Annotated in this window: 55 protein-coding genes (2 of these 55 cut by a window edge); 33 read left to right on the top strand and 22 right to left on the bottom strand. The window is 58.7% G+C overall.

Annotated elements, in window-relative coordinates; translation table 11 throughout:
- The 5 genes from B9A12_RS03495 to lspA form a co-directional block, all read left to right on the top strand.
- Positions 1-89, top strand: partial view of an ATP-binding protein gene (locus tag B9A12_RS03495; RefSeq protein WP_170920314.1) — the final stretch only. 1,630 nt of this gene lie to the left of the window's left edge; 89 of the gene's 1,719 nt are visible here — the last part of the coding sequence; its start codon lies off the left edge, out of view; it ends in the stop codon at positions 87-89.
- Between the two features lie 122 nt (positions 90-211).
- Positions 212-502, top strand: a complete 291-nt coding sequence (gene groES / locus B9A12_RS03490) for a co-chaperone GroES (RefSeq protein WP_084056326.1) — start codon at positions 212-214, stop codon at positions 500-502.
- Positions 503-545: 43 nt separating this feature from the next.
- The gene (groL, locus tag B9A12_RS03485) at positions 546-2,198 is read left to right on the top strand and encodes a chaperonin GroEL (protein WP_084056324.1); all 1,653 of its coding nucleotides are present in this window, start codon (positions 546-548) and stop codon (positions 2,196-2,198) included.
- Between the two features lie 302 nt (positions 2,199-2,500).
- Positions 2,501-5,284 carry an isoleucine--tRNA ligase gene (ileS, locus tag B9A12_RS03480; RefSeq protein WP_084056322.1) on the top strand — a complete coding sequence of 928 codons (2,784 nt, stop codon included), beginning with the start codon at positions 2,501-2,503 and terminating at the stop codon, positions 5,282-5,284.
- A 258-nt stretch (positions 5,285-5,542) separates the two neighbouring features.
- Positions 5,543-6,016 carry a signal peptidase II gene (gene lspA / locus B9A12_RS03475; protein ID WP_084056320.1) on the top strand — a complete coding sequence of 158 codons (474 nt, stop codon included), beginning with the start codon at positions 5,543-5,545 and terminating at the stop codon, positions 6,014-6,016.
- Positions 6,017-6,055: 39 nt separating this feature from the next.
- Here the strand turns inward: lspA and B9A12_RS03470 are convergent, their stop codons facing one another.
- Positions 6,056-6,265 carry a hypothetical protein gene (locus tag B9A12_RS03470; protein WP_084056318.1) on the bottom strand — a complete coding sequence of 70 codons (210 nt, stop codon included), beginning with the start codon at positions 6,263-6,265 and terminating at the stop codon, positions 6,056-6,058.
- A 946-nt stretch (positions 6,266-7,211) separates the two neighbouring features.
- Between B9A12_RS03470 and B9A12_RS17755 the strand changes: the two genes are divergently transcribed.
- The 10 genes from B9A12_RS17755 (at position 7,212) to B9A12_RS03420 (ending at position 20,014) form a co-directional block, all read left to right on the top strand.
- On the top strand, positions 7,212-7,667 hold the full coding sequence (locus B9A12_RS17755) for a pilin (protein ID WP_281247895.1): 456 nt from the start codon (positions 7,212-7,214) through the stop codon (positions 7,665-7,667).
- A gap of 276 nt (positions 7,668-7,943) precedes the next feature.
- Positions 7,944-10,208, top strand: coding sequence for a tetratricopeptide repeat protein (locus B9A12_RS03460; RefSeq protein ID WP_170920313.1), 2,265 nt, complete (start codon positions 7,944-7,946; stop codon positions 10,206-10,208).
- A gap of 427 nt (positions 10,209-10,635) precedes the next feature.
- Positions 10,636-12,702 carry an STT3 domain-containing protein gene (locus tag B9A12_RS03455; RefSeq protein WP_084056313.1) on the top strand — a complete coding sequence of 689 codons (2,067 nt, stop codon included), beginning with the start codon at positions 10,636-10,638 and terminating at the stop codon, positions 12,700-12,702.
- 179 nt (positions 12,703-12,881) lie between these two features.
- Complete coding sequence (locus B9A12_RS17750) at positions 12,882-13,349, top strand: type IV pilin protein (RefSeq protein WP_084056311.1); 468 nt, start codon at positions 12,882-12,884, stop codon at positions 13,347-13,349.
- Positions 13,350-13,426: 77 nt separating this feature from the next.
- Entirely contained in the window at positions 13,427-13,744 is a 318-nt protein-coding gene (locus B9A12_RS03445; RefSeq protein ID WP_084056309.1) for a hypothetical protein, read from the top strand.
- A 79-nt stretch (positions 13,745-13,823) separates the two neighbouring features.
- A complete protein-coding gene (locus B9A12_RS03440) occupies positions 13,824-17,537 on the top strand; it encodes a pilus assembly protein (RefSeq protein ID WP_084056307.1) in 3,714 nt (1,237 codons plus the stop codon).
- Complete coding sequence (locus B9A12_RS03435) at positions 17,534-18,025, top strand: GspH/FimT family pseudopilin (RefSeq protein ID WP_084056305.1); 492 nt, start codon at positions 17,534-17,536, stop codon at positions 18,023-18,025. Before B9A12_RS03440 ends, B9A12_RS03435 begins: the two co-directional genes overlap by 4 nt.
- Entirely contained in the window at positions 18,000-18,395 is a 396-nt protein-coding gene (locus B9A12_RS03430) for a type IV pilus modification PilV family protein (RefSeq protein ID WP_084056303.1), read from the top strand. The genes B9A12_RS03435 and B9A12_RS03430 overlap by 26 nt, the downstream gene beginning before the upstream one ends.
- Before the next feature lie 26 nt (positions 18,396-18,421).
- Positions 18,422-19,510: a PilW family protein gene (locus B9A12_RS03425; RefSeq protein ID WP_170920312.1), complete on the top strand. Its 1,089-nt coding sequence runs from the start codon at positions 18,422-18,424 to the stop codon at positions 19,508-19,510.
- Positions 19,511-19,513: 3 nt separating this feature from the next.
- Positions 19,514-20,014, top strand: coding sequence for a hypothetical protein (locus tag B9A12_RS03420; RefSeq protein ID WP_139796470.1), 501 nt, complete (start codon positions 19,514-19,516; stop codon positions 20,012-20,014).
- A 177-nt stretch (positions 20,015-20,191) separates the two neighbouring features.
- Here the strand turns inward: B9A12_RS03420 and B9A12_RS03415 are convergent, their stop codons facing one another.
- On the bottom strand, positions 20,192-20,965 hold the full coding sequence (locus B9A12_RS03415; RefSeq protein WP_084056297.1) for a DsbC family protein: 774 nt from the start codon (positions 20,963-20,965) through the stop codon (positions 20,192-20,194).
- A 424-nt stretch (positions 20,966-21,389) separates the two neighbouring features.
- Here B9A12_RS03415 and B9A12_RS03410 point away from each other — a divergent pair, with 424 nt between their 5' ends.
- The 16 genes from B9A12_RS03410 (at position 21,390) to B9A12_RS03330 (ending at position 37,792) form a co-directional block, all read left to right on the top strand.
- A complete protein-coding gene (locus tag B9A12_RS03410; RefSeq protein ID WP_139796469.1) occupies positions 21,390-23,507 on the top strand; it encodes a PAS domain-containing hybrid sensor histidine kinase/response regulator in 2,118 nt (705 codons plus the stop codon).
- Between the two features lie 604 nt (positions 23,508-24,111).
- Positions 24,112-24,729, top strand: coding sequence for a hypothetical protein (locus B9A12_RS03405; protein WP_084056293.1), 618 nt, complete (start codon positions 24,112-24,114; stop codon positions 24,727-24,729).
- A gap of 15 nt (positions 24,730-24,744) precedes the next feature.
- On the top strand, positions 24,745-25,143 hold the full coding sequence (locus tag B9A12_RS03400; RefSeq protein WP_084056291.1) for a flagellar protein FlaG: 399 nt from the start codon (positions 24,745-24,747) through the stop codon (positions 25,141-25,143).
- 28 nt (positions 25,144-25,171) lie between these two features.
- The gene (locus B9A12_RS03395) at positions 25,172-25,885 is read left to right on the top strand and encodes a response regulator (RefSeq protein WP_170920311.1); all 714 of its coding nucleotides are present in this window, start codon (positions 25,172-25,174) and stop codon (positions 25,883-25,885) included.
- A complete protein-coding gene (locus tag B9A12_RS03390; RefSeq protein ID WP_084056288.1) occupies positions 25,882-27,456 on the top strand; it encodes an HD domain-containing phosphohydrolase in 1,575 nt (524 codons plus the stop codon). The genes B9A12_RS03395 and B9A12_RS03390 overlap by 4 nt, the downstream gene beginning before the upstream one ends.
- Positions 27,426-28,040, top strand: a complete 615-nt coding sequence (locus tag B9A12_RS03385; protein ID WP_084056287.1) for a PilZ domain-containing protein — start codon at positions 27,426-27,428, stop codon at positions 28,038-28,040. The genes B9A12_RS03390 and B9A12_RS03385 overlap by 31 nt, the downstream gene beginning before the upstream one ends.
- 2 nt (positions 28,041-28,042) lie before the next feature.
- The gene (locus B9A12_RS03380) at positions 28,043-28,867 is read left to right on the top strand and encodes a sensor histidine kinase (RefSeq protein ID WP_084056285.1); all 825 of its coding nucleotides are present in this window, start codon (positions 28,043-28,045) and stop codon (positions 28,865-28,867) included.
- Positions 28,868-29,173: 306 nt separating this feature from the next.
- Entirely contained in the window at positions 29,174-29,638 is a 465-nt protein-coding gene (locus tag B9A12_RS03375; protein ID WP_084056283.1) for a hypothetical protein, read from the top strand.
- A gap of 693 nt (positions 29,639-30,331) precedes the next feature.
- Positions 30,332-31,159, top strand: coding sequence for a CheR family methyltransferase (locus tag B9A12_RS03365; RefSeq protein ID WP_170920310.1), 828 nt, complete (start codon positions 30,332-30,334; stop codon positions 31,157-31,159).
- 38 nt (positions 31,160-31,197) lie between these two features.
- Entirely contained in the window at positions 31,198-31,680 is a 483-nt protein-coding gene (locus tag B9A12_RS03360) for a chemotaxis protein CheD (protein ID WP_084056277.1), read from the top strand.
- Positions 31,681-31,700: 20 nt separating this feature from the next.
- Positions 31,701-32,123, top strand: a complete 423-nt coding sequence (locus B9A12_RS03355; RefSeq protein WP_084056275.1) for a response regulator — start codon at positions 31,701-31,703, stop codon at positions 32,121-32,123.
- Entirely contained in the window at positions 32,104-32,535 is a 432-nt protein-coding gene (locus B9A12_RS03350; RefSeq protein ID WP_212636811.1) for a chemotaxis protein CheX, read from the top strand. The genes B9A12_RS03355 and B9A12_RS03350 overlap by 20 nt, the downstream gene beginning before the upstream one ends.
- Before the next feature lie 112 nt (positions 32,536-32,647).
- On the top strand, positions 32,648-33,721 hold the full coding sequence (locus B9A12_RS03345; RefSeq protein WP_084056271.1) for a protein-glutamate methylesterase/protein-glutamine glutaminase: 1,074 nt from the start codon (positions 32,648-32,650) through the stop codon (positions 33,719-33,721).
- 90 nt (positions 33,722-33,811) lie between these two features.
- On the top strand, positions 33,812-34,180 hold the full coding sequence (locus tag B9A12_RS03340) for a response regulator (RefSeq protein WP_084056436.1): 369 nt from the start codon (positions 33,812-33,814) through the stop codon (positions 34,178-34,180).
- 14 nt (positions 34,181-34,194) lie between these two features.
- Complete coding sequence (locus tag B9A12_RS03335; protein WP_170920309.1) at positions 34,195-36,414, top strand: chemotaxis protein CheA; 2,220 nt, start codon at positions 34,195-34,197, stop codon at positions 36,412-36,414.
- Complete coding sequence (locus B9A12_RS03330) at positions 36,383-37,792, top strand: protein phosphatase CheZ (RefSeq protein ID WP_084056267.1); 1,410 nt, start codon at positions 36,383-36,385, stop codon at positions 37,790-37,792. The genes B9A12_RS03335 and B9A12_RS03330 overlap by 32 nt, the downstream gene beginning before the upstream one ends.
- Before the next feature lie 247 nt (positions 37,793-38,039).
- Here B9A12_RS03330 and B9A12_RS03325 read toward each other — a convergent pair whose 3' ends face one another.
- On the bottom strand, positions 38,040-39,617 hold the full coding sequence (locus B9A12_RS03325) for a sensor domain-containing diguanylate cyclase (protein WP_084056265.1): 1,578 nt from the start codon (positions 39,615-39,617) through the stop codon (positions 38,040-38,042).
- A 37-nt stretch (positions 39,618-39,654) separates the two neighbouring features.
- Complete coding sequence (locus B9A12_RS03320) at positions 39,655-39,861, bottom strand: hypothetical protein (protein ID WP_084056263.1); 207 nt, start codon at positions 39,859-39,861, stop codon at positions 39,655-39,657.
- Between the two features lie 286 nt (positions 39,862-40,147).
- Here B9A12_RS03320 and B9A12_RS03315 point away from each other — a divergent pair, with 286 nt between their 5' ends.
- Both B9A12_RS03315 and flgM read left to right on the top strand, forming a co-directional pair.
- Positions 40,148-40,390 carry a DVU0524 family FlgM-associated protein gene (locus tag B9A12_RS03315; RefSeq protein WP_084056261.1) on the top strand — a complete coding sequence of 81 codons (243 nt, stop codon included), beginning with the start codon at positions 40,148-40,150 and terminating at the stop codon, positions 40,388-40,390.
- Between the two features lie 41 nt (positions 40,391-40,431).
- Entirely contained in the window at positions 40,432-40,734 is a 303-nt protein-coding gene (gene flgM / locus B9A12_RS03310; protein ID WP_084056259.1) for a flagellar biosynthesis anti-sigma factor FlgM, read from the top strand.
- A gap of 114 nt (positions 40,735-40,848) precedes the next feature.
- Here the strand turns inward: flgM and B9A12_RS03305 are convergent, their stop codons facing one another.
- The 18 genes from B9A12_RS03305 to flhB form a co-directional block, all read right to left on the bottom strand.
- Positions 40,849-41,733, bottom strand: coding sequence for a flagellin (locus B9A12_RS03305; protein WP_084056258.1), 885 nt, complete (start codon positions 41,731-41,733; stop codon positions 40,849-40,851).
- Between the two features lie 16 nt (positions 41,734-41,749).
- Positions 41,750-43,123 carry a flagellar hook-associated protein FlgK gene (gene flgK, locus B9A12_RS03300; protein ID WP_084056257.1) on the bottom strand — a complete coding sequence of 458 codons (1,374 nt, stop codon included), beginning with the start codon at positions 43,121-43,123 and terminating at the stop codon, positions 41,750-41,752.
- A 1-nt stretch (position 43,124) separates the two neighbouring features.
- A complete protein-coding gene (locus B9A12_RS03295; RefSeq protein ID WP_084056255.1) occupies positions 43,125-43,592 on the bottom strand; it encodes a flagellar export chaperone FlgN in 468 nt (155 codons plus the stop codon).
- A gap of 306 nt (positions 43,593-43,898) precedes the next feature.
- Positions 43,899-44,234 carry a rod-binding protein gene (locus tag B9A12_RS03290; protein ID WP_084056253.1) on the bottom strand — a complete coding sequence of 112 codons (336 nt, stop codon included), beginning with the start codon at positions 44,232-44,234 and terminating at the stop codon, positions 43,899-43,901.
- A 9-nt stretch (positions 44,235-44,243) separates the two neighbouring features.
- A complete protein-coding gene (locus B9A12_RS03285) occupies positions 44,244-44,987 on the bottom strand; it encodes an OmpA family protein (RefSeq protein ID WP_084056251.1) in 744 nt (247 codons plus the stop codon).
- Positions 44,980-45,873 (bottom strand): OmpA/MotB family protein, encoded by an 894-nt coding sequence (locus B9A12_RS03280; protein ID WP_170920308.1) that lies wholly within the window; start codon positions 45,871-45,873, stop codon positions 44,980-44,982. The genes B9A12_RS03285 and B9A12_RS03280 overlap by 8 nt, the downstream gene beginning before the upstream one ends.
- The gene (locus tag B9A12_RS03275) at positions 45,851-46,957 is read right to left on the bottom strand and encodes a flagellar basal body P-ring protein FlgI (protein ID WP_084056247.1); all 1,107 of its coding nucleotides are present in this window, start codon (positions 46,955-46,957) and stop codon (positions 45,851-45,853) included. The genes B9A12_RS03280 and B9A12_RS03275 overlap by 23 nt, the downstream gene beginning before the upstream one ends.
- Before the next feature lie 18 nt (positions 46,958-46,975).
- Positions 46,976-47,719 (bottom strand): flagellar basal body L-ring protein FlgH, encoded by a 744-nt coding sequence (locus B9A12_RS03270; RefSeq protein WP_170920307.1) that lies wholly within the window; start codon positions 47,717-47,719, stop codon positions 46,976-46,978.
- Positions 47,720-47,741: 22 nt separating this feature from the next.
- On the bottom strand, positions 47,742-48,746 hold the full coding sequence (gene flgA / locus B9A12_RS03265) for a flagellar basal body P-ring formation chaperone FlgA (protein WP_170920306.1): 1,005 nt from the start codon (positions 48,744-48,746) through the stop codon (positions 47,742-47,744).
- A gap of 40 nt (positions 48,747-48,786) precedes the next feature.
- Positions 48,787-49,569, bottom strand: coding sequence for a flagellar basal-body rod protein FlgG (flgG, locus tag B9A12_RS03260; RefSeq protein ID WP_084056241.1), 783 nt, complete (start codon positions 49,567-49,569; stop codon positions 48,787-48,789).
- Positions 49,570-49,586: 17 nt separating this feature from the next.
- Positions 49,587-50,264 (bottom strand): flagellar hook-basal body protein, encoded by a 678-nt coding sequence (locus B9A12_RS03255; RefSeq protein WP_084056238.1) that lies wholly within the window; start codon positions 50,262-50,264, stop codon positions 49,587-49,589.
- A 322-nt stretch (positions 50,265-50,586) separates the two neighbouring features.
- A complete protein-coding gene (locus B9A12_RS03250; RefSeq protein ID WP_084056236.1) occupies positions 50,587-51,078 on the bottom strand; it encodes a DUF6115 domain-containing protein in 492 nt (163 codons plus the stop codon).
- A 26-nt stretch (positions 51,079-51,104) separates the two neighbouring features.
- Positions 51,105-51,803, bottom strand: a complete 699-nt coding sequence (locus tag B9A12_RS03245) for a hypothetical protein (RefSeq protein WP_139796466.1) — start codon at positions 51,801-51,803, stop codon at positions 51,105-51,107.
- A 72-nt stretch (positions 51,804-51,875) separates the two neighbouring features.
- Complete coding sequence (locus B9A12_RS03240; protein ID WP_084056234.1) at positions 51,876-52,679, bottom strand: FliA/WhiG family RNA polymerase sigma factor; 804 nt, start codon at positions 52,677-52,679, stop codon at positions 51,876-51,878.
- 16 nt (positions 52,680-52,695) lie between these two features.
- Positions 52,696-53,583, bottom strand: coding sequence for a MinD/ParA family protein (locus tag B9A12_RS03235; protein ID WP_084056233.1), 888 nt, complete (start codon positions 53,581-53,583; stop codon positions 52,696-52,698).
- Positions 53,584-53,602: 19 nt separating this feature from the next.
- Positions 53,603-54,691: a flagellar biosynthesis protein FlhF gene (locus B9A12_RS03230; RefSeq protein WP_084056231.1), complete on the bottom strand. Its 1,089-nt coding sequence runs from the start codon at positions 54,689-54,691 to the stop codon at positions 53,603-53,605.
- Complete coding sequence (gene flhA / locus B9A12_RS03225) at positions 54,681-56,792, bottom strand: flagellar biosynthesis protein FlhA (protein WP_084056229.1); 2,112 nt, start codon at positions 56,790-56,792, stop codon at positions 54,681-54,683. Before flhA ends, B9A12_RS03230 begins: the two co-directional genes overlap by 11 nt.
- A gap of 9 nt (positions 56,793-56,801) precedes the next feature.
- Positions 56,802-57,379 carry the 3' portion of a flagellar biosynthesis protein FlhB gene (gene flhB / locus B9A12_RS03220; protein ID WP_084056227.1) on the bottom strand. Its footprint extends 481 nt past the window's final position, so 578 of the gene's 1,059 nt are visible here — the last part of the coding sequence; its start codon lies beyond the right edge, outside the window — the gene reads right to left on this strand; the stop codon is at positions 56,802-56,804.

Here is a 57,379-nt window from a genome sequence, read left to right as displayed (position 1 = left end):
GGCTGGTGGAGGAAGCGGGAGGCCACATCCGGCTGGCATCGGATCCGGTCTTTTCCACCACTTTTGTCCTGATTTTGCCCACCGCTTGATTTTTCCCCCTTGCCAAGAAAGAGGCGCGTGATTATATAGCACTCGTCTTGAGTGAGTGCTAATAGGGCTGCGCGTCGCCTCTTCTCGCGCACAATGTCAATCGAAGAAAGGAGCAGAATCGATGAAACTCAAACCCCTCAATGATCGTGTTGTGGTCAAGCGTCTGGAAGAAGAAGAACGAACGGCCGGTGGGATCATCATCCCCGACACGGCCAAGGAAAAGCCCATCCAGGGCCAGGTCATCGCCGTGGGAAGCGGCAAGCTCATGGAAGACGGCACCCGCCGCCCGCTGGACCTGAAGGAAGGCGATCGAGTGCTCTTCAGCAAGTACGCCGGAACGGATGTGAAGGTGGAAGGCGAAGAGCTTCTCATCATGCGCGAAGACGACATCCTGGCCATCATCGAAAAATAGTTCTGGTGAGCCAATCATCCGACCCTGAAGGAGGTTGTAGCAGATGGCAAAGCAGCTCGTTTATGACGTGAAGGCACGCGAAGCCCTGTTGAAGGGCGTCAACACCCTGGCCGATGCGGTCAAGGTGACCCTGGGTCCCAAGGGCCGCAACGTGGTCATCGAGAAGGCCTTCGGTGGGCCCACCGTGACCAAGGACGGGGTGACCGTGGCCAAGGAAATCGAGGTGGAAGAAAAGTTTGAAAACATGGGCGCCCAGATGGTCAAAGAAGTGGCCAGCAAGACCAGCGACGTGGCCGGTGACGGCACCACCACGGCCACCATCCTGGCCCAGTCCATCTACTTCGAAGGCTCCAAGCTGGTCACCGCCGGCGCCAACCCCATGGCCCTGAAGCGCGGCATCGAGAAGGCCGTGCAGGTGGTGGTGGATGAGCTCAAGAAGATCAGCAAGCCCACCAAGGACCAGAAGGAAATCGCCCAGGTGGGTACCATCTCCGCCAACAACGACGCCACCATCGGCAACATCATCGCCGAGGCCATGAACAAGGTGGGCAAGGAAGGCGTCATCACGGTGGAGGAAGCCAAGGGCATGGAAACCACCCTGGAGGTGGTGGAAGGCATGCAGTTCGACCGCGGCTACATCTCGCCGTATTTCGTCACCGATCCGGAAAAGATGGAAGTGGTCCTCGATGAGCCCCTGATCCTGGTCCACGAAAAGAAGATCAGCAACATGAAGGACCTGCTGCCCATCCTGGAACAGATCGCCAAGATGAACCGGCCCCTGCTGATCATTGCCGAGGACGTGGAAGGCGAAGCCCTGGCCACCCTGGTGGTGAACAAGCTGCGCGGCACCCTGCAGGTGTGTGCCGTCAAGGCCCCCGGCTTCGGTGATCGCCGCAAGGCCATGCTGGAAGACATCGCCATCCTCACCGGCGGTCAGGTCATCAGCGAAGAAAAGGGCATCAAGCTGGAAAGCGTGACCCTCAACGACCTGGGCAGCGCCAAGACCGTGCGCGTGGACAAGGACAACACCACCATCGTGGACGGTGCCGGCGACCGCCAGGCCCTGGAAGGCCGTGTGCGTCAGATCCGCACCCAGATCGAAGAGACCACCAGTGACTACGACCGCGAGAAGCTCCAGGAACGGCTGGCCAAGCTGGTGGGCGGTGTGGCCGTCATCAGCGTGGGTGCTGCCACCGAAACGGAGATGAAGGAAAAGAAGGCCCGCGTGGAAGACGCCCTGAACGCGACCCGGGCCGCCGTGGAAGAAGGCATCGTTCCGGGCGGCGGGGTGGCCTACCTGCGCTGCCTGAAGGCGCTGGAGGAACTGAAGCTGGAAGGCGAAGAGCAGCACGGTGTGAACATCATCCGTCGTGCCCTGGAAGAACCGGCCCGCCAGATCGCCAACAACGCCGGCGAAGAGGGCTCCGTCATCGTCCAGAAGGTGAAGGGCGGCGAAGGTGCCTTCGGCTACAACGCGCAGACGGGCGAATTCGGCGACCTGTTCGAAGCCGGTGTCATCGATCCCACCAAGGTGACCCGTTCCGCGCTCCAGAACGCCTCGAGCGTGGCCTCGCTCATGCTGACCACCGAATGCATGGTGGCGGAACTGCCCAAGGAAGAAAAGGCCGAAATGCCGGGTGCCGGCATGGGCGGCGGCATGGGCGGCGGCATGGGTGGTATGGGCGGCATGTACTAATAGGACGCCGCCGGCGCGGGGTTTTTCCGTTGCGAAACGCCGCGCCCCTGGTTGCCTCTGTTCCGCAAGGCCTCCCTTCGGGGAGGCCTTTTTCTATGCGCCATGCGTACTTCGAGAATCAATTCGAGAACCGAAGACCAGACAGAATGTGCTCAGGGTGCTCAGTGAAGTGGACGGCATGGACTGGAACCTTGACTTGCCCCGCCTCTGTGCTACAAGCATAGGTTCTTCAGTCTGAGTTGCGGCAAAGCCCAAGAGGGCTTCAATCCATGGCGACTTCAGGAGGGACCGAGGGACACACGATGAACTACAAGGACACGCTCAATCTTCCCAAGACGCAGTTTCCCATGAAGGCCAATTTGTCCCAGCGAGAACCGCAGATCCTGGCCAAATGGGAGCAGATGGACCTTTACAACGCGCTTCGCCGTCAATCGTCGGGTCGAACGCCCTACATCCTCCACGACGGCCCTCCCTACGCCAACGGCCACATTCACCTGGGAACGGCCCTCAATAAGATCCTCAAGGACATGATCGTCAAGAGCCGCCAGATGAGCGGGTTCGATGCCGTCTATGTGCCGGGCTGGGACTGCCACGGGCTTCCCATCGAACACCAGGTGGACAAAGAGCTGGGGCCTAAGAAAAAGACCATGACCCAGGTGGAGATCCGCCGCCGGTGCCGCAAGTATGCGGAAAAGTTTATTGATATTCAGCGAGATGAATTCAAGCGGCTGGGGGTCCTGGGCGAATGGGACAACCCTTATCTGACCATGACCTACGACTACGAGGCCACCATCGCCCGGGAGCTGGGGCGCTTCTTCGAGCGGGGAAGCGTGGTGCGCAGCAAGAAGCCCGTCTACTGGTGCTGCAGCTGCCGCACGGCCCTGGCCGAAGCCGAGGTGGAATACCACGATCATGTGTCGCCGTCCATCTATGTGAAGTTTCCCGTGACCGAGGAGGCGCTGGCGGCCTTTCCCGAGCTGGCGGGAAAGGAGGTCTCCGTTCTCATCTGGACCACCACACCCTGGACGCTTCCCGCCAACCTGGCCATCACGGTGCATCCGGACTTCCAATACGTGGCGGTGGAAACGGGATCTCAGGTGTGGATCCTGGCCGAGGGGCTTCTGGAAAGTTGCATGGCGACCTTCGGAATCGAGGACTACCGCGTTCTTCGGCGTTTCCAGGGACCGGAGCTGCAGGGGCTCAAGTGCCGCCATCCCTTCGTGGACCGGGAATCCGTGCTGGTTCTGGGAACCCATGTGACCCTGGAGGCGGGCACCGGATGCGTGCATACCGCTCCAGGCCACGGTCGCGAAGACTACGACATGGCCTTGGAACACGGCCTGGACGTCTATTCTCCCGTGGATGACGACGGCCGTTTCACAAAAGAGGTGCCCTTCTTCGCCGGCCAATTCGTCTTCGATGCCAACCAGGCCGTCAACGCCAAGCTCCGGGAACTGGACAAGCTCGTCCTGGAAGCGGAGATTTCCCACAGCTATCCCCACTGCTGGCGCTGCAAGCAGCCGGTGATCTTCCGGGCCACCGAGCAGTGGTTCATCTCCATGGAAAGAAACGATCTGCGAAAAAAGGCGCTGCAGGCCATCGACCAGGTGCAATGGGTGCCGTCCTGGGGCCGGGAGCGCATCTACCAGATGATCCAAAATCGACCCGACTGGTGCATCTCCAGGCAGCGTTCCTGGGGGGTTCCCATCACCGCCTTCACCTGTCGATCGTGCGGCCAGGTGTTGGCCTCTCGGGAGGTGTTCGACCGGGTGGCGGAGCTTTTCGAAAAGGAAGGGGCCGACTGCTGGTTCGAGCGATCGGTGGAGGATCTGCTGCCCGACGGGGCGGTCTGTCCCGGATGCGGCAGTCGGGATTTTGAAAAGGAAATGGACATCCTGGATGTGTGGTTCGATTCGGGGGTGTCCCACGCGGCGGTTTTGGAGCGCCGATCCTATCTGCGTTCCCCGGCGGATCTCTATCTGGAGGGAAGCGACCAGCACCGGGGATGGTTCCATTCCTCCCTTTTGGCGTCGGTGGGAACACGGGATCGGGCCCCCTACAAGGCCGTGCTTACCCATGGGTTCGTGGTGGACGGCCAGGGCTACAAGATGTCCAAGTCCCTTGGGAACGTGATCGTCCCCGGCGAAATCATCAAAAAATACGGCGCCGAGATCCTCCGACTGTGGGTGTCGGCGGAAGACTACCGGGACGATATCCGCATCTCCCAGGATATTCTGAAGCGACTGAGTGAGGCCTACCGCAGGATCCGCAACACGTGGCGCTTCATCCTGGGAAACCTCTACGATTTCGATCCGCAACGGGACGCTGTGCCGGCAGAACAGATGCCGGAACTGGATCGTTACGCCCTGCACGCTTTGCAAAAGGTGGTGGAGAGGGTGCGGCGCGCCTACGACCGGTTCGAGTTCCACCGGGTTTACCACACGGTTCATAACTACTGTGCGGTGGATCTCAGCGCCTTCTACCTGGATATCCTGAAAGACCGCCTGTACACCTCTCCTGCGGCCAGCCGGCAACGGCGGGCGGCCCAGACGGTGCTCTACCGGATCCTCACCACCCTGCTGCGGCTCATGGCCCCCATCCTTTCCTTCACGGCCGAAGAGGCGTGGTGGCACCTTCCGGGACAGCATGGAGAATCGGTTCACATGGAAGGGTTTCCGCAGATGGAGGAGGCCCTGCTGGACCCGGCCCTGGAAGAGCGCTGGGAACGGATCCGAAGGCTTCGCGCCGACGTGAGCCGGGCTCTGGAAGCGGCCCGCCAGGCGAAGATCATCGGCCATCCCTTGGATGCCCGCGTGCGGCTGTCGCTGCCGGCGCGCTGGGCGGACGCCTTTTCCGGCGATGCGGACCTTCTGCGCACGGTCTTCATCGTATCCGATGTGCGGATCGAAGCTGGCGACGGCTGGCAAGGAGCCGTGGAAGGGCAGGAAGTGGAAGGTCTGCGGGTCCTGGTGGAACCGGCACCGGGTGGCAAATGCCAACGCTGCTGGGTCAAGTCGGAAACGGTGGGAAGCTTCCAAGACCACCCGGAGATATGCGACCGGTGCCACAGCGCCCTGGAGGCCTGAGCGGCTGTGCCAAAACGTCCAGGTGGCCCCTCTTTTTGTGTGGCTGGAAGGTGACGACCAAGTGTGTCCGCGTTACCGGCCTTGGCTTGCCCCTGTGGGGGCGGGTTCTAAACCCGCCCCCACGGGCTCGGTTGTGGGCGGAGACGCCGCGTTCCCTTCACCCTGCCTTCACGGGATATGAGGCCTGAAATGGCGCCTTCAAAGGACGCACCACTAAACACCGAGGGTGGCTCGCGCGCCGAAGCTTCCCGTCCCCCCATGAACTATGGGCTGCTGGCTGGGGTGGCCTCCGCCGTCCTGGCCCTGGATCTTTTCACCAAGGAACTGGTCTTGCGCTTCCTTCCCCTCTACAGCCAAAGGGAGATCCTTCCCGGTTTTTTCAACCTGGTGCACGTGAGAAACACGGGGGTGGCTTTCAGCTTCTTTGCGGGAGGCGACAGCGCCTGGCGCCCGAAGCTGCTGGCCGGAGTGGCCGTGGCGGCTTTGGCGGTGATCTTCTTTCTCTATCGTCAGTGCCGAACGGAGGAACGACTCAAACGGCTGGCCTTGAGCCTCATTGCGGGGGGCGCCTTGGGGAACCTGGTGGACCGGGTGCGTTTCGGGGAGGTGGTCGATTTTCTGGACTTCTACTTGGGGCCCTACCATTGGCCCGCGTTCAACGTGGCCGACATGGCCGTCAGTGTGGGGGCCGGGCTGCTTCTCTGTGCCATGATCCGCCGGTCGCCTTCCTGACGGCCCCTGCAGAAAACCCCACACCCCCTTCCAGGGTCCTCACTTTTTCTTTCCCGCCTCTTCCTTGGTGAGATGGATGGTGACAAATTTTGGCACCCACTGGCGTTCCTTGCGGTCCCACTGGTACTGTCGAAGGACCAGGGCATCCTTGTAGATGCGCTCCACCACGGCGTCGGATGTGAGCGGCGTGCCCTCCTTGACGATGTAGCCCTTGCCGGCGGCATCTTCAATGAGAGCCCGGGACCCCATGGCGCCCCAGACGTGGCCTTGAGGCCCCGTTCCACCTCGCCCAGGTTCATCTTCTGGAGGGGGGTGAGGGGGGCGCCGGACCCGCCCAGCGGGGAGGGGGGCGTCTGGGATTCGGGAAGGATCTCGGGAACTGTCGTTTCGGGGCTGATGAAGGGAACGAAGGGGTCCACGAGACCCTTGGGGCGGTAGCGAAAATCGTCCGTGAGGAGCGCCTGGAGCATCTGCTTTCGAAGGGTCAGGGCCTGCCGGGGGCTGATCTCCGCCTCCTCCGAAAAGAGGGACGCCTGGGATGTCAGGGCCGGGGTTTGGGTCTCGTGGGGCGATGCCTGGGACGGCGAAGCGGCTGCCTGGGCGGCGGCAACCGGAAAAAGGAGAACCGCCAGCAAGGCGGCAACGAACCAGGCCGTTGGCACCGGTCCCCTTGGGATGCCGGAGGCCCGCAGCGAAAAGGGCGCCCCTGTTCCATGGACTCGGCCGGTAGCTCTTTTCATCTTGCCATCCTCTTGGTTGGATTCCACTTCCTTGACATCCCCTCACGGCTTGGTTTTACTCTACAGAAAAAGTTCCCGCGATCAAGAAAAAGTGCGCCCCATGGGCCCCTCTTCTCCTATCGGCCGCCACACGGGAAAACTTGAGAACCGACACGTTTTGTCCATTTTCTGACATTTTTTGTCACCTTAAGGGGGCCCATGGCCATAGTCTCCCGCTGCTGTGTTATCTAAATGGCTGAAATGATATGAATAAAAAATCCTTCCATCTGGCATATGGATTGCTTAAAGTTTTGGGGCGTCAGGTCCGAAGGATAAAGGGAGAGCGGATGGTTCCCACAATGGCCGACGAAAGGGGGGATGGAAGGGATTCGGCGGGGAACGCTTCCCATTCGGGCAGCAGGGTTCCGCGGGGGAACCCGGTAACGGCTTCACGTTTCAAGGAAGGAGGCAAATCCATGTTGATCAAAATGAAGGAAAGTAAAGGTTTCACCCTGGTGGAACTGATGATCGTGGTGGCCATCATCGGCATCCTGGCCGCCGTGGCGGTACCGTTCTATCAGCGCTATGTGGCCAAGTCGCGGCTGACCAGTCTGGTGTTCCCTGGACTCCATTCGATCGAGACCAACATTTCCACCTATTTTAGCGCCAAGGGAACGTGGCCAACTTTGAGTGTTGTAAACGATCTTGACTCTTTTGATCAGGATGCGGATACGACGTGTTTCGATTATAGCGGTCTGGACGCCCCATCCTCCAATTCTTTCAAATTTGGAATCACGATTGACTCTTCTGATGCGAAATGTAATGGCCTGAAGAGATTGGACGGAATGTCTCTAACTCTAAAGGCTCAAGATACCGACGGAAAGCTGAGTTGGACCTTCGAAGGTCAGCTGGCGGATGAATTGGGCCTCTAGTTCCGCTTTGCTGAATGCTAACTCTGCGGCGCGATAACATTATCGACAGCCTTGCGTCAAATACTTTCTGGGGTACTGAGGTTTATGGCCTCGCCCCAGAAAGTAATTATTTCTTAAAGGGTCGCCCTCATGTACCCAAAAAACTCTTATATGCTAAGGATAGCTATCATTTTTGTTATTGGTAGTGCCTTGGTTGTATCCGCGTATATAAATACATTCAAATCTCCGCCCGTCCTGGATGATTACCATACCTTCGTGAGGGAGCCCTCAACTCACGTGACCTCGTTCGACTTGGAACACATCGAACGCCTTGCCAGATCAAAATTTGGACTCTTCCGTTTTATTCCCATGCTAACGTTCGGGTTCGACTTCTTTTGGGGGAAAGGCTCACTGGCGGCATTTCACATCACCAATATGGTGATACATATATTCTGCTGGATTGCTTGCTTTTTTCTGGTTTTTCAACTGGACAGTCTCGTTCGGAGTAAGCAACCTGTCAAGGCTTCCGATTTCCTCATGTTTTCCGCAGCGGTCGCTTCCGTTTGGGCCTTGCATCCCGCCCAGACAAGTGCGGTTACCTATCTGGTTCAACGAATGGCCTCGCTGCAGACATTGTTTTACATCCTGGCTGTGGCTTTCTTTGTTGGGGGTAGAGCGGCCTTTGAGAGGGGCAAAAGGGTTAAGCCGCTGGCGCTATGGGTGGCTTGCTTCATGTGCTCCGTTGGAGCTTTTTTTTCTAAAGAAAACTCTGCCATGCTACCATTTATGCTCCTGGCTGTGGAGATTTGGTTCTTTCAGCCGGATCTTCCAGGACGATTGTTGCGAAAGTGGCTGTCCAGTCTCCGTTCCATACGTGCCATCTTTTGCTACACGATTCTGCTGAGCGCATTGGTATGGATATTTCTTTCCGTGATCAACCACTTTGCCCAAGGATACAGCGGTCGTCACTTCACCATGGGGCAGCGACTTCTCACTGAAAGCCGCATTGTAATGCACTACATCTTCGCTATCCTCGTTCCGAACCCCAATTTTCTTTCTCTTGAGCACGATGTGAAACTGTCCACTTCGCTTCTGTCTCCACCAACAACCCTGTTCAGCCTCATTGCCTTGAGTGGTCTGATCTATTTCGCTCTGGTCTACCGCAGGCGATATCCTCTCATCACTTTCGGCATTCTTTGGTTTCTTCTCAATTTGACCATCGAATCAACCATCGTGCCCTTGGAACTGATTTTCGATCACAGAATGTACCTGCCTTCCGTCGGCTTAATTTTGGCTGTACTGGAAGGAGTGCGTTTGGTAGGCAATCGGTTTTGCGTTTCCTTGCCTCGAGACCAACGGCAAAAGTTGGCATGGTCGAGCCTGGCTATTGTCTGTTCTTTATTGTCGTTGCTCACTTTTTATAGAAATGAAGACTGGAAAGATATTGTCAGCATAAACAAGGATGCCGTTCAGAAGGCACCTAACAATCCACGAGCTCATTCAAATTATTCATTGGCGCTCAAGCGTGCTGGACGGTATCAAGAGGCTTTGGATGAAGCTTATAAAGCAATTGAATTAGGTCAAGATGGTTTCGAAGAACATGTGGTGGCTACCACGAGTATTGTAAGTGTCTATATGGAGCAGGAGAGCTGGGGCCGAGCCATAGCGGAAGGCGAAAGGCTTCTTGAAGAAAAACCATCAAGGTTCGATGCCACATCTCTTCCGATTCTTTACCTAAAGTTAGCGGAATGTCACCGGATGGTGGGAAATTTACCGCAATGCTACCACTATATAGTGAAGGCCACACATATTCTTCAGCAGTTCCCTTCTCGCCTGTCCACAGACAAGAGATGGGTTTATGTGGTCATGAATTCCCTGCTTTCGGATGCCGAGAAAGAGAATGTGGATCTTGATGGGGATGGCTCGCCGGACCCGGGAATGCTGTCAAGAGGAGAGTGGATCGCCCGCAAGCTCTACGAATTGGGTGATTACGAAGCAGCCCTTAGGTATGCACAGATGCTTCCGGGCAGTCCTGTGGCAGAGGACGTGATCCAAAACATTTCGCTGTTTCGTGAAAGAACGCAAGAGCAATCGGAGGAGTGGAGTTTCGCCAAGAAATACCTGCTGCGTCCATGGAATGTGTCTTCGATTTCCCTGGCTACGGCGTATGCAATACGTAAATACAAGGTGCTGAGACCACTCAGAGCAGTGGGTGAGAAACTATTGGACCGGGACGGACTGGTCGATGACGAAAATCCCGATACACATTTGCTCCGGGGGTGGTTTGCTTTTGAGGAGGGTCGGTACGAAGCAGCTGTGGCGGAGGCCAAAAAGTCCTTGGAACTGACACCCCAATACGCCAAAGCCTGGATCGCCCTGGGGTTTTTTGAGCAGGCGGCGGGCAGAGCACAGGAGGCGCTCACGGCGTTTCGCCAGACCCTGGAGCTCTATCCGGGATATCCCAAACGCCGGGTGCTGAAGGAGCTCATGGCAAAACTCGAGTCCGAGATTCCCGCTGGGCCGACCGGAAACAGCTCCACCCAGCACGCCTCTTTGATGTGAGGTGCCTTTGGGGGAGGAGGGGTGTCTTCGAAGGTGGGGCCCAGGCTGGTGGCCAGTGGGATCGGGTTCCTCTCGGGCGTGAGGTGGGTGCCCATTGTTTGAGTGTTTTCATTGGGCGCCGATCGGATGGAATGGATTACGGCCGGGTGGGAATGCTGGCGCTCGATGCCGTTTCGCGCGAAGGGCGGATCCATGGAAATCCCATGGGCTGGTTGGAATACGGGACGCCAACAAGCTCCGGGGGGTATGGGGAGAGGTCGCCCGTAACGGATACATGAAAACAGGATTCGGGGGATCGCTAACGGGTTTTGGCTCGATGCGTGCGGAAATGGTCGGGCCGGGCTGACAGGACCGGCAGGGGAACCGCGAAACCTTGTTTTTTCATCCTGCAAGAAGAAAGGGTGTTCGGCTGACCAGGTTCCTGCCGATGCTGGCCTTGGGAGCCGTGGTCACGGTGGGGCTTCTGGTGCGTGTGGACGATCTGGTCCATTGGCGAAAAAGGCCCGAACTGTCTTTTCATGACGGGATTCCTTCGCTCACCACCTTCGATGGCTACCACTACCTGCGATACGCGCGCGACCAGTTGCAAGGCAGATACACACGGCGCGACTCCCTTCGGCTTTTTCCCGATGGCGCCCCCCGGTCCGTGCCGCCCCCGCTTCTGGCCGTCACGGCAGCGGCGGTGACTCGGGTTTCGGGTGTGCGGCTGGAGTGGGTGGCCGTGGTCCTTCCCGCCCTCTTGGGTGTGGGCGCCGCCTTCCCTCTCTATGCGCTGGGAAGGCGACTGGGCGGGCGGTCCATCGGGCTTTCGGCCGCCGCTTTTCTGGTTCTTTTTCCCTACTACCTGCGCAGGACGTCTGTGGGACGCTTCGATACGGACTGCGGTCAAGTGATCTTCATCCTCTGGGCGGTGCTCTCGGGATGGACTTTTCACCAGAGCCGCGGATGGAAAAAGGTGGCCAGCGCCATGGGGTGTGTCATCAATGCCGTTGCTTTCCTTTTGTGGTGGGATACGGCCGCCCACGTGGTTTTCCTGGTCATATTGGCGTCGATCGTCGTTCCGGTGGTGACGACGTTGGATCGATGGAAAGAAACGGTGCCTTCAGCCGTTGGCCTTGTGTTGATCATCGCCCTGGCCTTTCTGGGGATACGGCCGGATTTGACACCCGGCCGGCTGGTGGAGCGGGTGCGGGGAGACTTTGTATATGTCACCAAAGCCGATGCGGGGGCGTTTCCTTCCGTCGGGGTGTCCGTATCGGAACAGCAACGCCTGGGGCCCATGGAACTGCTTCGGGAGGCCTTCGGCCATCCGCTGGTGGGAGCCGCCGCATTGCTGGGACTGGCGGCTTTGATGTGGCGGAATCTTCCGGGATTTGTCCTGCTGCTGCCGATTCTGGCGCTGGCGGTCCCGGCTTTTTGGGCCAAGCGTTTTGCCGTCTTTCTCACCCCACTGGGCGCTTTGGGTTGTGCCTTCTTTTTTGTGGCCTGGGCGGAGCGACTGGGCAGCGGGTCCCGTAGGCCTTGGTTGGCGATCGTTCCGGTGGGCCTTCTGGCCGTGGCTCTGGGATTTCTGACGAACCAGGCCGTGGCTCGAACCTACTACCCCGTCGTTCCGGGTCCTGTGTGTTCGGCCATGGAAAGAGTGGGAACCGAAACACCCGCAGGGGCGGTGATCTGGACGTGGTGGGACCACGCCTATCCGCTCATGTACTGGGCCGAGCGGGCCACCGTGAGCGACGGCATGGACCACGGGGGTTTTCGCTCCGTGGTGAGCGCGGTGCCGCTTGTGTCCCAGGACTATAGGCTGGCCGCCAATTGGATGGTCTTTTCCGTGGTCCGGGGACCGCAGGGGTTCCGGCGGGTCTTGGCCCGGCTGGGCGACATCAAGGGATGGAGCGTCATCAAAAAAATCATGGCTCTCGGACCGACAGGAGCGCGAAGCATCCTGGAAAAACAGCGGTTGGAGCCCGTGGATGAATGGCTTCGGTTTTTCTTTCCGCCCCAATCCCAACGTCCGCCGCTCTACCTTTATCTGGACCAGAGAATGATTCGCACCAGCTTCTGGTGGTCATGGTTCGGGACCTGGGATGTGGCGGGCAAACATGGGCGCCATCTCAAGGCGCAGCTTCTGGATTTGGTGGACCGGCAAGGGAGAGCCGTCTATTTTTCCCACGGCCGATGGGCGGATTTGGAAACGGGCGTTTTTCGCAGTCCCACAGGGGATGAAAACATCTTGCTTTCAAAGGCATACCACTGGGCCCACGGAAGGTGGGTGGAACGTGACTTCGGGCGCGACGGCCCCGTGCTGGAACTGGACACCGAGCGTCGGTGGGCGCTCCTGGCTGAACCCATGTTTTTCGGCACGCTTTTCAACCGGCTTGTGGTGTTGGCGGCGGCGGATGTGCGCCACTTCGAACCGGTGCTTTTGGAAGAGCCCGTTTTTCAGCTGTGGCGTGTGAAGGGAGATTTGCCCGACAATCGCCCGGGGAGCTGAGGCCGCCATGGGGGCCTCAGCCGCGCAGGGCCTGTGGGCACAAAAAGACTTCAGGTTTTTCAAAAAAATGCCGATTATTATGAAGAAGCGTCCAAGGCAATCGGCGCGCTGGGTGGCAACGGCATGGGCCGGGGTGAAGCCGCCCCGGGGAGGCTTGGGGTGCAGGAAGGGAAGTTGAGATGGAGCGTTGCGGGGTGATGTTCAAGATTCCTAGAGGGATCGAGGCCAAGGGGTTTTCCTTGGTGGAGCTCATGGTGACTGTGGCCATCATGGCCATCTTGGCCGCGGTGGCTGTCCCGGCCTACATCAATCACGTGAACCGGGTAAAGCAGAGTGAAGCGGCCAGTTACCTCATGACGGCGCGCCTGGAACAGGAGGAGTTCTTCGCCGATAACAATCGCTATGCGTCCACCATCACCTGCCTGCCGTCCTTCGGCGGGGCGTGCGGTACTCAGAAAGTGCACCTGAAGTATTACACCTTCTTTGTGGAAAACGTTTCCGGTAACTATTATCGCATGGCGGCGACCCGAAAGATCTTCGATTATGCGGCCACGGACAAGCTCATCGTATCGGCCAGTACGGAAAGTCCCCAGGTGCTGAACGAAGAGGCGCTGGGATTTTCTCTTTTCAAACTGCTGTTCGACTAACCTGGGTGTGGGTCGATGCGACGTGCCGAAAGGGGCTGACCGGGATCGGCTTTTGGGGAATTGAGGGAGGTGAAAGGGTGAAGCACATTGCAAGGTTCGGCATGGGGCTCCTGGTGCTTTTCGCCCTGTCCTTGAACGCTCAGGCGTTCCAGGCGGTGCCGACGGAAGGCGGTCCGGCGTCCGGCCCGGCGACGCAGGCCTCTTCCGCCATGCGTCGAGTCTTCGTCTTCGTGGAGCATGTGGACGAGCACGGCCTTCGTTCCGAAAAGGGGGAGTATTTCCCATTTGGCGCTGACACGCGGGTCGTGGATCAGGCGGTACGGAAAGGGGCTGGGAAGCGGATCGCGGAGTTGGTCTTCGATGGCGACCGGTTGGTCATGGTGCTGATCCGCTGACGTTCACGGTGAAGGGGCGAGGGGGGTTGGCCGGGGTGTTTTTGACACAGTCCTTTGGGGGACGGCTGGAGGTATGGCCATGAAAATCCGACGGCTTGTCGTTTGCTTGCTCGTCTGCTTCATGATGGGGTTCGCGCCCTGGGCCCGGGCCGGAACGTGCGACTGCGCGGTGCCTCCTTTCATCGCCGCCGGGGTTAAAGCCAACGTCCTGATCATCCTCGACAATTCCAACAGTATGGACGAGGATTTCTACGGCAACGCCGTGGGCTCCTATTCCCCTGTGAGCAAGTCCGTGGTGGCCCGAAAGGCGCTCATCGATATGATCGATCAGCTCAAGGACGAACTCCGCGTTGGGCTCATGACCTACCGTCTCTCCTCTTCCGGAGTGGTGTCGCGCCGTCTGCATAATTCCCAGTATTTTGCCTCTTATGATCCCCGTTCCTATTGCCCGGATCCTCCGGATGCCTGTGTGGAATACTGCCGTACGGGCGACGGGTCCAAGAAGACGGAGTGTGAAAATGCCTGCCGTGCGGACAATGGGTCTTTCGATGCAGACTACTTCGATTCCATCATTTCCAGCAACTCCATTGGATCGGAAATAAGGGACCGATACTGCGCCTTGGTGTACCCGAAAACCCAGGCGATTCCCAACCCTGCGGACCCTTCCAACCATATATATTACAAAGGGGCGTTTCCTTTCTATTCCGGATCCAATTTGGGAACGGCCTTTTGCATTTCGTGGGGAGAGTTTTACCATGCGGACGACGGCCCCCCCTGGGATTGGTATAAGTGCTACGGTAATAAGAGCGGAACGTCAGACGATGCTACAGGTTATTGGAACTTTTTATTTGATAGCTATTTCACCCCCACAGACACCGATTATGCCTTGGGGTATGCTGACTTCGGCCAGCGGATGACCTGGTATTATGTGGGCCGTACGTGGTTCAATAATTCATCCCCGGGGGATGGATATCTCCATGTGCCCGTGGGCGACTTGGAAGATTTGGATGGTGACACTACTGATACCTACACGGACCTTCTGGACAAGCTGGACCCTAAGGAAAACGATGCATCCGCCTACATGAGTTGCAGCAAGGGAAACAAAAACGACTGCGACTATGTCATCAATGCAGGGCTCACCCCCACGGCGGGAACGCTTCAGGATGCCTACGATTATTTCCTGGGAAGCGACAGTCCCATCCAGGAAAGGTGCCAGAAGAACTTCGTGGTGTACGTCACCGACGGGCTGCCCAGTGTGGATGAGCATGGCAACGAGGATACGGCGGACAACCTGATGCCGGCTGTTTTGCAAAAGATCGACAACCTACGCCATCTCACCAAGACACTGGGGGGGACGGATTACACCTTCGATGTGCGCACCTACGTTCTGGGGGTGGGATTGACCGAGGCCGCCAAGGCCAAGCTGGACGAAATGGCGGTCCGCGGGGGCACCGACGTGTCGGGAAGGGCCTATTACGCCGACAACCCCACGGAAATGACGGATGCCCTGACGGGAATCTTTGCCGACATCCTGAAAAAGACCGCCTCGGGAACTTCCGTCTCCATCCTTTCCGAGCGGGCGCAGAAGGGCGCCAACGTCATGCAGGCGGTCTTTTATCCAGAAAAGCAATTTGGCATCCAGTCGGTGAACTGGGTCGGTTTCCTGTATAATTATTGGTTTTATGTCTCCCGGGGGATATCCAACCTCCGGGAGGATACGGTGCAGGACCAGGTTCTGGACCTTGGAGACGACTATGTCATCTCTTTCAAATTCGAAAACGGTGATTTGAAGCTTCTTCGCTACGAGGACACCAACGGCGACGGGGAGCCCGATGCGCAGCCGTTGATAGATGCCAATGTAACCCTGGATGAACTCAAGCCCATATGGGAAGCGGGCAAAGAGCTGTTCCAGATGTCCTCCCATGAACGCAAGATCTACACCGTCAATGACTCGGACCGGCTGGTTCTATTTAATGACGACAACGTTACGAGTATGCTTTCCTTTTCTTCCCTGTTTGGTGATCCTGCATCCTTTGATACCTGCCTTGCCGGATCCGACGACAACGTGACTTCGGCCAACCTGGTGAATTATGTCCGAGGCGACGACAGAAGTGGATGCCGCAACCGCACGGTGACCCTCGGCACCACCACGAGTACCTGGAAGCTGGGCGACATTGTCTATTCCACGCCCAAGGTGGCTGCAGATTACACGCTGTGTTCCAATGACTCCACTCGGGTGTGTGAAACGGACGCCGACTGCACGGGGGGAGGAAGTTGCGACAAGGTGGAGGGCGTGGTCTTTTTCGGAGCCAACGACGGAATGCTCCATGCCGTGAAGACAGGTGTGTTGACCAAGAGCGGACTGGCCGGGGACCGAGTGGCCAAGCTCGAGGGGACGGACCTGGGCAAAGAACTGTGGGCCTTTGTGCCCAAAAACTCTCTACCCTACCTAAGATGCCTGGCAAGGAACGACTATTGCCATCTTTACTATGTGGACTTGAGCCCCTACATCGTGGATATGGGAAACAAGAAGGTGCTGATCGGTGGCATGAGGCTCGGTGGGGGTGTTTGCGAGAAGTCCAAGGGTAACAACTACACATGTGATGCGCCGAGTGATACATGCAGTGGCACCATCAGTTGCCCAAATGCCGATACCTGCTACAATCCGTCCAACTGTGTGGGGCTTTCTGCCTATTTTGCGCTGGACATCACCCATCCCGAAGATCCCAAGTTTCTCTGGGAATTTACGCATCCCAAGCTGGGCTACAGCTATTCCGGGCCGGCCGTGGTCCACCGAGATGGAAATTATTATGTGATCTTCGCCTCGGGCCCTCAAGACAGAAAGGGCGATTCGGAGCAAAACCTGCACACCTTTGTCCTATCCTTGGATAGCGACCTGCAGATTGCCGACGTCTATGTCCATGATTTTGGCAAAAGTTTCAAGAACGCCTTCGGAGGGCGCCTTTTCACCACGGGTCTGGATCTGAATGAGGACGGCAATACGGATTTTGTTTTCTTTGGTTATGGCTATTCACCCAGCGGGAAAATCGACGACTGGAAGGGCGGAATCGTGAAGCTGTGGACGGGAGACACGGATCCGACCAAGTGGGACTACAATACGAACTACTTCAACGCGGCCCAGCAGCCTATCACGGCCAAGGTGGAATTCTCTAAATGCTTCGGGACGTGGTACGTTTATGCGGGATCCGGTCGATACTTTTTCAAAGAGGATAATTATTCCGCCTCCCAAAACGACCGGATCATGGCCGTGCCTTTCGTGTGCGACGCGGACAACAACTGTGCCCAACCCAACATCAATTTTGGACACAGCTCGGCAGAGGTGTGCAGTCACTTGGGAGATTTGAATGGGATCAAAGGCTGGTACATTGAATTGAACGGGCCGGAAGACGGCTATTTCAAAGAGCGCATGATTTCGGACCCCACGGTGACGGATCAGAATCTCGTCTTCTTTACGACGACGGAGCCGACGGCCGACATATGCGGCTATTCCGGACGAACCCGCATCTGGGGACTCAACTGCGCCACCGGAGAGGCGATCGCCGATCTGACTTGTCCCGGCTATGGAATCAACGCCGTTCAAGGAAGCCTTTTTCTGCAGACATCGACGGGGGCCCTCTACCGCGTGGACCCCAATTCGGATTTTTCGACCGGAAATGGGGATGATCCCAAGACGAACAATTGGGTGCAAGGCGTTCCACCGGAAAGCGCCACGCCCTTTGTGCCGCCTTTTGGTGTGAAAACGGGTAAAATTCTGCACTGGATAGAAAAATGAGGCCCAAAGCCGGCTTTACCCTGGTGGAGCTCATGGTGGTGATCGCGCTTTTCACGATCATCCTTTCCATGGGCATTCCGGCCTACTCGGCTTGGAAGACAAAACACGACATTGATGGCCAGACGCGAACCCTCTATCGTAACCTGTCTTTCGCCCGCATGGAGGCTTATGTGAAAAAGGATGTCGCGGGCATCTATTGGGGGGCGACGGCGGGGTTCAGCAATTATGAGGTTCGGGTGGATTCCAACGGGGACGGAGACATCAAGGACTCCGCCGATCAAAAGATCATGGACGTGACGTCGCCTTACCCCTGGGGGGGGGGCAGCGGGGACAGCTTGACCTTTGACGGACGGGGCTTTGCGGCGACCGGTAAAACCTTTCACGTATCCGGAGTGTCCGTGCCTCAGGGCGTTCTGAGCTGCGTGGTGGTATCTCGAACGCGCATTCGCATGGGGTTTTGGGATGGCAGCAGCTGCCAAGCGAAATAGCCGGGGATTTACCCTGATCGAAGTCCTGGTGGCCATGGTGGTATTGGCGGTGGGCCTATTGGGAACCCTGGCTGGGATCATCCGGGTCTTGGATATAAACGTGCGTAACGATCTACGCAATGAGGCGGTGAAGATCGCCCAGGAGCGGTTGGAGATCTTGCGGAACACCAGCTACGCTGCCATTGACGATGATAACGTCACCACATCCAGACAGATCCGCAAGAACACCAATTGGAACTTTCAGGTGGTCCAGAAGGTGAACAGCAACGGGGGGCCCCTGAAGGGAGTGGAGATAGAGGTCCGATGGTCCTACAAAAACAGAAGCCATTCCTATCGGTTGGAAACCGTCATCCATCAGCCCGTAAGCTGAAGTCTTCAGTTCCTGGTTATACCTTGGTGGAACTGTTGGTCAGCGTGACGGTGATTCTGGTGGTTTTGGCCGTGGCCGGTGCCGCCTACCTCAAGGTGATGAGAAGTTTCAAGGTCCAGGCTTCCCTTCCCGAGGGAAGGATGTCGCATCTGACAGGTCTGGAGTTGTTGCGCTACGATGTGGAAATGGCGGGCTATGGCCTGCCTTTCGACGTCAACGGCACCAGCTTTGCTGAAGCCGCCAGCAGTGGGTCGGCCACCCCCGATCCCAACGCCTTCAACGACTCGCCGAACGCGCCACGAGCCATGGCCTTTTCCAACAACGGCAATACCAGCGCCCACAATTCGGATGTGCTGGTCTTGAAGTCGGCCGTCGCTAACGTGAGTGGTACATCGCGAAAGTGGTCGGTCCTCTACCATGATGGTGCCAACTGGAAGGTGAAGGACTGGAACAGTTCGGAACTGGATTTTTCCACGGGAGAGAGATTTATCGTCCTGGATACCGATAAACAGCTCCAGAAGAAGGGAGGGGCCTGGTTCTTCACGTTCGCCGGGAGTTATCACACGTCCGTGGGGGGGGCGGATCCGGTGCCCACGCCCTCCGATACCCATCACATCTTCTTGCTGTACGGCATAGATCCAGATACTGACCTTCGAATGCCTTTCAATCGTGTGGATTACTATTTGGACACGCCTGCCAGCGGACTTCCTGATCGCTGTGATCCCAACAGCTATATCTTGTATCGGGCGACGATTAATCAGGGGAACGGAGTTCGAAACCCCCAACCCATGATCGATTGCGTGCGGGATTTCCAGGTGGCCTTCGGTCTGGATACCGATGGTGATGCCATCGTGGATGCATGGAGCAAGGACCTCAACCTGGGGGATACCAACGGCAATGGAACGGCCGATGAAATCCGCTCCCAGTTGAAAGAAGTCCGGATCTTTCTTCTTGTGCAGGATGGAGTTCGGGACGACAATTACGATTTCAATGGCACGCTCACACTGGGGGATACCAATACCACGGCCTTGTCCACCTTCACGCCCGCGGGCGATGCGCGCCATTATCGTTGGAAGGTATTTAAATTGGCAGTAAAACCCATGAACCTGGGGTAGGTGATGACGGTAAGGCTTGCCGACCAATCTGGAATCGCCCTCGTCACAACGCTGATGCTCATGTTGTTGGGCATGGGACTTGTGGCTTTGCTGCTCTTTTCAACCACCACCGGGACCAAGGTTTCTCGTATGGAAGGCACCTATACCACGTGTCTGGAAGCGGCCAAGGGCGGAGCGGAGGCAATCATCAGCATGTTCCTGAACGACCTACAAACCCCCGACTCCATTTTGAACGCCACTGTGTCCAGCGGCAGCGCCTGCCTCAAGGACAAGATGGAGAAAGCCACGACTGCCTGGGCCTCCTGTGGTTCCCATGCCACCGATCTCGACCCAGACCTGGAGCCGGATATCACTTTCAATCTGGCCAGTTATGATGTTCGGATCAAGATCGTGGATACCCGTGAAACGGACGTGGCCTACATCTACAGTGTGGTGGTGGGCGCAAGCAACCCAAGCACGGGGGACAGGGCCGAGGTGGCCTTTCTTTATGAGATGGAAAAATAACGGGTCAAGGTGAACCCCATTGTTGTTAAGACCACTTTTGGCGCAATTGAAGGTGTTGCCTCAGTTTTTCACAACCCCGCTTCCTATTTTCCGTCCACTGCTCTCCGATTGAGCACACGAGTTTTGCATAAGTCTCAAAGGACCCGGCTTTGTCGGAAAAGCAAGAGGCGGATGCCTTCATTCCTTTTCCAGCCTTTTCAGGAGCGCCTTACGGCTCAGCACGCCCGCATGGAACGACCCGTCGGGGAAGATGTAGGTGGGAGTGCCGCTGATACCGTGGCTCTTGAGGCTCCGCAATGACCTTTCGATCTGTTCCCTGCCTTCTTTGCACTGGTTGTCCGACTGATACCCATTTTTGAATTCTTGGAAGCCCTTTTGGTCGCAGAGGATGGAGATGCAGGTCTCCTTTGCCCCTTTGTGATTGGGTAGGGGAAAGAGAAGAAATCGGGTCCTCACCAGGCCCTCTTTGGCCAGTTCTTCCACAGCGCCTTCCGCTTTCTTGCAAAACGGGCACTGGGGATCGGTCACCATGAATACGGAATGTTTGGCGTCTTCGGGACCCACGGAGAAGGCCACCAATGAGTCAAGTTCTTTCATGTCTTCTTTGGAGAAGCGATTGAGCTGATTCAGACTTTCTCTCGTGAGGTTTCGGCGTGTGGCCGTGTCCACGATCTGGCCCAAAATGAGGTGTCGTCCCGTTTTGTCCATGTAGACGATCTGGTTTCTTCCGTTGAAGACCACGTGGGCCTCACACAATTGCAAAGTCTTCATGGGCAAGACAGCTTTGACGGTCATGGAGCGACTAAACGTTTTCGTGAGGATTTCTTGGACGGTGCTGACCTTCGGGCAGGTCTCGGGCAAATCTTCACAGTGGGCTTGGGGAATGGCGATGAGCGTCAGAAGCAAGGCGGCAGCAATGGCCAGAGCGAAAGTATGTTTGCGGATAGACATCTTTTTCTCCTTGTGCTATGCAGGTATTTGTGAAAATTCTTGCACTTGCTATGGGGCTTGCCGGCTCCCGGTCTGCTCCAAGCAAGGCCACCATACCATGGCTCCGAGGCCGTGGTCCATGGTTTTGGGGTAAAGCGACGGTATCCCATGCCCCGTGTGGGGGCCTGGATCCTGCCCGAAACAATACACGCTCCAGGCAGGAGCGAACCGAGAGCCCGTTTTGGGAGAATCCCGTGATGAAGGGGTTCGACAGTTCATAGCCCGTTGCTTTGCTGCAGATGCGAGTCCATGGCCTAGTGGAAATGCCGAATCTCCACCATGTTGGAAACGACGGATATACGTTGCAAAAGGGTGATCACCTGGCTCTGGACATTTTCTGTTGAGGGGGGCCACAGCCAAGTTGGAGGCAGGAGGAGGTCTTAAGGTGAGTCAATCCGGCGGTGAGACCGCTCGAGCAGAGGTGCTCAGGTTGCGACATCGGTATATGCAATCGGTGGCGGTTTTGGAAATCATTCGAAGGCTGAGTGTGCCGTTGTGGGACGAGATGACGTTCTCCCAGTGGCTGGAGCGCATGGCACGGATTCTCATTGAGAAGACCGCATTCGATTCGTGTGCCGTTTTCAGGGCATCTGAGGCCGGCAATGGGCCGGAGCTGCTGATCCATTTGGGGGCGACGGGGGATGGCGGCGGGGACCGGCTGGCTGAGGAAGATCTGTTTGGACCCGGCAGTCCCCTGCTGGAGTGTGCCCGGAGGGTATGGATAGAAAAGAGATGGCTTTTCCTTGATGCAATGTCCTCAGGTTTCCTGATGGATATGAACGAGTCGTGGTTTTCTGGATCGATTTTGGGACTTTACGTTCCGGGGGGCTACGCCGTGATCCTTTCCTCCCGTCAAGACGTGCCCTGCCCACTGGAGGAAGAATGGCGGTGTTGGGAGTCACTGGTCGATGTGATGGGACGGATGATGGCCGAACGGGTGGCATACGAAGGTTTGGCTGCAGAGAAGGATCGCTTGCGCAGGCAGTGTGATGAAAGAGGGGTGCAGCTGCAGAAACAGCGTGCAGATCTTGAAACAATGGAGCAGTTGCTGACGGCTATTCTGGATATGGTGCCTCAAGGCATCTGTCTTCTGGACGAGGAGGGGGTGATCGTCCGGGCAAATGGCCGGATGGCCACATTGCTGGATCTGCAGGAGGCGGAATTGGTGGGGCGCCCTTGCGGTACTTTCTTTGCCCATGTTCGGGACTTTCAGCAGATCATGGAGCAGACTGAAGGCGGTGCTCGAATCAGATTGTCCGACCAAAAATTCGGCGGGGATGGTGCGAGTGAGTTTCCCGCGGACATTTCCATACGGAGGCTTCCCGCTGATCTTGCGGGGCCTGTCCGGTTCGTGCTTGTGGCGGAAGACATCTCACAGAAGAAGGCATTTTCAGAACAGCTCAACAGAACGGAAAAGCTGGCCGCCTTGGGCACCATGGCGGGCGGGGTGGCCCATGATTTCAACAACATTCTGATGTCCATCCTGGGTAACACCCAGCTGCTGGCCCAGGAGATGCCGCCGGGTTGTGAAGGGGCGGAGCGGAGGCTGCGGAGCATCGAACAGGCGGTGACAGACGGATCCCATATTGTGCGCCGCCTGCAGCAGTTTACGGAAAAAGAAAGCGCCCGAGGGCGTGGGAAACAAGAGGCGGATCTTCGCAGTGCGGTGATCGACACCCTTGATCTGACCCGGCCGCGGTGGAAAAACACCGTGGAAAGGGCGGGACACACCATCGAGGTGCGCAAGGACCTTCAAGAAGGAGTGCTCGGTGCGATCCACCCGGCGGATCTTCGCGAGGTGCTGACCAACCTGGTCTTCAATGCCGTGGATGCCATGCCGCGGGGCGGGCGGCTCTCTTTCAGGGCCTTTCGGCGTTCCGACCGGGCCATTCTGGAGGTCTCGGATACGGGGATCGGCATGGACGAGGGGACCGTGCAAAAGATCTTCGATCCTTTCTTTTCCACCAAGGGGGCGGGCAATTCCGGCTTGGGGCTCAGTGTGTGTCGAAGTCTCATCCACCGAATGGGCGGTGAAATGCACGTGTATAGCGAACCGGGGAAGGGAACCACGTTCACCATCGATCTGCCTGCGGTGGACAAGGACGCCCGCGACCAAAGCGCTCGTCTGGACCTGAGGCTGAAAACGGCCGGCAAGAATCTTTTGGTGGTGGACGATGAAAAGGAGATCCTGGAGCGTCTTCGCGACATGTTGCGCCTCATGGGCCACCGGGTGACCGCCACCCACGATCCGGCTCAGGCCTTGAGCCACCTGGAGACGGCCACCTTCGACCTGGTCTTGACGGATCTGGCCATGCCGGAGGTGAGCGGCTGGGATGTGGCCAAGGCCGCCAAGGCGGCCAGGGAGTCTCTACCGGTGATTCTGGTGACCGGGTGGGGCGCCCAGTACGAAGGGGAGGACCTGAGGGACAAGGGAGTGGATCTTGTCTTGTCCAAGCCCCTGAGTTACCAGAAGCTTCTGGAGTCGTTGAGTCGCTTTGTGTAGGCGTGGGCCCGGGATCGGGCATGGATGGGACCCCGCCGCCGGTCTTTCCGCCCGTGTCTGCGGTCGCCTTTCTGCCCGCGCCATGGCCGGAATGGACACCACCGACCGGCATGCCTGAACACGCCTTGGATCCCTTTCCCTCCAATGTCTTTCAAAAAGCCTGTCCGAATGGAAAACTCCGACCGCCAAGCGGCAGGAACGTCGGGGTTCTTTTGTCGCTGCGGGGCCTTGGCCGTCTGGAAGCGGACCTTTCCAATCCATGGAAACGACCGGGCAACCCAGCCGCCATCCTTTCGTTACTGGCGCCACACGGTTTATGCGCCGTGGAAGTGGCCCGTATCGGTGGAGCGCGCCTCATGGAAGGCGTGGGTTGCGGTGCCTTTTTTTCAAAGGCCCCGGATCGTTACCGCGGCTTGCCCTTTCTCCCTGTGGAAACCCGCCCCATGGAAGATGGAGCTGATGGGAATCCGGCACACAGTCGGGCTCCAGGATGCAAAAATCCTTCATGGGATTGGGGTTTGATTCCGATTATAGAATTGCAGACTAGTTTGATGGCTCTTGGGCCTGGGAAGAGGATCGGCCTGATTTTTGGGAGGAGACTTCGGTGCGCGGTTTCGCCACATCAGCCTTATGGATCCTGGCGCTTGCGGCATGGCTCTGTTCAGGTTGTGCCACGGCGCCCACGGCTTCCCGGTCTGCTGCCGTGAAGGTGGACCCACCGCGGGTTCTGGCCTGGCGTTGCCCGGCCCCCCACAGGCACCGGCAGGCGGCGGTGGCGGCCTTTGAGGCCCCGGAAGGCATGGAACAAGCAGGGTCCCACATGGCCAGGATCTATGCAGCCGCTCTGTCCGCCGGAGCAACCTTCGGCCGGGTGGTGCTGAGTGGAAGTGACGGGGACCCGGACCGTTTCCTCCCCAGCGGGACGGATCTTCTGGTTCGAGGCAAAGTGGAACGGTTGATTGTGGGTTCCGGGGCCTTGAGCGAGCAGGTAAAGGTCCAGGTGTGGGTGACCGACGTGGGTACGGATACCGTCTTGTGGTGGGTGGAGCAGAGCGCCTCGTCCATGCCCCGGCCGGATCTGAATCTTTTCTGGAACGTGGTCCCGGGAGGAGGCGCCGCTCCTTACGGGAAGCTCACCCGCGCTCTGGCGAACCAATTTGTGGATCTCTTGTCGGATGCCGAAGCGCAACGGCGAGGGTGTTTCAACCTCGACCGAAAATAAGAGGAGGTGGACGTCATGGAAACGAGGGTGGATGGAATCCAATCGTTGGTGACGGAGCCCTGGGTCAGGGAAGACCCCCAGTGGACCAAGCGCGAACTCATCAAGCCCGTGGAGGGCAAAGAGGGGGCGCAACAGCCCCAGTGGCAGAGAAAGGATTTGGAAAAATCCTCCGAAGGTCCTTGGGAGCAAGACCGGACGGCATTGGAAGGGCTCATTGGAGACGTGCAAAATTATCTCCAAGACCTTAACATTAAGCTTAGCTTTGAACTCCATGAAGAGACGGGGGACATGGTGGTTTCCGTGGTAAACAAGGAAACCGGAGAGGTGATCCGCCAGATACCGCCTGAGGAGCTGCTGGAACTACGCGAAAAATTGGAAGAGCTCACCGGCGTGCTCTTCAACGGGAAGGCCTAGGGGGAAGTCCCTGGAAATGGAAAGCGGGATGGAACGAGTGGAGGCGTTGCCTGTCAAAATTTTGATTGTGGACGATGATGACGTCTACCGGGATATCCTAAAAGATGCCATCACGGCCGAGGGAACGGAACTCAAGCTGGCGTCCAGCGGCGAGGAAGCCCTGGAGCTGATTGACTCCGAGCCGTTTGACATCCTGATCACTGATCTCAACATGCCCGCCATGGACGGGCTGACCCTTCTCAAGCAGGCCCGGCAGCACCTTCCCCACCTGCTGACGATCATCATCACCGGCTATGGCAGTCTGGAATCGGCCGTGGAGGCCATCCGCCAGGGGGCCTACGATTATATCCAAAAGCCCTTCCGGATCGACGAGGTGGCGGTGGCCACGCGCAACGCCATCGACAAGGTGCGCATCCTGCGCGAGCGCGCGGCGCTCCTGGCCGAATTGGAAGAGGCCTACCACAAGCTCCGGGAGCTGGAAGCGGGCCGCCGGGACGGGAAGGCCGATGCCGAGGCGAAAGGGACAGGGGCGGGCGAATCCACGGGCTATGATCCCCTTCTTTTGATGTCGCGGTATTTCATGCCGGTGGAGTTGCTGGAAGGCTCCATGTCCAAGATGGGGCATGTGCTCTCCGAATTGGAACGCCTCAAGGACCTGCGGCGGGAGAAGGTGATCGACGACGCGGAATTCGAGCGACTGAAAAAATTGGTCCTGCGACAGGTGGCAGCGACGGAACCATGAATATCCTCATCATCGAAGACGATACGGTATTGGGGGAGATCCTGCGGGATTATCTGGAACAACTGGGCCATGAAAAGGTCCGGGTCTTCCTCAAGGGCGCGGATGCCTTGCAGGCCCTGGAATCGCACGGCTTCGACTGTGCCTTCATCGACCTCAATCTGCCCGATATGGACGGGGTGGAGCTTCTGGAGCAGCTCAAGCAAAGGGACCGGACCCTGCCCGTGATCATGATGAGCGGCTATCCAACCATGGAATCCACCATCCGGGCCATGCGGCTGGGGGCCTCGGATTTTCTGACCAAGCCCTTCACCATGAGGGACTTGGCCCTGGCCATGGAGCGGGTCTTCAAGGAGAGGAATCTCTTGTTGGAAAACCTTTCCTTGAAGCTGGAGTGCCAGACGCAGGAGCAGTTGAAGCAGGTGAACCGCCAGCTGCAACAGCGCATCGAGGAAAAGGAGAAACTGTTTCACGTCTCGCGCGTAATCGATGAGACCCGATCCAGCGACGATCTGTATGCCTCCATTGTGGATCTGGCTTCTTCCCTGACCTCTTGCCGAAAAGCCGGCTTTTTTGTCTATCTTCCCGATCTCAAAAGCGTTGCCCTGATTTCCGGGCGGGGATTTGACGACGGATGCCTGCCCCAAACCCTCACAGTGGATCAGGACATGCTCCTGGACCGGCTGCGAAAGGGGACATCCCCCGTTCGAGCGCCCCTGAAAAGCTTCGTGACGGGAGCCTTTGGTGAGGTGGGAAAGGGCAACGGCGACGGCCGGAAGAGTCCGTCCGTGCGCTCTCCACTTCTCGATGAACCCTGCAGCCTGTGGCCCATGTGGATTCGGGGGGAGCTGTTCGGTTTTCTGGGGCTTTTTCAAAGCAGGGGGGAAGAGAGCCCGGCGGATGATCACGGCACCCTGGTGGACTTTCTCATGACCAAGGCCGCTTTGGCCGTCGAGAACATGGCGCTCTACGAAAGCCTCATCAACAATTTCTACGGAATCCTGAAATCCCTCGTCAGTGCCTTGGAAGCCAAGGACCCTTACACGGGCAAGCATTCGGAACGGGTGACGCTTTGGGCGGTTCGGTTGGCCCGGGAAATGAGCATAAATGGCACACAAATTGATATCCTCAAGACCGTGGGGTACCTCCACGACATCGGCAAGATCGGGATGCCGGACGAAATCCTGAACAAGCCGGGGAGTCTGACGGCGGAGGAATATGAGATTGTCAAGAAGCATCCCGTCATCGGCGAGTCCATCATCAAAGATCTGGGCCTGGGCTTTGAAGAGCGTTCCATCATTCGCCACCATCATGAAAGGTGGGACGGAAGGGGGTATCCCGATGGATTGGCCGGGGAGGATATCCCGCTGCTTGCCCGGATCGTGGCTGTGGCGGATGCCTTCGATGCCATGACCTCGAGGCGGGCTTACCGGGAATCGCTGCCCCTGGAAAAGGCCGTTTCGGAGATCCGGGTCAACAGTGGCAAACAGTTTGATCCCCACGTGGTGGAAGCCTTTTTGTCGCTCATGGAGAGGGGCAGGGAATGGAAGAGAGTAACCATCGAGAGTACCTGAGGGTCCGCATTCCGGAGCTGACCGTTTTCTACAATGAATTGGCGCAGGACCAGGAGCCGCCTTTCTTTTTGGGCTTTGGCCCGGGACACGATTCCGCGTCCTTGCAGGAAAAGGAGGCGGAGGATCCGTTTGTGCGGGAGGTGATGGGGGCCCTGGCGCGCCTGGAATCGAAAATGGACCGCCTGCTGGGATACCTGGAAAGGCAGGAGAGCCGAGAGGCCTCCTATGCCCATCAGGGGCGCGTGGTGGACATCAGCGGGGGCGGCCTTTCTTTCGTCACGGTGACCTTGCATTCGGTGGGCACCTATTTGGAGATGTGCCTGCTGCCGCAGCTGGGAAATCCCCGACCCATTTATGCTGTGGGCAAGATTTGCTGGATTGAACCCGCCGCCGAATCGGGCGATACGGCCGCGCATCTGGTCGGTGTGCAGTTTGTGGAGATCGACGAGGCGGACCGGGAGTCGATCATACGGGTGGTTTTTCGCTTGCAGCGCATGTGGAAGGAAAAGGCCCGGGAAGGGAAAGATGAGGAGCGGGAGACCCGGGAGGCGCCCCGACCCGTTCCTTCCTGCCAAGGGAAGTGACCATGCATGGCGACCTTGACATGAAAAAGTGCTTTGCGGCCCTTGCGGAGCTGGATCGGCCGGGGCACATGGGGCGGCTGATGCGCGGACTCATCCACAACATCAACGGCCCCTTGCAGAACATTTCCATGCTGTTGGAATTGATGGAAAGAAACCACACCAGGATGGAGGACCTGGTTGCTTCCCTTTCCGACCAGGATGGGTCTGACCTGCCGCGGCTGCTCGATTCCGAAAAAGGGCGTTTGGGCAGGCTCCTGGAACAGGTCCGGCTTTTTTCCGATATGCTTCGCGACTTCATGATCCTGCATGAAATCGAAGCCAACGAGTCGGAAATCGATGTGAACCAGATCCTGGAAAGGCTGGGAAAGATCTACAAGGCCGATCTTTTCTTCAAGCACCACGTGAGCCTGCGATTGGAGCTCGCCCCCCACGTACCGCTGCTGCGTGTTCTGGGCCGCCATCTGGTCCCCGCTCTCCATCACCTGATCCAAAATGGTCTGACGGCGCTTCGGGCGGCGTCCGAAAAGGAACTGGTATTGGCCACGGATGTTTTCCAGGACGAGGTGTGGATCCGCGTGGAGGATAACGGCTGCGGCCTGAGCGACCAGGTGCCGACGGAGGAGCTTTTCACCCCCTTTGCCACCCACTGGCCTTCCGAGGTGAACGAGCAGGAGAAGGGGCGCAACCACTTGGGGCTCGGTCTGGCCCTCGCGCAACATCTTCTGAGTCCCTACGGGGCCCAAGTGCGACTGGAACCCATGGAGACGGGAACCCGGGCTGTTGTGATCCTGCCTGTGCCGGGCACATTCTGCCGCACCAAGGGGTAAAATCTTCCCAGACCGGACGGGATCGTTTCCGCCGGCAAACGGCGCTGCAGGTTTGTGGGAATGCTTTGCAAGACCCCGGTGGTAAGGGATTGGGGGGTGCCGCACAGGGCGCGTGGCCCGTGGTAAGTGGCCATGATGTCAAGTTTTCTTCATTGTGTGCGCATCACAGCTGCCCATGGACTGGGGCGGCTTTCCTGTCTCGTTGTGACCATGCGCGTGGTGACGCTGACGTAGGTGGGGGAATTGGCAAGCTTCTTGCCCCAGGTTAGGGTGAGGGTCGACTCAAGCAGGTGGGAGGAAGATGAGATGAAAGTCAAAGGACCTCACCCCGACGTGGTGGTGGACGGAATGCCGAAAGCGCCGGATGCGGGGCCCACGGATGGCTCCGGAGCCTTCGATCGCATCTTGGCCCAGGAACTGGATCCGGATGGGACCCCGGAAGTCACGGCCTCCGAGTTGCGTCCTGCGGCAGGGCCCATGGGTTTGCTTTCTCCGGAGGTGCGGACCTCCGGCGTGGAGGCGGCTCAAGAGCACATCCAGGGCGTCTTGGATGAGCTGGACAACCTTTCGCAGCAGCTCATGGAGGGCGGCCCCTATTGGAAAGGTGTGGACGAGAGGCTGAGGAACCTGGAAGCGTCGGCCGAGCAGGCATGGAAAGCGACTCAGGATCTGGCGCCCGGACATCCTCTCCGCCAACTGGCCGAGGAAGCGCGTGTGGTGGCCTATGTGGAATCCGTCAAATGGGCCCGCGGGGACTATCTGGGGTCCTGAGCGCGGAGGATCCGTCCGATGCGAACGTCTTGGAGGCCCGCTGCGCGGGCCTTTTGTCTTTTGGGAGCTTGTCTTTTCACGTGGATCGCTCCTTGGGGTGGTTCCCAGGGGACTGAAGTCTTTCCCGCCGGCCGTTTGGGTCCCGGCGTGTGCCGGGCGGAGGTGATCGAGGACGAGGAGGGGATCACCTACAGGACGCTGCCGCAGGGGCCCCCCGGTGCTCAGGAGCAAAAGCGTGATGAGGAGCGAAAGATCCAGCGCTCCTGGGAAGTTCTTCGACACCTTTGGCTGGATCTGAACCTGAGCCCGAACTCCGGCCCTGAATCGGGTCGTCCGGAGCCGACACCCCAAACCCCCTGAGCCCGCCTGCAGACGTGGACTCTCGTCCGTCGTCCATGATCCTTGGGTGGGGCGCCTCTGCCTGCATGCCGGCTCTTTCGGATTGCGGCAATATCCCACGGTATCCTGGAGGGCGATCCCTTTCGCTCATCCCGCTTGTCTTGCGCCAACGGCGTTCTTCTGAAGATGGCGAATGGCCGATGGGCGCTCCCATTTTCCTTCCTTGCATTTTTTTTAAAGTCGGTCCCCCCAATTTCCGATTGTCATCGTGGGAAAAGACGACAGGCTTTGCATCCCACCCAGGTCACGGCTCAACAACAGGCTCATCCTCAAATGCATGGGGAGGATCGTTCCGTGGAACACCTTTCGCCTCGATTGTTTCAGCAATTCAGCGCTCTTGTCTATGAGGAATGCGGCATCAATCTGCACGACGGGAAGAAATCGCTTCTGGAAGCCCGCCTGGCGAAACGACTGCGGGCCACGGGGTTGCCGTCGCCCAAGGCCTATTACGACTACATTCTTTCCGAAGAGGGGCGGGACGAGTACATTCGCTTTTTCGATGCCGTTTCCACCAACCTCACCTACTTTTTCAGAGAACCCAAGCACTTTGAATTTCTCGTGGGCAAGGCCTTGCCGGAAATGGTGCAAAGAAACGAGCAGCGGGGAACCTCGCGCATCCGGATCTGGAGCGCCGGCTGTTCCACGGGAGAAGAGCCTTACACCATTGCCATGAGCGTTCTGGAGAACCTGGATCATCCCAATCGCTGGGATTTTCGCATCCTGGCCACCGACATTTCTACGCGCGTTCTCCAGACGGCCCAGCGAGGGGTCTACGACAAGAGCAAACTGCAGAATGTGCCGACGGCGTTGCGCCAGCGCTACTTCACGGTTCGAAAGGAGAATTCGGGAGAAAAGACCTATGAGGTGTCGCCGGCACTCAAAAGGGTGATCGCCTTCCGGCGGCTCAATCTGAAGGATCCCTATCCTTTTCAGGGTCCTTTCGATGTGATCTTCTGCCGCAACGTGATGATCTATTTCGATAAGAAAACGCAGGAAATGTTGATCAATAAGATGTGCCAATACTTGGTTCCCGGAGGGTACTTCTTTGTGGGGCACTCGGAGAGTCTGACCGGCCTTGACCATCCCATGAGGTACATCCAGCCGGCTGTCTATCAAAAGTAGAAAGCAGGTGGTTTTCCTCTAGACGTGAGAGTGAGTCCATGAATAGAGTGGTTGTCGGCGTAGCGGACATGGCCGTGAGTAATCGAACTGAAGACACCATCATCACCTATTCCCTGGGATCATGTATCGCCGTGGTGATCTATGACCCGAAGGTGAAGGTGGGTGGCATGCTTCACTACATGTTGCCTGAGTCCTCCACGGACCCTGTGAAGGCGCGAAGCAAGCCGGCCATGTTCGCCGATACCGGGATTCCCATGCTCTTCAAGGAGAGCTACAAGTACGGAGCCACCAAGAAGAGCCTGATTGTGAAGGTGGTGGGAGGAGCGCAGATATTGGATGAAGACGGAGTGTTCAATATCGGCAAACGAAACTACATGATTCTTCGAAAGATCTTATGGAAAAACAACGTGTTGATTGCAGCGGAACATGTGGGAGGCAACGTCAATCGCACTGTGCGCCTGGAGCTGGAGACGGGGCGCGTGGTTTTGAAGGTCTCCGGGCACGGTGAATTCGAGCTTTAGCACAGGCGGAAGGGGGCGGTATGGCCTACAACGTATTGATCGTGGATGATTCCAGGTCCATGAGAAACGTCATCAAAAAGGTGCTCAAGATCTCCGGCTTGGAGTTGGGAGACATCCTGGAAGCCGGAAACGGTCGGGAGGCCCTGGATCGGCTTGGGGAAGCTTGGGTGGATCTGATCCTGAGCGATGTGAACATGCCGGAGATGGACGGGATCGAGTTCCTGCGGGCGCTGTCCCAGCATGAGGATTTCCGTGATGTTCCGGTGGTGCTCGTGACGACGGAAAGCAATGAAAAGCGGCTGGAAGAAGCCATGGCTCTCGGGGCCAAGGGGTATTTGCGAAAACCCTTCCAGCCCGAAGATGTGCGGTCTCTTGTGCTGGAGACACTGGGGGTCGAAGATGAATGGGGACTGGATGGAAGTGATGAAGGCTGCGATTTCTGAGGTTTTGGAAACCATGTACTTTGCAGAGGTTTCCTTTCGGGAAGAAAAGGCGATCCCGGAGTCCTTCGAGGGGTGGCGGGCCCGCATACAGGCCAGGCGATCCGATGGGGCGAACAGCGCCACCTTGATCCTTTGGCTTTCGCCCCATTTCGCCAAAGAGCTGGCGGGCAACCTCCTGGCCTTGGAGCCCCATGAGATCAGCGAGGAAGACGTGAAGGACGCCATGGGGGAATTGGCCAATATGGTGGGAGGTAGCTGGGTCAAGCAACTGGAACCGAGTGAATGGCGTTTGGGGCTTCCGGATGCCGCGCCGGTGGACTCGCAGATCGCCGGCGCAGGGGCCGGCTGGGAGATGCTCTCCTATGGCGAGCCGGTGGGATTCGCCGCCGTGCAAGTCACCGAAGGCTCCTGAGGGCTCATCCCCGGTCGTTTCACGCAAATCGCCTCCGATGCGGACGGCGTCGGGAAAGGAGACGGGGGAGCCCCCTTCCCGTCCTGGTCTGATTTCCTTACAGGAGAGGAGTATGGATCCCATCCGTGTGCTGGTGGTGGATGATTCTGCCATTGTGCGAAAGATCTTCACTCAGGAATTGGGCAAGCACCCTGATATCCAGGTGGTGGGCACAGCGCCCGATCCCTATGTGGCGCGGGACAAGATCGCCAAGCTCAGGCCGGACGTGATCACGCTCGACGTGGAAATGCCGCGCATGGACGGCCTCACGTTCCTCAAGAAGCTCATGAAATACCATCCCACGCCGACCATCATCGTCAGTTCGCTCACTCCGAGGAATAGCGAGATGGCCTTGGAAGCGCTGGAGTACGGGGCGGTGGAGGTGCTGGCCAAGCCTGGGGGATCCTTTACGGTGGGGGATATGAGCGTCCAGCTGGTGGAAAAGATACGGGCGGCCGCCCGCGTGAGGGATCTGGGTTCCCGGCGCCCTGGGCCTTCGGATTCCTCGGAGGGAGCAAAAGGACGGCCCTCCCTGGCCCTGACCCGTACGACCCAAAAGGTGATCGCTCTCGGCGCCTCCACCGGCGGCACGGAAGCCCTCAAGTATGTGCTCATGCAAATGCCTCCCAACAGCCCGGGCATCGTTGTGGTGCAGCACATGCCCCCCAAGTTCACGGCGGTCTTTGCCAAGCGCCTGGACGGGTGTTGCCAGATCGAGGTCCGGGAGGCCAAGGACGGGGATACGGTGCGCCCGGGCCTGGCGCTCATTGCGCCTGGCAATTTCCACATGGTCTTCAAACGAAGCGGGGCCCGCTACTATGTGGAGGTCAAGGACGGTCCTCTGGTGTGCCATCAGAGGCCGGCGGTGGACGTGCTGTTCCATTCCGTGGCCCGGTATGCCGGCGCCAACGCCGTGGGGGTCATCATGACGGGCATGGGGCGGGACGGTGCCAAAGGGCTGCTGGAGATGCGCAAGGCCGGTGCGCGCACCATCGCACAGGACGAGGCTTCCTGCGTCGTTTTCGGCATGCCCAAGGAGGCCATTAAGATGGGGGCCGCCGAGGTGGTGGTCCCGCTCGATGACATCCCGGAGACGGTTTGCAGGATCCTGGAAGGGGGAGAGAAGGCGGCGAAGGCCTCGGTCTGAGCCATGCGGCAGGACCTGGAAGAAAGCCTTTGCCTCTTCGGATATTGTCAACGCACGATCGGAAGGAGTGGATCCGTGGCATACAAGGACATGAAAGTACTGGTTGTGGACGATTTCGCAACGATGCGGCGCATCGTCAAGAACATCCTCAGGGAACTGGATTTCAAGGAGATCTATGAGGCGGAAAACGGCGCCGCGGCGGTGAAGGTTCTGGAGTCCCAGGACGTGGACCTGATTGTCTCGGACTGGAACATGCCCAAGATGACGGGACTGGAACTGCTCAAGTGGGTCCGCGCCAATGACAAGACCAAGGATCTGCCATTTCTCATGGTGACGGCGGAGGCCCAGAAGGAAAACGTGGTGGAGGCGGTCAAGGCGAAGGTGAGCAACTACATCGTCAAGCCGTTCACCGCAGCGGTGCTGGCGGAAAAGCTGGAAAAGATTTTGCCTCAAAACTGATGATGGAGCCGAAGATGGGCGGTACGGAAAACTCTCTGAACATTGCCCGAGATCTCCTGGATCGGTTGTCCAATGGCGTGGTGGCCGGGCCGGAAGACCTCATGGGCATCGGCGAATGCCTGAACCTGCTGGAGGAGTTGGAGCAGGCCGATCAGGGTGTGCCCGAGTCGTGGCATGGCCCCCTGGAAACCATCAAGGGGCTCTTCAAAAAGATCATTCTGGAAGAAAGCCCGGACCCAGAAGCCGACTGGCGCGAGATTCAGTCCCTGCTGGATCGGTTGACGGCGGGAAGCGTCGAGCCCGGCCATTCGCCGGGGGAGGAAGAGCCCCCGCCCCTGGAAGATCCTCCGGCGGAGGGTGGCGCCGAAACAAGCGCTTCCTCGGACGAAGAGCCGGCTTCCGAAGAGCGTGGGCCCGAAACGATTCAGATGGAGGACCCGGAGCTCATCAAGGACTTCGTGGAGGAAGCCAAGGAACACCTGGCGTCCATTGAGCTCAACATGGTTTCCCTGGAAGCGGACCCTCAGGACCGGGAGGCCATCAACGCCGTCTTTCGCCCGTTCCACAGCATCAAAGGCGTGGCCGGGTTCCTCAATCTCGAGAGCATCCACGAGCTGAGCCATGAGGTGGAAAACCTCCTGGACGAGGCTCGTTCCGGGAGCATCGATGTCACGGAAGGAGTGATCGATATCGTTCTGGGCGCCGTGGACATCCTCAAGGTTCTCCTGGGGGAACTGGAGGCGGCGTTGGGAGAAGGCCAGGCCCAATTGTCCGCCAATCTGGTGGGGGCGTTTCTCAATCGGCTTCGACGCTTTGACCCCAGGGCCGAGACCCCCCGGGAGCGGGACCAGATCCCCAAGGTGGGCGAGATTCTGGTGGAAAAAGGGGTGACGGAACCGGAACGGGTGGAAAGCGCGGCTCAGCAGGCGCAGGAGAGCGGCAAGCGGATCGGGGAAGCCCTGGTGGAGCAGGGGGCGGCCTCGGCCATGGATGTGGCGAGCGCCCTGCGCGAACAGCGAAAGATCAAGGAAAGTGCGGCTTCGGTTCGGGTCGATACCCAGAAGCTGGACAACCTGGTGGACATGGTCGGGGAGCTGGTGATCGCCCAGTCGATGGTGCTTCAGAATCCCGATGTCCAGGTGATCAAGGATCAGAAGTTTCAAAAAGATTCCGTGCAGCTCCGAAGAATTACGGCGGAGCTCCAGCGCATTTCCATGTCTCTTCGCATGGTCCCCATCAAAAGTACCTTTCAGAAGCTCATCCGCCTGGTGCGGGATCTTTCGCGGAAATCGGGTAAGAGCGTGCGCCTGGAGATGCGGGGCGAAGAGACCGAAATCGACCGCAATATGGTGGAGGAAATCTATGAACCTCTGGTCCACATGATACGCAACGCCGTGGACCACGGTATCGAATCGCCTGATGAGCGAGAACGGGTGGGGAAAGACCCCCAGGGCACCATCTATCTGACGGCCGAGCAAAAGGGTGGAAACATCATCATCGAGCTCCAAGACGACGGTAAGGGATTGGACGCAGAAAAGATCCGCGAGAAGGCCCTTGCCAAGGGTCTCATCTCCCCCGAAGACACCCTGGATGATCGGGCCACCTACGAACTCATTTTCCACCCCGGTTTTTCCACCAAAGACCAAGTGACCGACGTTTCCGGCCGTGGCGTGGGCATGGACGTGGTGCGCCGAAGTGTGGAGGAGCTGCGGGGGAAACTGGAAGTTTCCAGTGTGCCGGGACACGGCACCCGGTTCGAACTCAAGCTGCCTTTGACCATGGCCATCATCGACGGCATGGTGATCTGCGTGGGAACGGAACGCTACGTGGTGCCAACGGTGGCCCTTCGGGAGTCTCTGCGACCCGGCAAAGAGGCTTACCACACGGTTCAGGGTTCCCAGGAGATGATCAAGGTTCGCGATCAACTCATGCCCCTCATACGTCTCCACGAGCTGTTCGATGTGGAGCCCCGCTTGCGCAACCCTTGGGAGGCCCTGGTGCTCGTCGTTCAGGAAGACCAAGAGTTTTACTGCCTGCTGGCCGATGAGATCGTGGGGCGCCAGGAAGTGGTCATCAAGAGTCTGGGAAGCACGCTGCGCCATGTGAAGGGGATCTCCGGAGGCGCCATTTTGGGCGACGGTAAGGTGGCCCTGATCCTGGATGTGAAAGGTGTGGTGAGCACATACGAAGAAGGTGGGAAAAATGGTTTCGATCGGCAAAGACGAGTGGCGTGATCTGATTCGTTTGTTGAAAGACGTGGAAAAGCTTCTCGTGGGATTGGGCGGAGACGGCAAGGACGCCCAGGCTTTGAATCAGTGCCACCAGAGCCTCAAGACCTTTTCAAGCACCGTGGCCATGTTGGGGATGGAGGATCTGTCTCAGGCCGGCGCTCGCTTGGAAGCCTTTTTCGAGACGCATATCCTGGGGGCCAATGGGAACACTCAAGGAGAAGAAGGGGCCGTTTTCAATTTCGCCCTGAACGCACTGGTGGAGTCCATGATCCGTTCAGAAAAGGACGAGGGGGAAACCGGCCAGGTGAACGTGGAGGAGGTCCTTTCCATCCTGGATTCGGCGGGCGGTGCTTCCCAAGGGCCGGAAGAAGATGGGGATCCCCCCGGCTGCGAGGAGGACCTGGACGAGGACGCTCTCATTGATGAGCTGGTGGGTGCACCCGCGCCCGACACCGAAACCCAAGCGCCGGCCGACGATCCGTCCCGGATGGATCGCCTCCATGACTGGGCGGCTCGTGTGGGGGCCAAGCTGGATGTGAAGAAGGCGGATACGGGCGAAGAGGTCGTCTGCCTGGAGATTCCGGCCGAAAGCCCGGGTTGGCAGCAGCTTCTCGCGGCCCAGTCTTCACTGGAAAGCTGGGAGGATTTGCGCCCCCGGTTGACCGAGGATCAAGAGCCGGCGGCGAAGGTTCTCGAGGACATGAAGGAGTTCATGTTCTGCATGGCCGAAGGGAACGTGGAACGGGCGCAGCAGATCCTGCTGGCGTTGTCGGAGAAAAGCTCCGACCCCGGCCTGTACCAGGAGATAGGGAGCATGGCCAGGGAGCTGCACAACTCGCTTCGCGACTTCGTGGGCGCTATGGATCCGGCTCTTCGGGAAATGGTGGAAGACAAGATCCCCGATTCGGGAAACCGGTTGGAGCACATCATCCAACTGACGGAAACGGCGGCCAATACCACCCTGGATCATGTGGAAATGCTCCAGAAAAGGAATGAAGAGGATCGGTCCCATCTCCAGGAGATCCAAACGACTTTAGACGGCCTGCACGCCATCGGTGGAAACGCCCAAGAAAGGTTGGCCCAAATACGATCTTTGCTGGAACTTCTGGTGGAGTCGGGCCGCCGATCCAACGAGGATCTGATCCAGATCATGACCGCCCAAGATTATCAGGATCTCACCGGGCAGATCATCATGAAGATCATCAAGCTCCTGGAGGATCTGGAAGGCAAGCTGGTCCAGCTCATCACCAAGTTCGGGGTCAAGGTGGAAAAGGCCAAGAAAACGAAAGAAGAACTCTACGGTCCCTCCCATGAGCAGGTGGAAGATGCGCTCCACTCCCAAAATGATGTGGATGCGCTGCTGGCGGAGTTTGGATTCTAAGGGACTTCTTTCTCGTCGCCCGGCCGATACGGCCACATGGTTTTTGTCGGGTGCGGGCACTCCGGCATGTGGGCTTCTGGGGAAGCTCCCGTGCCTCCGCTAGGGCTTATAGGGGCACCCCGCCGGGTGTGCCCCTATCAAGCGAAAGCGTTTTTGTACTCAAGCCGGCAGGACGCCTTGTGGTGAGCGTCCCAGGGTGTTCGGTCCAAGCGACGAAGGACCAACTTGAACATGGGCAACCGGGGGGCTATGCGAAGATCGACTCCACCCGGTTACGCCCCTGGGCCTTGGCCCGATAGAGGGCTTGATCGGCCCGTTCGAAAACGTCGGTGACGGTTGTGTCCGCCTCTCCCACTTGGGTCACCCCGACGCTGACGCTCAAGGGAATGGGCTCTCCCTTGTACAGAAATCGGGTCTTGTCCACGATGTTTCTCAATTTCTCGGCCACCCTCAAGGCCTTCTTTCCGTCCGTACCCGGCAGGATCACGGCGAATTCTTCCCCTCCGTAACGGGCAAGATAGTCCGATTGTCTCAGGGCCAGTCCCATGCGGCGCGTGACCTCTTTCAGGCACCGATCCCCGGTGGCGTGGCCGTAGGAATCGTTCACTTTCTTGAAATGATCCAGGTCGATGATCAGCAAAGAAAAGATCTGGCCATAACGTTGGTATCGATACATCTCCTCCTGAATCCTCATGTCGAAGGCCCGCCGGTTGTGGACTCCCGTCAGGGCATCCTGGAGTGCCTGCTTTTCCAGGCGTTTCGTCTTTTGCTCCATCTGGGCGACTTCCCGTTTCATCCTTTGAAGACTGGCGCGAAGAACTTCACTGTTCTCATCGGCCTTGCGATAACGGGATTCGTCCTGGGTTTGCTTTTCTTTGAGAAACTGCTTGATGGCCGTGAGCTTGGCCTCCAGGGCGGCCTTCAGTTCCTCCAGAGTCCGGGAAAAATTGACGGAGTTGCTCATCTCTTCCATCTTGCCGTCCAGGAGTGAGTTGAAGTCCTGGCTGGCCTGATGGCTTTCCCGGTTGAAGTTGACGGTCGAGGAGAGAAGGACTTCCATCTCGGCAAGATCCTGGCCGATGTCCGAGAAGAACCTGGCAAGCTGAGCCCTTTCTTTATTGACGGCACCGGAAAAGCGTTCCGCCAGTTCCAGGGTCTGCTCAATCGTTCCCAGCAGGCTTTCCAGGGATTGGCACCCAGGCAGCTGCTCATGGAGCCGGGTCCACTTTTGATGATATTGATCCCCCAGATTCACGTTGAACTGGTTGAGAAGTCGGCTCAGCCGGCTTTTCAAGGTCTCCAGGTGGGATTCGGCACGGCTGGGCGCCGTTCGGTCCTCTGCTTCGTATTGCCTTTCGGTGGCGGGGGTGTCCATCAAAGGACGCTGCCTGAGCCTGCGAAGGCCTTTTTCCACCTCTTCCCAGTGGGCTTCCGAAACGATCAATCTTTTGACCTCGTCCAGGATCTCAGACTCTTGACTGTCGGCCAGCGCTTTTGCCCAGGAGCAGAGATGGGAAAAGGAGTTTCGGGCTGCTTCTTCCAGCCGACTGTGCTTGTCTTGGAGTTCCAGAGCGTCCTTTCGCAACTGGTCCTTTTGCCGGCGCAGCTTTTGGACTTGATCTTGAAGGGCTCGCACGCGCTGAGCCTGGTTTCCATCGGAAGCGCCCTGGACCATCCCGGCAATCACGGGATCCTGGGCCAGCGTTTCCACCAGACTCTGCTTTTCCCAGCCCGTTTCCGGCAGGATCTGGCTGAGGGCCTTCAGGACCGCTTCGGCCAATTCATGGGCAGCAAAGGAGCTGTTCGTGCTGTGATGATGGCTCATAGATACCCTCTATGATTCGCGTTTGTTCCTGCAGCCCTCATTTCGTGGGCTTCTTGCGGAAATACTGGCAGGGGATGCCGGACGCGGCCAAGACGCTGCGACTGGGGTGCTGTGCGGTGCGCACTCCCCAGGCCCGGCAGCCGTAAGGGGCCTGCCGATCCCAGGTGATGGCGAAATGGACGCAATGGGGGCAATAGGCTCGGGTTTCTCGGTGGCTCCTTTGGCCAACTCCATTTCCCTGCATGATAACCACTCCTCCCAGGCCGGTCCCCATGGGCACTTTGCCAAACCCGTTGTCATTACCGGAAAGCATATCTCATGCCAAATTAAAGCCCCATTGGAGAGGCCCCGCCGTGATGCGTGTGCGATGATCCCCGGAAAGCCATTGGGCCGAAGCCGCGGGGCCTTCAAAGTGTGAGGGATGGTGGGCGGCTGGATGCCGCCGTTTTCGTCGGGAAAGACCAGCAAAGGTTTTATTCAAGTTTTGAGGGGGATCGTCCGATATAGACAAGTGAGGGAGGCGGACGATCATGGTGATCACGGATTATCATGTGCAAGGTGTTCTCAGGACCTACACGCGGCAGCTTCAAAAATCGCGGCTTGCCTCCAGTGTGGGCAAGGCAGGTAGGTCCGAGAAACCCCCCGAGGAGCGGGTTACCATTTCCGAGGAGGCCCGGCGGCGCCTTATTCGGGACCGGGTGGCATCCCAGGTCCTGGAGCAGGGTTTGGTGGATCCCGAACAGGCCGCCGAGGATCCGGAAATCTGCGGATGACGGGACGGCGCCATGTTTTACCGTAAGAGAGGACGAACACAATGGACATCAAACGCGTATCGGCTTATGTGGGCCAGTCGAACCAACAGGTTGAAGGAAGCACCCTCCGCACGCCGGAAAAGGATGCGGCTACGAACACATCCAACGCCGAACAGCTCCAGGTGCAGGACCGGGTGGAACTGAGCAAAGAAGCGCTGGAAATGGCCAAAACGAAGAAGGTCATGATGGAAAGGGAGGAGATCCGAACGGAACGCGTGGACCAGCTGCGACAAATGTTGCAAAACGGCTCCTACACCGTTCAGGCCGACAAGGTGGCCGCCAAAATGTTGGACGAAATCTTCTAGACTGCTTCGTCATCATATTGACAGCCAGAGGGTCCCGGTGTTGTCAATAGGATGACTTTGGGGGGATCCACGCCCCCGGCGGGCTCTGCCCGCCGGGGGTTTTGTTGTGGGCTCTTACAGGTATCGGGTGAGGCTCAGTCCCTGGAGGGCGGCGGTGGATTGGAGGGCCGCTTCGAGGGCGATCTGGTTCTGCTTGAGGGCGGTGACGGCCTCCACCAGGTCGGTATCCTGGATCTGGGACAAACGATCCTGGTCGTGCACCTGGAAGGTGTTCAGAGCGTCCAGCCGCCGTTCGTAGGCCGTGCTCCGGGCGCCGGTCTGAGCAGACAGGGCCCGGGCCGTGTCCAGGGCCCCGTCCAGCTTGGAAAGGGAATTTGCGATATCAGCGGAGTTCTCGGTTTCTATAGCTGTCTTGAGATCTTCGAAGGTTGCCATAAGCCCTTGAAAAAGGGATCTGGCGTCCACGCTCACTTCCGTCTGGGTGGCCCTATCGTCCAGATCCACGGAAATGATCCGCGCGTCATCGGGAGGTGACGTATCCCTTGCGGAGAGCCAATCGGGTGGAGGGGTGGTCGGGTTTGGGTCAAAGTAGCCTTCGAAGACATACTGTCCGTTGTACTTGGTCTGTGCCGTGGACATGATCTCTTCTTGAATTTGTTCCAGATCTTCCTTGTAGGCTTCTTTTTCCGCCGACGAATTGGGGGTGTTGGCGGCCGTGCCGATCTCTTTGGCTCGGATCAGCAGATCGTGGATGTGATCGAGGGCGCTTTCGGCCACGCTGGTCAGACCATTGGCGAATTCCAGGTTGTTCTTGTACCGCTCCAGCCTCTGAAGGCCTGCGGTGAGCCGGCGCGATTGGGCCCACGCCCTGGGATCGTCGTGTGGAGCCTCCAGCTGCTTCCCGCTGGAAATCCGACGGGTAAGCCCCTGGATCTTTTCGTTTCTGCTCTCGATGTTCTGTTGGGTGGCTGCATAGAGCAGCGGCAAGGTGACGCGCATGAGTCCATCCCCCGCGTTAGACCATGTTGATGGCCGTCTGGATCATGTCGGATGTGGTCTGCACCACCTTGGCGGCGGCCTGGTAGAGCTGCTGTTGTTTGAGAAGTTCCACCATTTCTTCATCGATGGAAACGCCCGACACGGACTGCCGCTTGGCTTCCAGCTCCGTCACCAGGCTGTCGCGGAAGCTGTGTTGGCCTTGAGCGGATTCCACCGCCAGCCCCACATCTTGCGTTAATCGGTTGAGGTACGTTCCCAGGGACAAGGACTCGCCGTCCCAGCTGAGCGCGTTGTCTGTCTGCCACTTGAGAACATCCTGGGGATCCGGTGGGTCGTCCAACGGGTGGTCCGTCACGGCGATGGTGGAGGCTGTGGTCCCCGACGGGGTGAAAAAAAGATAGTCGTTGGGATCGGCAGGCGGTGGCGGGGCCGGGCTGTATTCGCCGTTTATGGTGGAAACCAGAGCCCCCGCAAAATCATCCAGCTTGTCCTGCCACTCGTCCACTTGGGACGCCGAAGCAATCAACCCACCCAGGGAACCTCCCAACCGGTCCAGGGTGTTGGCGGCATCGGAGGTGTCCAGTTGGCCCACCACCGTTCCCGTATCCTTGATGGTAACGGCATATCCGGCGGACTCGTCCTGGACTTCGAGCTCCGCCGCGTACACCGTGCCGACCACCAATGGGGTTCGGTCGCCGAGAAAGATATTGATCGCTCCCCCGGAGATTTCTTCCGTATCGAACTGGACGTACTGGCCCAATTCCTTCATGGCTTGGTAGCGCTGGTCCCTGAGATCGTTGGCTGTCTGCCCGGATCCTTCGGCGCGTGCGATCTGCAGATTGAGGTCCCGAATTTTTTCCAGCAGCGTGTTGACCGGTTGCAGAGAGTCCTCCAGGTCTTTTTTGAGGTTTCCCTGCAACGCATCCAGATCTGCGGCCGTGTCATTGAGCAGGCTTGCCAGGTTTTTGCCGGCTTCGATCACCGTTGCCTTTTCGGCGGCCCCATCGGGGTTTTGTGCCAGGGCGTTCCAGGCGTTCCAAAATGCGTTGAGCGATCCGGAAAGCCCGGTTTCCCCATCATCGGAAAGATAGGTTTCGGCCGTCTCCAGGATGCGCCCCATCGTTTCGTAGTAGGAACTGGAAGAAAGGCTCCCCAGCAGGTTGGATTCCAGGAAGGCGTCGCGCTGCTGAACGATGTGGTCCAAGCGGGCTCCCATGCCCACCCATCCGGCGCGTTCCCGAACCGCTCCCTGTGTGACTGTGGATGCCTTCTGGCGCGTGTAGTTGGGGTTTTCCGCGTTGGCGATGTTGTGCGAAGAGGTCTGAATTTGGACCTGGGTGTTCAGGAGCGCGTTCTTGGCGATTTCCAAAGATGCGTTCAGCCCTGCCATGTCAGGCCTCCCTGTGAATTGAGCTCCCCCTGAACGCCGCAAAATCGGGCGGGGTGGCTGACGGGCCGTAGAGATCCCTTTCGAAAAGCCTCAAGATTCCCTGATAAATGTCCAGGGACTCCAGGATGAACTGGCGGTTGGCCTCGTTACGAGCCTCAATGTGGCGCAGGATGGTCTTGATTTCCTGAAGGGTCTGGCCGCCGCCGTCATCTCCGCCCGCTGCCTGAGGACTAAGCCGCTGCAGCTGGGCTGCCAAGGCCCGGGCCAGGCCCTCCTTGGCCGGCAGCAGGTGCAACAGGGCCTCATGGTCCCTTTCCTTGAGGCATCGGCTTTCTTCTTCCACCATTTCCAGAAGAGAGGTGGCCGTTTCCAGGATGGTGCGAAGGTCTTGGGTCCTGTGGGCGTGCACGCCTCCGCCTTTGGCTCCTCCGCCACCCTTGGCCGCCTGTCCTGTCCCTGGTGCATGCATGATCGATTCCTCACTATTCTAATCGGCAAAAAGTACGAAAAACTAAAGGCCTTGGGATGGATCGCCCTGCCCCCGGTGCCCAGCGTTTGTCCCCCGTTGCGGCAGAGCCCTTTGGGGACGTGAAAAAACAACGTGGCGTCCTTTCCCCCTGGAAATCTCGCCGGCTGAGCCATCTCCTTGCACTTCGGAACCTTCACCTCTGCGGAGCTGGAGCCCCGCGTGGACGCACGCACCGTGAATCGGTGATCCTTTTGCCCACAGCCGTCTGCGGCGGCCCGGGGATTTGCGCTTTTCGCCAGTCCGGATCTAAGTCTCTTTGGGCGTGCTTCCGGTGGCCGGTGAGGCGCTGGAAGCTTCGATCAGGGGTTCCAGCTGGCGGTAGAGAAGGTCGCCCAGACCCACCGCACCCTGCTCGGCACATTCTTTGGCCAGCGCTTCGTCGAACATGGCCTCGTAAAGGCTTTGGGCATGTTCCGGTCTTTCCGCCCTCAAAATCCCACGTCTCATGGATTTGAACATGTGGGCGTTGAGCAGGCTTTCGAAGTCCCGGCAGGCTTGGCGAAGCCTTTTCTTTTGATGGTCCACGGAATCGGCGGTGCGTTCCGGGTTCCAGGTCACGGGGGCCATGCGTACGGAATCCATTTTCAACTCCTAGCTCACCTGTTCAAAGATGAGTTCCACGCGCCGGTTCATGCGGCGCCCTTCCGGGGTGGTGTTTGGCATGAGGGGCTGGGTGTCGCCGTAGGCCCCCACGGCCACCTTTTCGGGCGGTACCCGGGCCTTGTCCACGAAGAAGCGGGCCACAGCCATGGCCCGGGCCAGCGATAGTTCATCGTTGGAGGCAAAACGACGACCGCTCACGGGGCGGCTGTCCGTATGGCCGTCCACATAGACCCGGTAGGGCGCTTGCCTGAGAAAAACAGCAAACTTTTCCAAAGCCTTGTAGGCCTTGGGCTTGAGCTCCGCGCGGCCGCTTTCAAAAAGGAGTTGGTCGCCGAAGATGAAGGAAAAGCTGCCCGGGGCCCACCTCTTTTTCACAAAAAGGGCGTTACCCGAGGAAATAACCAGTTTTAGGTTCTTGTCCATGGGGACTTTGGTGACCTCATCCAAATCCCGAACGTCCATGAGGTAGACGCTCTTGAGGCTCTTGACGATGTCCTTGACGGCCATCTCCGAATTCAGGCGCACCTTTTGACGATTCTTGAAAAACAGGATCCCGCTGCTTTTGTCGAAGTTTTGAAAGGTGCTCCGGATCGCCTTGTCGTTGAGCGACGACATACTGAGCAACAAGACAAAGAAGGTCAGAAGCAGCGTGGAAAGGTCCGAAAAGGTGACCATCCAGGAGGCGCTGCCCTCACCGCCTTCGTCGCCTCCACCTTTCTTTTTCTTAGCCATGTTGCTTCACTCCTACGGTATGTTTCATTGCAGATCGATCTGGCCCATCCTTCCCCGATGCCCCTTGGTTGTCCATCGGGAAGAGCCGGAAGAAGAAATTCTTGTAGTTGAAGTAGGGTGTGGGTTTGGGTTTTGCCCGAACCAGGGAGGCCGGCAACGACCGGCTGTAGGTCATGGCGATCTCCACCCTTTGATTCTTGTAGCGCAGATGGGGGAACTGGGCGCCGTCCACGAGAGGACGGGAAAAGCTGAAACCGTGCACACTCATTTTGCCCATCGGCACACCCAGGCTTATGAGCTTTCTGTAGACGGCCATGGCCCTGCGGGTGGAGATCTCGTAGGAACGATCAATCCATCGCGGATCGCGTATGTCTTCGTAGCGGTCGGTGTGCCCCCGGATCTCCACCTCACGGTTCTGCCCGCGCAGGTAGGGGGCGATCTGCGCCAAGTAATGGGAAGCGGCTTGCGTCAAGGTGAACGATCCGGGTTCAAAGAGGAGCCTTTGGTTGAGGACGATGGTTATCTCTTTGTCCCTTTTAATGATGTCCACCTTCGGATCCAGTTCATTTTTCATGGTCACTTCGTGGAGCAATTCGAAGTTGAAATCCTTGTCTTCCATCAGCGGGGACGAAAACTCACTGATATCCGACCCTTTGGGTATTCCAATAGCCGCGCGGCCTCCTGGCAGGAACCCGAACGCCCCCACCAGGGAGTTCAAGACCTCCTTCTTCCTCGTGTTGTCCAGGACGGACATACTCAACAAAAGCACAAAGAAGGTGAGAAGCAGGGTGCACAGGTCGCAGTAAGTGGTGAGCCACCCATCTGCCGCCGGGCCTTCTTCTCCGCCGTTTCCCTTCTTCTTTTTAGATGAGCTCGAGTCGGGCATGGAGCGCTCCTGCGGCCTTGATGGCCTGCAAAATGGTGATGATGTCCCTGGGAGTGGCCCCGATGGCATTGAGTCCGTGGATGACCTCCCCGATCGTGGCGCCACCGGGCAGCAGGTTGAGGCTTCCCTTGCCTTCCTGGACCTGAACCGACGACTGGGGAGTCACCACCGTCTGGCCTTGGCTCAGCGGCAGTGGCTGGGACACGGCCGGTTGCTCCGTGATCTGCACCGTCAGATTCCCATGGGCCACCGCCACGGGCGAAATGCGCACGTTTTCCCCCATCACGATGGTTCCCGTGCGTTCGTTGATCACCACTTTGGCTGTCGTATCGGGGGTGACCTCCAGGGTTTCCACTCGGGAGATGAGCCCCACCATGTTGGTTCGAAAGGAAGGCGGCACCTGCACGCGAATGGTGGAGGCGCTGACGGGCTTGGCAAAGGGGCCTCCCAGGGCCAGGTTGATCCGCTGGGCCGCCCGATTGGCCGTGGAAAAATCGGGTTCTTCCAGGACCAGGTCCAGGCCCTCCTGATCTGAGAGCACGAGGGGGAGTTCCCTTTCCACCATGGCCCCGCCGGAGATGTAGCCCACCGTGGGGTGGTTCTTTTGGACGGAGCTACCGCTGGCTCCCGCGCTGGAAAACCCTCCCGTGGAGAGAGGGCCTTGGGCCACGGCGTAGATCTGGCCGTCGGGTCCCTGCAGGGGAGTCATCAACAGGGTGCCTCCTTCCAGACTCTTGGCGTCGCCGATGGACGAAACCTGGACGTCGATGCGGTTGCCGATCCGGGCGAACGGCGGCAATTGAGCGGTGACCATAACGGCGGCCACGTTCTTGACCTTGAGGGCGTCGGGGTCCACATGGATTCCCATGTGGTCCAGCATGTTGGCAAGTGTATTGGTGGTAAATTGGGTCTTGCTGTTGTCTCCCGTGCCATTGAGGCCCACCACCAGGCCGTAGCCGAAAAGCGGGTTGGTGCGAACGCCCATGAAACGGGCGATGTCCTTGATGCGCACGGCTCCCGCGCTGGGACAAACCCAGAAGATGGCTGCTGCCAAAAATGCCAAGCCCCACGCAACGCGTCTCATGGTCTCAAACGCCTCCTTTTAGAACGGGAGCAGGATGTCCAGCAGCTGCCCGAGCAAGCCGGGCTTCTGATGGTTGGTCACAGGCCCTTTGCCCACGAAAAAGATCTTTGCTTCCGCGATGTTCTGCGACAGGATGGTGTTGTCCCGGGTGATGTCCATGGGCCGGATGACCCCTTCCAGGATGATCTGCTGCATCTCGTCGTTGACCCGCGTCCAGCGGGAGCCCCGGATCACCAAGTTGCCGTTGGGAAGGATGTCCGTGACCGTGGCGGTCATGTAGGCGGTCATGGAATTGGTCTTCTCGGTGCTGCCCTTGCCCGTGAAGGTGTTGTCGAAGGTGAAGCCGTAGCCGGTCTTGTTGAGGGGCCGTAGAAGCGTCTTGGTCGTCGTGCCCAGACCGAGGAAGTTGCCCGTTCCGCTCAATTCCTTGGACCGACTGGTCTTCGTTGTGGCCTTTTTGCTCGCTTCCGATTGTTCACTCACCATGATGGTGACGATGTCCCCGATGCGGTGGGCCTTGATGTCCCGGAAGAGGGAATCGTTTCGGGCCGACCACAACGATCCGGTCCGAGAGGCCGGGGGTGCCGGTGGATGTGCCGGCTCAATGGTGGTGGGCTGGGGGGGCGGGGACGTGGCGGCCACGGAGGCCGGCTTTCCCGACGTGGCACAGCCCGCCAGGGCCCAGATCAAAGAGACCAGCAGCAGGCAGGCAGTCGTGGCTTGTGGTTTTATCTTCGTCTTGAATGGTCCCTTGGTGATCATTTGTGACGCGCTCCCTCTGGGGTCAGCGGGGCACCCGCACGGTGTTCTCATCGAGCACTTGGCCTTTGAGAACCTTGTCCGAATCCAAGTTCACGATCCGAATCCAATCTCCATGTCCGCCGGCTTCCTTGGCCTTCCCCCTGGCGGTCAGCATAATCCCGGGCGTCTGGTACACGATGGTGACGGTCTTGCCGCGCCGCACCAGCAGGGGCTTGTCCAGGGAGGTCAACTCCAGGGGTTCTCCCATGGAAACGGCGTGTACCAGTCGCTTCCCCACGGCTTGAGAGACTTGGAAGACGTAGGATCGTGACGGATCGCTGATTTCGATCTCGCGCATCTCCACATCATCCGGGCTGATGATCTCACCCCGCTTCAGCGGCCGTGCGGCATGTAGCACCCTCTTTTTGAGGACCACTTCGGCCGCCGCCTTGAGGGTGCGGACCTTCTTGCCGTCCAGGAAGAAATGAATGGAAAGATTCACGTGTCCTAAGAAAGTCTCGCCGCTCCGGGCTTCTATCTGGTGAGTCAAAGAGCCGGCAGGCAGCATGGGCAAGCCCGAAAAGGTGATGTCCCGGATTTCCATCTCCGAAGGATCCCAGGGGGCATGGGTGCGAATGAAGGCCGTGACCATCTGCTGGATTTGCCGGTCTTCCACGTAGATTGCAGCTCGTTGAATGGTCAGCCGATCGGGCAAAACCAGAAGCGTGGACTCGGGGTCCACTCCCCGAGAACGCAGGAACTTGACCATGTAGGCGCGCAGGTTCTCAGCTCGGATGAATCGCTGTGTTCCCAAAGGAGGGGTGGGCCCCAGCTCAATGGAACGGAAGATGGCCCGCCATGATGACGGTAAAGAGTCCGGTTGGGCCAGCAGATCGGCCAGGGTGATGGTGTCGTTCGCCACCTCCACGACCTGGCGAAAGTGGATCTCTTGGGGGCACGGTCCGAGCGCTGCCCCCCAGGCCGGTGGAGTAAGCCCCCAGCCCCACAGCACCACACAAAACGCCAGGAGCGCCTTTCCGCAACCCATCGCCATGCCCCTCGGGAACCTCATGAACATCGACTCACCCCTAGCTGACCACACTGTTGGCGATCCGAAGCATTTCGTCCGCCGTGCGGATGACCTTGGAATTGGCTTCGTAGGCCCTCTGCCCGGCGATCATGTTGACCATCTCTTCCACCACGTTGATATTGGCGCTTTCCAAAAAGCCCTGGAGCAGGGTGCCGAACCCTTCCGTTCCGGGCTGGCCCTCCACCGCATCCCCGGAGGCCTCGGTGGGGGCGAAGTAATTCTTGCCAAGGCTGAGGAGACCCGCGGGATTGGGGAAATCGTAGAGCGTGATGGTTCCGGAGGTCAAAACGTTGCCGTTGGCATCGAGGGCGTTCAAAGTCCCTTGGGAATCGATGTTGACGGTGACCGCATCGCGGGGAATGCTGATTTCCGGCTGAAGTCTGTTGCCTTCCGCGTCCACGATGTAGCCTTCACTGTCCAGTTTGAAGGCGCCCGCCCGCGTGTACACCTCCTCGGTACCGCGAACAACGCGGAAAAAGCCCTTTCCTTCAATGGCCAAATCCAGCTGGTTGCCCGTTTCCGTAAAATTCCCCTGGGTGAAGATCTTCTCCACGGAAGCGGTCTTGACCCCCATGCCGATCTGGATGCCCGCGGGGATCTGACCGTTGGCTCCCGTTTCCGCCCCCGGGGGAATGATGTTCTGGTACATGAGATCCTCGAAGTTGGCACGGCTGCGCTTGAAGGCCGTGGTGTTGGCGTTGGCCAGGTTGTGCGCCACCACGTCCATGTTCATTTGTTGGGCTTCCATGCCGGTGGCCGCGGTCCAAAGACTTCGCATCATGGCTTCTGTCTCCTCGTCTAGGCCTTACCCAATTGCGAGATGATCTGCTTGTCCTCTTCGAAACTTGCCTTGGCAATTTTTTGGCACGTCTCATAGACGCGCGAAGTCTCGATCATGTGGGTCATCTCTTCCACAACGGAGAAATTGGCCCCTTCCAACGCACCCTGTTCCACTTCGTAATCCGCCGCGGGCATGGGCACCGCCCCCGCCTGGGTCGGCACCAGCAGGTTGGAGCCTTCGTGGCGCAGCTGGGTTCCTGGGGGAAAGATCACCACGTCCAGCATGTCCACGGCTTCTTCCCCGTCATAGACTTGACCGGTGGGGTCCACGCGGAAATCGGTTCCCGTGAGTTCGATCACTCCCCCTTGCCCCAGGACCGGCCATCCGTCTTGGGTGACCAGCTGTCCCTGGTCGTTGACCGTCAAATTTCCGGCACGTGTGTAACGCTCACCCTTGTCGGTCTGGACCCGCAGATAGCCTCGGCCACGGATGGCGATGTCCCAGGGATTGCCGGTGCGGTGTATGGGGCCCGGGTCCGTTTTCGTGTAGGTCTCCATTTCCATGAATTGGCTGAAACGCGCGGCTTCCTTCCGGTAGCCGGGGGTGGCGGCGTTGGCCAGGTTGTTGGCCACCACATCCATCTTCTTCCCTTCCTGAATGGCACCCAGCACTGCGGTATAGGGACTCAATCGCATAGGGCACTCCTTTCAACAGGGTCTTGTAGCAATGGAAGTGCCAGGTTCAGAGACCCTGGCTGCCCCAGAACATTTGGGTCTGGGCGGGATGGCGCCACGCCGGGGCGGTTGCGAGCGGTCAAATGTGCCCCGAACTGGGCACATTTTTCCGTGTTGGGACCATGGCGTCGATCCACTCGGTGGGCAGGCGAGTGCCGGCGGTCTCCACCGGTGCTGGGGAAGATCTTTTCAAGCGGCGGATGGTCCCGGGAGCGAACCTTGCCACGCTAAGGCGGGGGCGGAGTGTTATCCTGTGGCCCCTCTGGGAGAAACGGGGATGGACTCAAGGTTTCTTGGCCCCTTGTGGATCCCTGGGGCGGGCCAGCCTGTCCAGGCTGAGGATCAGTTCCACCTCCCCCACGGGCCGTTGGGTGGCCAGGGCGATCTCTTCGGCGGACAGTCCCGAGCGGGCAAGTCGAAGGATGGAGGCCGTATCTTTCCGTTGCGAGGGCGGGGCCGGTCTGGATTCAGTCCGTCCGGGCTTCGTGTCCAGCCGGTCGAGGGTGTCTTTGGCCTTTTCCAGCTTTTCATCGAGAAGTCCCAGGATGTGCTGGATGAGCTCAGCCCGTTGCTGAAGGTTCTTTTCGAATTCGTCGGCCAGGGTTTTGGTTTCGGAAACGATCCCCTCAAAGGTTCCCAGAAGGGAACGGAGTTCTTCCTCGGATCCGCCGCGTCGGCGGGACAGGAACAGGCCTGCCAGCAGGGCGACCAGGACAAGGTCGATCAGGAGTTGAAGGCCGGTGTGCCAATCCATCTGGGTCCAAAACGATTCCACCTGAGGAGCCTCTTCCAGCGTGTTTTCTAGATTCTTTGCAGATCCACCAGTTCCAGGGAAGCGATCTTCATCGTGGAGAAGCGATCCCGGAGAAGGTCGAGCAAGGGCCCTTCCACAATCCGGCTCCAGTCCCTGTGAGCATTCTTTTCCGGGCTCTGTTTGCTGAGATAGTGGTAGATTTCCCGGCGCAGCGGGATGGAAAGGTCCTTGAAGAGCTCGGGGGCCCTGGGGCCCACGAGGCGGATTCGAACCGTCAGGCTCAACAAATCCGTCCTTTGGGCCGATTGGGCCGGAAAAAAGAACCGGATGTCCTCTTGGTATTCGGGAACGGAGACGGGTTGGGTGATCCGCTGGACGCCTCGTGGTTCCCGGAAAGCGGCCGCAGGCTGCTGCTCTGGGGATCTCAGGAAGATCCAAAAGCCCATGGCCATGACCAGAGCGACGACAGCGATCGTCGCTCCCAGGATCTTGCGCGAAGGGTTTGGAGCTGGACTCGTTGGCTCGGCGGGCTCGTCATCGGTCGGGATTTTTTCAGAAGCCGACTCTTTTTCTGCATCCTCGGGGGTGGGATCGGAAGGGGCTTCTTCCGGCGTTTCTTCCAGAGAGGAAAAGAGAGAAGCCAGTCCTTCCGACTTTTCCTGTTCCACCACGAAGATCGTCTCCTCGTCGGGAGGCGTCTGGGGCCCTTGACGTGTCGTTTGAGCTTGAGTCGTTTCCGGTGCCACTCTTTTCCCCTGTCATAGGCTGGCGTTTGGGGGCGAACCTTTCTTCCGCCTGGATCTCCCGCTTGCCCCTGTTCAGCGGTTCAGATTGCCGGAGAGGTTTCTCGGCAGGTCCTCTTCCTTGAGTCTTTTGGACAAGCGGGTCCTGAGCTTCAGGATGGCCTTGGTGTGGATCTGTGAGATGCGCGATTCCGTGTAGCCCATGACCGCCCCCACTTCCTTCATGGTGAGTTCTTCAAAGTAGTACAGGGAAAGAACGACCTTTTCCTTTTCGGTCAGGCCCTCGATGCATTCGGCCACGATCTTTTGCAGCTCCGAGCGGTGGATCTGGTTGAAGACCTCGTCCGGGGCCGTCGCCAGATGGGCGGCTTCGCGGTTTTCCGAGATGTATTCGTTCAGATCTTCCGGCAGAAAGGAGATGCCCTTCAGGCTGTCCAGCAGCTGGTGGTATTCGTCCAGGCTGATGGCCATCTCCCGGGCGATCTCCTCGTCTTCGGGGAACCGTCCCAGTCTCTGCTCCAGATTGGCACAGGTCTTTTCCAGCTCCGCGCTCTTTTGGCGCAGGGACCGCGGCACCCAGTCCAAGGATCGAATTTCGTCCAGCATCGCGCCTCGGATTCGAATCTTGGCGTAATTTTCAAAGGAGACGGACTGGGCCGGGTCGAACTTGTCCAACGCATCCATCAGGCCGATGACGCCCGCATTGAACAAGTCGTCCACACACACGTTGTCCGGGAGGCGCGCCGCCAGGCGGTAGGCCGTGTACTTGACCAGGTCGTAATACTTGAGGATGGCCTCTTCTCGTGTGGCGCATCCCAGGTGGGAAAGGACGGGGCTCAGATCAGGCCCGCAGGTGGCGGCTGATGTTTTCACGTTCATGGATATCTCCGCCGTGTTAGACATGGAGCAGACGTCTCCAGAAAAATTGAATGTTGCCCTTCAGCCCCGGGGGCGGCTGCCGATGGATCCGCTTGGCGATGTCCATGATGGCTTTGGCCGCAGGGGCTCCGGGAAAGGCTTGGAGAAGGGCTTGCTGCCGTCTGACCGATTCGGGAACGCTGGGATCGCGGGGGATCCAGCCCACGTAGTCCAGGGAGAGACCATCGAGAAAGTGGTCGGCCACCCGGCTGATCTTGCTGAACACCCGACGTCCTTCCCTCTCGTCACCCACGTTGTTGGCCAGGATCTTAAAGGTGCGTTCCCCATGCCGGGTGTACATGACCTTGATGAAGGCATAGGCGTCTGTCAGGGAGGTGGGCTCTGAGGTCACCACCACGATCTTTTCCTGGGCGGCCAAGTTGAAATAGAGCACGGTGTCCGATATGCCGGCTCCCGTGTCGATGAGCAGGACATCCACGTCCCCTTCCAGATCGTCCAGGAGATCCACCAGGAGCAGTTTCTGTTCATCGCTCAGGCGGGTGAGTTCCTGCACGCCCGAGCTGGCCGGCATGATTCTCACGGATCCCGGGCCCGCGACCAGCACCTCCTCAAAACGCTTGGATCCTTCCAGCACGTGGCTGATGTTGAACTTGGGGGCCAGTCCCAGCAACACATCCACATTGGCCAGTCCCAGGTCCGCATCCAGGATGAGCACTCGCTGCCCCAGCCGGTCCAAAGCCAGCGCCAGATTGACCACCACGTTGCTCTTGCCCACGCCGCCCTTGCCGGAGCTCACCGCAATGGTTCGGATGGCTTTGTCCCCGAAAGGGGCGTTCAAGGGGCGGTTGTCGTCCCAGAGGTCCTGTCCCGTTCCTTTGCCCTTCAGCCCAAGTGCTTGGTCCATAGTGCTCCCTTCCATCCAACTACCGACCACGTGGAAAGAAAAAGCTCATGATGCGCTGCGGTGTGGCTCTGACCAGATCTTCCGGAACCCGTTGACCGATCCCCAGAAAGGAGAGTGGATACCCGTACCGGAGCAGCGGGTTGACGATGGAACCAGGGGTCAGCGTCTCGTCGATCTTCGTAAAGATCAGGCTCTCCACCGACAGGGACCGAAACCGTCGGATCACGTTTTTGATGTCCTCATCCTTCGAGGTGGCGCTGAGTACCAAGAGATGATGGGCTCCGCAGTCTTTGGGAAAGACCGCCTGAAGATCTTCCACATAGCGGGCCTCCAGGTAGTTGCGACCGATGGTGTCCACCAGAAGGACCCGGCACTCGCCCATGCCCCTGCAGGCCTTTTCCAGGGATTCCCGGCATTGGGCCACCTCCAGGGGCATTTCCAGAATGTCTGCGTAGGTCCGCAGCTGATCCAGGGCGCCGATCCGGTAGGTATCCAAAGAAATCAAGCCCACCTTGAGCCGACGCTTGTACTTCAGATAAGCGGCCAGCTTGGCCAGCGTGGTGGTCTTGCCCACCCCCGTGGGTCCCACAAAGGTGAAGAGCGCTGGGCCCTCCCCGTTTGGCTCCAGGGCCTCGAAGGGGTCCTGAAACCGGATCTTGTCAGAAATATGACTTCGGAAAGCGTCGAAGACTTGGCGCTTTGACGCCGGCGAAGTGTCCGTTTCCTGGAAGAGACTGCGAAAGATCTGGAAGGCGTTCTTTTCGTCCAGCCCGCGCAGCAGCATCTGCTGGAAGAAGTCCAGGGCGGTGGGATTGAGTTGAAGCCGGGCAAAGGCATCCCTGGAGGAAAAGAGCAAGGAGAGCATGCCCCGGATGTCCTCCAGTTGGTCCTGGACCTCCGGTAAGCCGGGGTGCTGGACCGGGGCGGCCTCGGGGCTTGCGGGGGGCTTTCCGGGGCGTTCCAAGGCCGCCGAGATTTCCACCCAGGAGGAACCGTCCGGTCCGGGGACCTTTCGATTCCCCAAGAGGATGGCGTCCGGGCCCAGATCGCGGCGGACCTGTTCCAGAACTTCGTGCATGCTGGGAGCCTGAAAGGTCTTAATCTGCATGGGTTACCTTTATGGTGCCGATGGATTGGATTTCGGCCAGCTCGGCCAGCTCGCTGTGACTGATTACCACCACATCTGGCAAAAAGCGTTCCAAAAGCCTTTTCAAGTGGCGCCGCACCACCGGGGAGGTGAGGATGACCGGGTGGTGGCCCGCATTGGCCGCCCGCTGGACCTCTACGCTGGTGGCCTGAACCAGCTGCTGCATGGATTCGGGGTCCATGGAAAGAAAGGCGCCGTGTTCGGTCCGCTGGATGCTTTGGGCCAGTCGTTCTTCCGTGGCCGGATGGAGGCTGATGACGTGCAGGCGGCCCTCTTCCGATTCGTAGGGGCGTGTAATGGTTCTGGCCAGGGCCTGGCGCACGTATTCGGTGAGGATGTCCGGGTCCTTGGTGACAGCGCCCTGCTCGGCCAGGGTCTCGCAGATGGTCTGAAGATCTCGGATGGAGACACGTTCTCTTACCAGGTTTTGGAGCACCTTCTGAACGGTACCCAGGGGAAGCGGGTTGGGGGTGAGGTCCTCCACGAGCTTGGGCTGGGATTCGGCCAGTATGTCCAGTAGTTGCTGGACCGTCTGGCGGGTGAGGAAATGGGCCGCGTACTTTTTGAACAGCTCGGTGAGGTGCGTGGCCACGACCGTGGGAAGATCGATGAGCGTGAGGCCGGCGCGCGCGGCTTCTCCTTTCTTCTTGTCGGGCACCCACAGGGCCGGCAGCCCGAAAGCGGGATCCTTGGTGGGGATTCCCTCTATGGGGGCGCCTTCCGGATCCGAAGGTGTCAGGGCCAGGTGATGGCCCAGCATGAGTTCCGCTCGGGCCACGGGATTTCCCTTGAGCAGGAGCCGGTATTCGGAAGGCTTGAGCTGCAGGTTGTCGCGCACGTGCAGGGACGGAACCACGATGCCGTAGTCCAGGGCCAGTTGCTGGCGGATGGAGCGGATCCGGCCCAAAAGGTCCGATTGGCGGTCGCCGTCCACAAGGGGAATGAGCCCGTAGCCCACTTCCAGCTCCAGGAGATCCAAGGGGGGGGGAAGGGCGGGGGAAGCCGTATCGCCCGTTCCTTCTTCCTGGGGCTCCACCTGTTTGTCTTCCATCTCTTTTTTTCCGATCCGTTGGTGCTGCCGGTACGCCAGACCCAGCAGTCCGCCTCCCACCAGAAAGAGGGGAACGAAGGGAAAGCCGGGAACCAGGCCCAGGCATCCCAGCATGCCCCCGGCGATGGCCAGCGGCTTGGGATTCAGACCCAGCTGGCGGCCGAAGGCCCGGCCCATCCCCGTGTCCAATTCGGCCCGGCTCACCAGGATGCCGGCTGCGGTGGAGATGATGAGGGCGGGGATCTGCGAGACCAGTCCGTCTCCCACGGTGAGCAGGGTGTAGGTTCTCAGGGCTTCCACCACCTCCATGTCTCGTTGGAGCACGCCGATGGCCAGTCCGCCCAGGATGTTGATGAGGGTGATGAGGATACCGGCGATGGCGTCGCCACGGACGAACTTGCTGGCGCCGTCCATGGTTCCGTAAAAGTCCGCTTCCCGCATGATCTCGGCCCGCCGGCTTCGGGCCTCCTGGTCATCGATGAGGCCGGCGTTGAGGTCGGCGTCGATGCTCATCTGCTTTCCGGGCATGGCGTCCAAGGTGAATCGGGCCGCCACTTCCGAGATGCGCTCGGTCCCTTTGGTGATCACCACAAAGTTGACGATCACCAGGATCACGAAGATCACCAACCCGATGACGTAGTTGCCTCCCACCACGAACTGGCCGAAGGCCTGAATCACATGCCCGGCGGCTTCCGTGCCCATGTCGCCGCGAAGGAGGATGAGACGGGTGCTGGCCACGTTCAGCGCCAGCCGAAACAGGGTGGTGATGAGTAAAAGCGTGGGGAAGATGCCGAAGTCCAGGGGTTTTTGGGTGTAGATGGTGGTGAGCAGGATCAGAAGGCCGAAGGAGATATTCGTGGCAAGCAGGACATCCATGAGGGGCCCGGGGATGGGCAGCAGCATGACCGCCAAAATGACGACCACGCCGATTCCCATGAGGGCGTCCCCTTCCGAGAAGGCACGAAGGCGCGCCAGCCAATTGTCCGTACTGACCTGAGAGGGCTCTGCCATGATCGGGGATCACCTTGCCTTTCTCTGGTGGTAAACGTAGGCCAAAACCTTGGCCACGGCCCGGTAGAGGGCCTCCGGTATGGTCTGATCCAGTTTCACCTGTTTATACAAGGCGCGTGCCAGCGGCGGGTTCTGAACCACGGGAACACCGTGTTTGCGCGCCGTCTTGATGATGTTTTGGGCCACCAGGTTCATGCCCTTGGCCACCACCTTGGGCGCCTCCAGGCCTTCCCGATAGACCAAGGCCACGGCATAGTGGGTGGGGTTGGTGATCACCACCGTCGCTTCCGGAACCTTGGCCATCATTCTCTGCCGCGCCAGGCTTCTTTGGATGGATCGAATGCGGGACTTGATCTGGGGGTTGCCTTCCGCCTGTTTGTGTTCTTCTTTGACCTCCTCTTTGGTCATCATGAGGTCTTTGCGGTTTTGCCACTTCTGGTAGTAGAAGTCGGCGAGGCTCAGCACGAGAAAGACCGCGCCGGTCTTGATAAGGATCTTGCGGGCCATCACCGCCGTTTCCACCAGGATGGAACGGACATCCATCTGCAGCAGGTAGGTGATCCGGTCCGCTTCGCTTCGGAGCACCA

The sequence above is a fragment of the Desulfacinum hydrothermale DSM 13146 genome (assembly GCF_900176285.1).
Taxonomy (GTDB): Bacteria; Desulfobacterota; Syntrophobacteria; order Syntrophobacterales; family DSM-9756; genus Desulfacinum; species Desulfacinum hydrothermale.
This window is presented reverse-complemented; position numbering and strand designations above follow the sequence as displayed.

Coding starts and splice junctions, on each gene's coding strand:
- groES (WP_084056326.1), top strand. CDS start 212: ATGAAACTCAAACCCCTCAATGATCGTGTTGTGGTCAAGCGTCTGGAA.
- groL (WP_084056324.1), top strand. CDS start 546: ATGGCAAAGCAGCTCGTTTATGACGTGAAGGCACGCGAAGCCCTGTTG.
- ileS (WP_084056322.1), top strand. CDS start 2,501: ATGAACTACAAGGACACGCTCAATCTTCCCAAGACGCAGTTTCCCATG.
- lspA (WP_084056320.1), top strand. CDS start 5,543: ATGAACTATGGGCTGCTGGCTGGGGTGGCCTCCGCCGTCCTGGCCCTG.
- B9A12_RS03470 (WP_084056318.1), bottom strand. CDS start 6,265: ATGGGGTCCCGGGCTCTCATTGAAGATGCCGCCGGCAAGGGCTACATC.
- B9A12_RS17755 (WP_281247895.1), top strand. CDS start 7,212: ATGTTGATCAAAATGAAGGAAAGTAAAGGTTTCACCCTGGTGGAACTG.
- B9A12_RS03455 (WP_084056313.1), top strand. CDS start 10,636: ATGCTGGCCTTGGGAGCCGTGGTCACGGTGGGGCTTCTGGTGCGTGTG.
- B9A12_RS17750 (WP_084056311.1), top strand. CDS start 12,882: ATGGAGCGTTGCGGGGTGATGTTCAAGATTCCTAGAGGGATCGAGGCC.
- B9A12_RS03440 (WP_084056307.1), top strand. CDS start 13,824: ATGAAAATCCGACGGCTTGTCGTTTGCTTGCTCGTCTGCTTCATGATG.
- B9A12_RS03435 (WP_084056305.1), top strand. CDS start 17,534: ATGAGGCCCAAAGCCGGCTTTACCCTGGTGGAGCTCATGGTGGTGATC.
- B9A12_RS03430 (WP_084056303.1), top strand. CDS start 18,000: ATGGCAGCAGCTGCCAAGCGAAATAGCCGGGGATTTACCCTGATCGAA.
- B9A12_RS03420 (WP_139796470.1), top strand. CDS start 19,514: ATGACGGTAAGGCTTGCCGACCAATCTGGAATCGCCCTCGTCACAACG.
- B9A12_RS03415 (WP_084056297.1), bottom strand. CDS start 20,965: ATGTCTATCCGCAAACATACTTTCGCTCTGGCCATTGCTGCCGCCTTG.
- B9A12_RS03400 (WP_084056291.1), top strand. CDS start 24,745: ATGGAAACGAGGGTGGATGGAATCCAATCGTTGGTGACGGAGCCCTGG.
- B9A12_RS03395 (WP_170920311.1), top strand. CDS start 25,172: ATGGAACGAGTGGAGGCGTTGCCTGTCAAAATTTTGATTGTGGACGAT.
- B9A12_RS03390 (WP_084056288.1), top strand. CDS start 25,882: ATGAATATCCTCATCATCGAAGACGATACGGTATTGGGGGAGATCCTG.
- B9A12_RS03385 (WP_084056287.1), top strand. CDS start 27,426: ATGGAAGAGAGTAACCATCGAGAGTACCTGAGGGTCCGCATTCCGGAG.
- B9A12_RS03380 (WP_084056285.1), top strand. CDS start 28,043: ATGCATGGCGACCTTGACATGAAAAAGTGCTTTGCGGCCCTTGCGGAG.
- B9A12_RS03375 (WP_084056283.1), top strand. CDS start 29,174: ATGAAAGTCAAAGGACCTCACCCCGACGTGGTGGTGGACGGAATGCCG.
- B9A12_RS03360 (WP_084056277.1), top strand. CDS start 31,198: ATGAATAGAGTGGTTGTCGGCGTAGCGGACATGGCCGTGAGTAATCGA.
- B9A12_RS03355 (WP_084056275.1), top strand. CDS start 31,701: ATGGCCTACAACGTATTGATCGTGGATGATTCCAGGTCCATGAGAAAC.
- B9A12_RS03350 (WP_212636811.1), top strand. CDS start 32,104: ATGAAGGCTGCGATTTCTGAGGTTTTGGAAACCATGTACTTTGCAGAG.
- B9A12_RS03345 (WP_084056271.1), top strand. CDS start 32,648: ATGGATCCCATCCGTGTGCTGGTGGTGGATGATTCTGCCATTGTGCGA.
- B9A12_RS03340 (WP_084056436.1), top strand. CDS start 33,812: ATGAAAGTACTGGTTGTGGACGATTTCGCAACGATGCGGCGCATCGTC.
- B9A12_RS03335 (WP_170920309.1), top strand. CDS start 34,195: ATGGGCGGTACGGAAAACTCTCTGAACATTGCCCGAGATCTCCTGGAT.
- B9A12_RS03330 (WP_084056267.1), top strand. CDS start 36,383: ATGGTTTCGATCGGCAAAGACGAGTGGCGTGATCTGATTCGTTTGTTG.
- B9A12_RS03325 (WP_084056265.1), bottom strand. CDS start 39,617: ATGAGCCATCATCACAGCACGAACAGCTCCTTTGCTGCCCATGAATTG.
- B9A12_RS03320 (WP_084056263.1), bottom strand. CDS start 39,861: ATGCAGGGAAATGGAGTTGGCCAAAGGAGCCACCGAGAAACCCGAGCC.
- B9A12_RS03315 (WP_084056261.1), top strand. CDS start 40,148: ATGGTGATCACGGATTATCATGTGCAAGGTGTTCTCAGGACCTACACG.
- flgM (WP_084056259.1), top strand. CDS start 40,432: ATGGACATCAAACGCGTATCGGCTTATGTGGGCCAGTCGAACCAACAG.
- B9A12_RS03305 (WP_084056258.1), bottom strand. CDS start 41,733: ATGCGCGTCACCTTGCCGCTGCTCTATGCAGCCACCCAACAGAACATC.
- flgK (WP_084056257.1), bottom strand. CDS start 43,123: ATGGCAGGGCTGAACGCATCTTTGGAAATCGCCAAGAACGCGCTCCTG.
- B9A12_RS03295 (WP_084056255.1), bottom strand. CDS start 43,592: ATGCATGCACCAGGGACAGGACAGGCGGCCAAGGGTGGCGGAGGAGCC.
- B9A12_RS03290 (WP_084056253.1), bottom strand. CDS start 44,234: ATGGATTCCGTACGCATGGCCCCCGTGACCTGGAACCCGGAACGCACC.
- B9A12_RS03285 (WP_084056251.1), bottom strand. CDS start 44,987: ATGGCTAAGAAAAAGAAAGGTGGAGGCGACGAAGGCGGTGAGGGCAGC.
- B9A12_RS03280 (WP_170920308.1), bottom strand. CDS start 45,873: ATGCCCGACTCGAGCTCATCTAAAAAGAAGAAGGGAAACGGCGGAGAA.
- B9A12_RS03275 (WP_084056247.1), bottom strand. CDS start 46,957: ATGAGACGCGTTGCGTGGGGCTTGGCATTTTTGGCAGCAGCCATCTTC.
- B9A12_RS03270 (WP_170920307.1), bottom strand. CDS start 47,719: ATGATCACCAAGGGACCATTCAAGACGAAGATAAAACCACAAGCCACG.
- flgA (WP_170920306.1), bottom strand. CDS start 48,746: ATGGGTTGCGGAAAGGCGCTCCTGGCGTTTTGTGTGGTGCTGTGGGGC.
- flgG (WP_084056241.1), bottom strand. CDS start 49,569: ATGATGCGAAGTCTTTGGACCGCGGCCACCGGCATGGAAGCCCAACAA.
- B9A12_RS03255 (WP_084056238.1), bottom strand. CDS start 50,264: ATGCGATTGAGTCCCTATACCGCAGTGCTGGGTGCCATTCAGGAAGGG.
- B9A12_RS03240 (WP_084056234.1), bottom strand. CDS start 52,679: ATGAACGTGAAAACATCAGCCGCCACCTGCGGGCCTGATCTGAGCCCC.
- B9A12_RS03235 (WP_084056233.1), bottom strand. CDS start 53,583: ATGGACCAAGCACTTGGGCTGAAGGGCAAAGGAACGGGACAGGACCTC.
- B9A12_RS03230 (WP_084056231.1), bottom strand. CDS start 54,691: ATGCAGATTAAGACCTTTCAGGCTCCCAGCATGCACGAAGTTCTGGAA.
- flhA (WP_084056229.1), bottom strand. CDS start 56,792: ATGGCAGAGCCCTCTCAGGTCAGTACGGACAATTGGCTGGCGCGCCTT.